Here is a 57,671-nt window from a genome sequence, read left to right on the forward strand (position 1 = left end):
CCGGGTGGGCGACGGGCGCCCACCTGGGATGATCTGAGCGTACTTTGCGAGCCGCTCAGATCACGTAGGATCGGAGGGGCTCGAAGCCGTTGAAGGCAACCGCCGAGTAGGTGGTCGTGTAGGCTCCGGTGCCTTCGATCAGCACCTCGTCGCCGATGGTCAGCGACAAGGGCAGCGGATAAGGCGTCTTCTCGTACATCACGTCGGCCGAATCGCAGGTCGGGCCGGCGAGCACGCAAGGCGCGGTCTCCGAGCCGTCATGGCGGGTGACCAGCGGATAGCGGATCGCCTCGTCCATCGTCTCGGCGAGACCGCCGAACTTGCCGATGTCGAGGAATACCCAGCGCACATTGTCGTTGTCGGCCTTCTTCGAGATCAGCACGACTTCCGACTTGATGACGCCGGCATTGCCGACCATGCCCCGGCCCGGCTCGATGATCGTTTCGGGCAGCGCGTTGCCGAAATGCTTGCGCAGCGCCGAGAAGATCGCCTGGCCATAGGCCTGGGCCACCGGCACGTCCTTCAGGTAACGGGTCGGGAAACCGCCGCCCATGTTGACCATCTTGAGCACGATGCCTTCCTCGGCGAGCGTCGCGAACACCTTCTTGGCGTCGCCCAGCGCGCGATCCCAGGCCGTCAGGTCGGTCTGCTGCGAGCCGACATGGAACGACACGCCATAGGCGTCGAGGCCGAGGCCCTTCGCATGGCGCAGCACGTCGACGGCCATCGCCGGCACGCAGCCGAACTTGCGCGACAGCGGCCACTCGGCGCCTTCACCGTCGGTCAGCACGCGGCAGAACACGCGCGAGCCGGGGGCGACGCGGGCGATCTTCTCGACCTCCTCGACGCAGTCCACGGCGAACAGGCGGATGCCGAGCTGGTAGGCGCGTGCGATGTCACGCTCCTTCTTGATGGTGTTGCCGAAGGAAATGCGGTCCGCCGGCGCGCCGGCATCCATCGCCATCTCGACCTCGGCAACCGATGCGGTGTCGAAGGACGAGCCCATCGCAGCAAGCAGGCGCAGGATTTCCGGCGCCGGGTTTGCTTTCACCGCATAGTAGATCTTGGAATCGGGCAAGGCCTTCTCGAAAGCGCGGAAATTGTCGCGCACGACATCGAGGTCGACGACGAGGCAGGGGCCGTTCGGACGTCGGGTGGCGAGGAAATCAAGGATGCGCTGGGTGGCCATCGGGGTCTCTCCATAACGCCTTTCGGCGCGCAATAAGGCTGCGGGACGCGGGCTGTCGGCCTCGCGAACACGCGGTGGACAAAGGCGGGACGGAAATCCATGGAACCAGCCGGTGGAGACCCCGGAACCATGAAACGCCGTCTCGCGGCGGTGAACCTTGGCCTTGCCCGGCCTCGGTTCGCTTTGTCTGCCTTGGCTTGGATGGGAAACCCGTCCGCACTGCCGGCAATGAAGGTGTGCCTCTTTAGTAACCCCGGTCTTTGGACAACCGGAAGAGAACCAGAAAGGCCCGCACCGTCGTTGCTTCAAGGTGTCCTCGGTCTTGTGGTTGGCCACTGACCGACTGGAGGGGTTGGCTCCAGTTACCTTACCGATTGCCCTCACCATTCGAGGATCGGCGGACACCCACAGGCACGTGCGACTTTGGGCAAGCGCGATATAGGAGCGAAGGGTTTCACAATCAATAAAAATCGTAAGCGCAGGTTGTAAAATTTCTGGCATCGAACAATGTTTGTCGCACTGTATCCGGAAATCGAACGATGCCAGGAACTCAAGGACCGCTTAACGCCTTCCTCGATCTGCGCCAAATGCCTGTGGCGAATGCGGAATTGGGTCCGCTCGCCGGTCTGCGCCTGGCCGTCAAGGACATCTATGACGTCGCCGGCTACCGCACCGGCTGCGGCAACCCGCAGAGATTCGCGGAGGCCCATGCCGCCTCGCGCACGGCGCAAGCGGTGCAGACGATCCTGGAGGCCGGCGCGCGATTCGTCGGCAAGACCCAAACCGACGAGCTGGCCTTCTCGCTGTTCGGCCAGAACGCGCATTTCCCTTACCCGGTCAATCCCGCCGCGCCCGATCGGGTCACCGGCGGCTCCTCCTCCGGCTCGGCGGCCGCGGTTGCTGGCGGGCTGGCGAACATCGCCACCGGCTCCGACACCGGCGGCTCGATCCGCGCGCCGGCGAGCTTCTGCGGCCTGATCGGGCTGCGCACCACCCATGGCCGCATCCCGCTCGACGGCGCGATGAAGCTGGCGTCGAGCTTCGACACCTTCGGCTGGTTCGCCGACGACATCGAAACCTATGAGACGGTCGGCAAGCTTTTGCTCGGCCGCGATCCGCACCAGCACCCGCTCAACCGCCCGCTGTCGATCCGCTGGCTGGATGCCTTCGTCATGGGGCCGGCGGAAGCCGCCGAATATGCGCGCATGAAGGCGCTGGCCGCCGGCGTCATCGGCCAGCCCGTGGAGACCGAATACGCCTTTGCCTCGTTCCCCGACGAGCTTTACTGGTGCTTTCGCCGCTTGCAGGCCTGCGAGGCCTGGCGCGAGCATGGTCCCTGGATCTCGGCCGGCGGCCGCCTGAGCCCCGGCGTCGAGGAGCGTTTCGGCTTCGGCCGCACCATCGACGCCAGGACCGTTGCGGCCGAAGCCGCGCGCCGGCTGGCGTTCCGGGCCGAGTTCGGCGCGCTGCTCGGCAATAACGGCTTCCTCGTCCTGCCCACCGTTCCCGGCGCGGCGCCGCTCGCCGCGGGCACGCCGGAACAGTTCCAGGCCTATCGCGAGAGGGCGCTGCATCTTTTGTGCCTTTCCGGTCTTTCGGGCTTTCCGCAGATCACCTTGCCGATCGGCTCCGTCGACGGCGCACCCTTCGGCCTGTCGCTGCTCGGGCCTTCCGGCAGCGACGTTGCCCTGATACGGCTCGGCCGCAAGATTCTCGACGCGGCACGAAAGGTCTGACCATGGATACATTGACGCGCATGCGCGCCTTCATCGACGTGGTCGAGGCGGAAGGTTTTTCGGCCGCGGCGCGCAAGATCGGCCGCTCCAAGGCGCTCTTGTCGAAATATGTGCGCGAGCTGGAGGACGAGCTCGGCGCGCTGCTGCTCAACCGCACCACGCGCCAGTTCTCGCTGACCGAAGCCGGCCACACCTATTATCAGCGTGCCTCCGAAATCGTGCGCGAGGTCGACAACCTGGCCGAGGCGGTGCGCCAATCTTCCGGCGACGTTCGCGGCAGGATCAAGCTGTCGGCCGCCCGCACCTTCGCCGACGCGCCGATCGGTCAGTCGCTGGTCGACTTCGCCAGGCAGCACCCCGACATCGTGCTCGACGTCCATCTCGACGACCGCTTCGTCGACCTTGTCGAGGAAGGTTTCGACCTTGCCGTGCGCATCTCGCGGCTGGAGAATTCCTCGCTCATCGCCAGGCGGCTGGCGCCGTTTTCGGTCAGGCTTTGCGCGTCGCCGGAACTGATCGCCAAACATGGCAAGCCGACACGTCCGCAGGACCTCGCCAACATGCCCTGCATTGTCGACACCAACGGCCGCTCGCTGGCCAACTGGCGCTTCAAGGGCGAGGGTGAGGACTCTATCAGCGTCGCTGTTTCAGGCCCGATCGAGGTCAACAGCCCGATCGTGGCAAGAGCCGCCGCGCTCTCCGGTCTGGGCTTCGCCATGCTGCCGGATTTCATCGCTGCTCCCGACGTCGCGTCCGGCAAGCTGGTCACCGCCCTCGACGACCGTATACCGGCCGGCACCGGCATCTTCGCCGTCTACCCGCACCGCCGCTATCTGCCGGCCAAGGTGCGTGTCTTCGTCGATTTCCTGGTGCAGTGGTTCAAGACGCGCGACACCGTCTGATGCATGTCTCCCGGACGCATGCAACGGCACGCGTCGAAAAGAAGCTGAGGCGCGTCCCAATTTCGCCCGCTTTCTGTCAACTCTGGGGCTCGCTCCCGAAATCGATGGAATCGCGGCCCGGAATGCATCTGAAACGGCAAGCAACCATGCTGGCTTCGGTCGTGGCGGCGACATTCGCAGCGGTCGAGCCGGCCGAGGTGCACCCGCATGTCTTCGCCGAGGCCCGCCTCGACGTCATCCTCAGCCAGGATCACCAAAGTGTGACGGCGCTGCGCCACCTTTGGCGCTTCGATGACCTGTTTTCGAGTACAGTGATGATGGAGTTCGACAAGAACTCCGATCTGAAGCTTGACGACAAAGAGCTCAAGGAAGTGGCCGACACCGTCCATTCCTCGCTGGCCGAGTTCAACTACTTCCAGCTCGTCACCCAGAACGGCAAGGACGTGCCGATGGTCCCGCCGCCGCATCTGATGGCGAACTTCGACAACGACCAGCTGATCATCCTGTTCGAGTCGCAGCCGAAGACGCCGATCAAGCTCGCCGGCAAGATCGACATCGGCGTCTACGATCCGACCTTCTATACGGCGATCGACTTCACCGACGACACCAACCTCACCGTCGAAGGCCTGCCCTCGACCTGTACCAAGAAGGTCATCCGGCCGGATCCGGACGAGGCGATCAAGGAAAACCAGAAGACCCTGACGGACGCGTTCTTCAACGATCCGACAGGCACCGACATGAGCAAGATCTTCGCTACCAAGCTCGAATTGGACTGCCCGCCGGAAGGATGATTTGGTGATGAAACCATCGCTGCGCGCAAGCAGGTTTCGCAAAAGTGCCCCACGGGTTTGCGATCGGACCCTGCGACAAACAAGGGAATCTAAGCGGATATTCGTGGGGCATCCCACGAATATCCGCTTAGCGCTCGGCCTGCTGGCCACCACCCTGGTGATCGCCCATTTGCCCGTCGTCGCGCACGCGCAAAGCTCGCTCGGCATCGGCACCAATGACGGCATGGCGCCAACCACCACGGGGCCGTTCGCCCATATCCTGATGTGGATCAATCTCCAGCAGCAGGGATTCTACCATTCGCTCGCCGCCGCCATGAAGGCGATGCGCCAGGACGGCAGCAAGCTCTGGCTGCTGATCGGCCTGTCCTTCGCCTACGGCATCTTCCATGCCGCCGGCCCCGGCCACGGCAAGGCGGTGATCTCCTCCTATATGATCGCCAACGAAGTCGCGCTCCGGCGCGGCATCCTGCTTTCCTTCGTCTCGGCGCTGCTGCAGGGCCTGACGGCGGTGGTCGTCATGATGCTTGCCTATTTCGTGCTGCGCGGCACCGCGATCTCGATGACCGACGCGGCCTGGTTCCTCGAAATCTCCAGCTTTGTGCTGGTCACCTTGTTCGGCGCCTGGCTGCTGTGGCGCAAGCTCGGTCCGTCGGTGCTGCGCCTGTTCGGCAGAGCGCCCGCCTACAGCCTGTCGGCGGCTCATGCCGGCCATTCGCATGGCGGGCATCCCCATGCGGGGCACGCCCATTCGCATGCGGGCCATTCCCACGCACAGGCGCACGCCGCGCATTCCCGTAGCATGCACGTGCATGACGATCATGATCATCATGACCATTCGCATGCGCACGCCCATGACCACGGCCACCATCACGCCGCGCATGACCACGTCCATCACGACCGCGGCCCGGGCGAAGTCTGCGAGACCTGCGGCCATTCGCATGCGCCGGATCCGGCAATGCTGTCGGGCGACCGCTTCGACTGGCGCACGGCCTGGTCGGCGGTCGCCGCCGTCGGCATCCGCCCCTGCTCCGGCGCGCTGATCGTGCTGAGCTTCGCGCTGCTCAACGGGCTTTGGCTCGGTGGCCTGCTGTCCGTGCTGGCGATGTCGATCGGCACCGCGATCACCGTCTCGGCGCTGGCGACGATCGCCGTGCTGGCCAAGAACTGGGCGGTCTATTTCGCCGGCGACGGACGCATCGGCAACCGCATCCATTCGATCGTCGAGATCGGTGGCGCCGCCTTCATCTTCCTGGCCGGGCTGCTGCTTCTGTCGGCCAGCCTGTCGGGCGGCGTCTGATCAAAAGCAGTGGCCGAAGCTGGGTCGATCTGCGGGTCAGCTCAGCATCACCTGGTATCGACAGACATCAGGCGATCTTCCCGCCCAGCTCATCCTCGATATGCGCGCGGATGATTTCGTCGAAATTCTTCTCGGCGGCAAAGCCCAGTTCCCTCGCCCGCCTGGCTTCGAACCGTGTCGGCCAGCCTTTGACGATCGCCCAGATGATCTCGTCGGGCTGCTCGCGGATCCGCTTCACGACCTCGGCGCCGGCGATGCGCTCAAGCGCCTCGATCTGCTCGCCGACGGTGACGGCGACGCCCGGCATTGTGAGGTTGCGGCGGGGTCCGACCTTGTCGCCGTCGATTTCGGCAGCATGGATGAGGAAATTGACCGCCGAGCGCGGGCTGGCATGGGTATGCAGCACCGAGCGCGGCACCGGCAGGATTGCCTCCTGGCCAGCGAGCGGCTCGCGGATGATGCCGGAGAAGAAACTCGACGCCGCCTTGTTCGGCTTGCCGGGGCGGACGCAGATCGTCGGCAGCCGGATGCCGATGCCGTCGAAGAAGCCGCGCCGCGTATAGTCGGCAAGCAGCGCTTCGCTCATCTGCTTCTGCGTGCCGTATGAAGTGAGCGGCGTCGGATGGAATTCGTCCGGGATGACGTCCGGAAACGGCGCGCCGAACACGGCGATCGACGAGGTGAAGACGAGGCGCGGCGCAAACGCCGCCAGCCGCACGGCGTCGAACAGGGCGCGCGTGCCGTCGAGATTGACGCGGTAGCCGAGGTCGAAATTAGCCTCCGCCTCGCCCGACACGATGCCGGCCAGATGGAAGAGCACATCCGGGCGCGGAGCCACGAGAGCGGACATGGCGCCGGGCGCGGAAAGATCGCCGGTGTGGATCGAAACATCGACGCCGGCGAGCACCGGCGCCTGCGGCGCCACGATGTCGTGCAGGTCGAGCGCCGTGATTTTTCGCCCGCGCAAGGCGCCGTCCCTGGCCAGGCGCGCGATAAGCTTGCGGCCCACCATGCCGGCGGCGCCCGTGATCAGTATTCTCATCTTCAGAGACCTTTCTTGCGCTGGCTGCGTCCGCGCAGCCACAGGACGACGAACAGTCCGACCATGAAGACCACGGCGATAACGGCCGCCAGCACCGTCGATACCTTGCCAGCGGCCAGCATGATGACCGGCAGGAAATAGGCGGCGAGGCCGAACACAACCAGTATCACCGCCGCGGCGGCCGCGGCGTTGCGGGTGTCACGGTCCATCAGCGGGCGTTCTTCATGTCGAGGCTGCTCGGTTTTGTCATCAGGCCGCGGTCAGTGATAGTGCCGGCGATCGCGTGGCACATCATGTGCGTGGTCGTGATCGTGATGATGATCGTGTTCGTCATGGCTGTCCGCGCATTGGCCGAATTCGGGTTCGACGGTGGCATGCTCGATACCGTGCTTGGCCGCAAGCCGTTTCTTGATGGCGCTCACCGCTACATGCGCATCGACGCCGTCGTTCAGGCAAGCGTGCAGCGTCGCCATGTTGGAGGTGCCGTCGAGCGACCAGACATGCATGTGATGCACCTCGCGCACGCCCTTGACCGCGCCTTCGATGTCCCTGGCGATCACGTCGCGGTCGAGCCTGGCCGGCACGCCTTCGAGCAGGACGTTGGCCGCCTCGCGCATCAGCGACCATGCCGTCGACAGGATGAGCAGCGACACCAGCACCGACAGGATCGGATCGATCGGCGTCCAGCCCGTCGCCAGGATGATGATGGCGGCGACGATGGCCGCGGCCGAGCCCAGCAGATCGCCCAGCACATGTAGGATGGCGCCACGCATGTTGAGGCTCTCGCGATCACCGCCATGCAGTACGAAGAAGGAGGCGATGTTGACCAGAAGGCCTGCCACCGCGACCACCAGCATCGGCCCGCCCAGCACTGGCGCCGGGTGCATCAGCCGGCCCCAGGCCTCGTAGACGATCCAAAGCGCGATGACGAAGATGGCGATGCCGTTGGTGTAGGCGACCAGCGTCTTCACCCGGGCGAAGCCATAGGTGAGACGGCCGGTGGCAGGACGCCCGGCGAGATGAAAAGCATACCAGGCAAGGGCGAGCGCGATGGCGTCAGCCAGCATGTGCCCGGCATCGGCGATCAGCGCCAGCGACCCGGTAAGCCAGCCGCCCAGCGCCTCGGCGAGCATGAAGCAGGCGGTCAAACAGGTAGCGATCAGCACCCGCTTCTTGTCGGTTGAGCCATGCACATGCCCGGCGCCATGGCTGTGGCTATGACCAGCCGGGCCGTGGTCGTGCGAAGCATGGTCATGCGCCATCGCCAAACTCCTGTCTGCCGACCATGGTCCTGAAAACCGGTTTCCCGGCTCTCAGGATCATGATCTACGCGCCGAACTCGGCGCGAAAATCTTCAAGCCGCCGTTTCTGGCTTCCCTGGGCATCGAAATTTGCCGGATCGAGCCAGGCCTCATAGGCTTTTCGCAGCGTCGGCCACTCCTTGTCGATGACCGAATACCACGCCGTATCGCGGTTTTCACCCTTGACCACGAAATGCTGGCGGAAGATGCCCTCGAACTTGAAGCCGAACCGCTCGGCCGCGCGCTTCGACGGCTCGTTGCGGTTGTTGCACTTCCACTCGTAACGGCGATAGCCGAGCTCGTCGAAGACGTATTTCATGAACAGGAACTGCGCTTCGGTCGCCGCCGGCTTGCGCGAGATCAACGGTCCCCAATAGATGTTGCCGATCTCGATGACGCCGTTGTTGGCATCGATGCGCATCAGCGTCTGTCGTCCGGCGACCTCGCCGCTTGCCTTGTCGATGACGGTGAAGAACAGCGGATCCTCAAGCGCCTCGGCCTTGTCGAGCCATGGCTGGAAGGCGGCGCGGCTTTTCGGCGGATAGTCCGGCAGCCATGCGAAGCGCCCATCGATATCGGCGACGGACGAGGTTTCATAGAGGCCGTCGCCATGCTTTGCCGCGCTGAACGGCTCAAGGCGCACATAACGGCCTTCGAACACCTTGCGTTCCGGCCGCGGACGCGGCTGCCAATTCTTCAGATCTTCCGACACCGGCCACTCCAATCCGTTGACTTTTACCTGCGGACCGTCACAAAAACGCTCGCTCACAGAAAGAACCACAGGGACGGGAAAAATGCTCCACACGATCGCGGCCTTCGACCGTCTCGGCGAGGAAAATGCCTTCGCGGTGCTGGCGAGGGCCACCGCGCTCGCCCATCAGGGACGCGACATCGTCAACCTCGGCATCGGCCAGCCCGACTTCAAGACGCCGCAGCACATCGTCGAGGCGGCGATCAAGGCGCTGCGTGACGGCCACCATGGCTACACGCCGGCCAACGGCCTTTTAGCCACCCGCGAGGCGGTCGTGCGCCGCACGCTGACCACCACCGGCGTCGAGATGTCGCCCGAGAATGTGATGATCCTGCCGGGCGGCAAGCCGACGATGTTTGCTGCGATTCTGATGTTCGGCGAGGCGGGCGCCGAGATCCTCTACCCCGATCCCGGCTTTCCGATCTACCGCTCGATGATAGAGTTCACCGGCGCCACGCCGGTGCCGGTGCCGATCCGCGAGGAAAACGGCTTTGCCTTCTCGGCGGAAGAGACGCTGGCGCTGATCACGCCGAAGACCAGGCTGCTCATCCTCAACTCGCCCGCCAATCCGACCGGTGGCGTCACTCCGCGGGCCGAGATCGAGAAGCTGGTCAAGGGCCTGGAGAAGCACCCCCAGGTCGCTATCATGTCGGACGAGATCTACGACGTCATGACCTATGACGGCGAGACTCACTGCTCGCTGCTGAACTTCCCCGAAATTCGTGATCGGCTGATCGTGCTCAACGGCTGGTCGAAGACCTGGGCGATGACCGGCTGGCGCATGGGCTGGTCGATCTGGCCGAACGGCGACAAGGGCGCGCATCTCTACGACAAGGTGCGCAAGCTGGCGGTCAACTGCTGGTCCTGCGTCAACGCGCCGAGCCAGTTTGCCGGCATCGCGGCGATCGACGGCCCGCAGGACGATGTCGAGAAGATGATGCGCGCCTTCGACAACCGCAGGAAGATCGTGGTCGAGGGGCTGAACGCGCTCCCCGGCATTTCCTGCATCACGCCGAAGGGCGCCTTCTATGCCTTCCCCAACGTCTCGAAAACCGGCTGGAAGGCCAAGAAGCTCGCTTCGGCGCTGTTGGAGGATGCCGGCGTGGCGTTGATCGGCGGCCCCGATTTCGGCGTTCTCGGCGAAGGCTATATCCGGCTTTCCTATGCCAATTCCGAGGAGAACATCCTGCGCGCGCTGGAACGGATCGAGGCGTTTCTGAAAAAGTGACCCGTCTGGCGTTCACCCGCGCCCGACAAACGGCATCTTCGTCGCCATCACCGTCATGAACAGCACGTTGGCATCGAGCGGCAGGCTCGCCATGTGCAGCACCGCGTCGGCCACGCGCTCGACATCCATCACCGCTTCGGCGGCGATCGAGCCATTGGCCTGCGGCACGCCGACCGTCATCGGCTGCGCCATCTCGGTCAGCGCATTGCCGATGTCGATCTGGCCGCAGGCGATGTCAAAAGGCCGGCCGTCGAGTGCCAGCGTCTTGGTAAGCCCGGTGATCGCATGCTTGGTCGCCGTATAGGGCGCGGAGCCGGGACGCGGCGCATAGGCCGACACCGAGCCGTTGTTGATGATACGGCCCCCCATCGGCTTCTGCCGGCGCATGGCGCCGAAGGCTGCGCGGGCGCACAGGAACGAGCCTGTGAGGTTGACGCCGACGACGTCGTTCCAGACCTCGACCGGGATTTCGTCGATCGGCGTCGACTTGTAACCCATGCCGGCATTGTTGAAGAGCAGGTCGACGCGGCCGAAGGCCTCGAGCACGGTCTCGAACATGTCGTCCACCTCGTCGGCCTTGCTGATGTCGCAGGCGACGGCCAATGCCTTGGCTTGCGTCTTCCCCGCCTCGGCGATCGCCTCTTCCAGCACTTTCTTGCGGCGGCCGCAGAACACCGTGTTCCAGCCTGCCTTGAGCAGCGCCGTCGCGACGCTCTTGCCGATGCCGGTGCCGGCGCCGGTAACGATGGCGGTCTTCTGTGCTATGGCTGTCATCGTCGTCCTCCCGGTCATGGATGGAAGAACGTGGCATCGCAAATGCCATGGGTCATGGCAAGCAGCTGTTGGTGATAAAGAAGAAGTCAACAAAAAGGGCGGCCATTGGCGACCGCCCCGATCTGAACCGCGCTTGGGAGGAGGAAAAGCCGGTCCGACTGGTTAGAATGATGCGCTTGCTGGGTTAACGAGAAGTTAACGGACGGCAAGGCGTCCCCGAAGGACGTTTACCACGCCGAATCACCACGGTGAATTGGGCGCCGTTCCCGCCGGCACCTTGGCAGCCGAAACCGTGGCCTCGACATGATCGACCAGGGCGTCCGGCAGGCCGAGGCGGCCGGCGAGCAGGTCGAGATAACCGCGCTCGGTGCGCGTGTCGGGATCGATGGTCAACCGCGACGCGGTGTAGAGCTCGAGCTTCTGCGCATCGGTCTTGGCGCCGGCGACCAGCGTGTCGAGATCGAGCGGGCTTTCGAGCTCGGCGAGCAGGAATTTTTCCGCTTCGGCGCCGATGCCGGCGAGCTTGAGCTTGTCGGCGATCTTCCTGCGCTCGTCGTCATCGACATGGCCGTCGGCCTTCGCCGCCGAGATCATCGCCCTGACCAGCGTCAGCGTGAACTCGGCTTCGCCTTGCGGCGCCTGCGAGGGATCGAAGGCGGTATCGGCGGGCGGCGGCAGCAACTCCGGCTCGCCGGACGCCGGCGCCTGGGCCGGCTCCGCGCCGTTCTTGTAGTTCTGGTAGGCCTTGTAGGCGAGGCCGCCGATCGCCGCCAGGCCGCCGAGCTTGATGGCCGCGCCCGTCACCTGCCGGCCGGTGCCGGTGCCGAGCAGCACGGCGGCAAGCGCGCCGGCGGCGAGCGGATTGTCCTTCGCCATCTGCACCGCCTGCCCCGCCTTGTCGCGGACGGTCGATCCGGTGCCGGGAATTTGCGAGCCGAGAAGGTCGTCGAGCAGCTTCTTGGGGTCGAGCATCAATGCCTCCAGAATTGGCCCGGCCGAAATGCGCGCGGGCACGGTTTCGGACCGGCAAGAGGTAGGCCCCGCGCATTGACATTACAATGACGAGGCGAGTTTTACGCGCAAGGGCGTGTGGCTCTAGCTTCCGATATGGCGCTTAGCGCCGCGCGCTTGCGCAAGTTCGACCTGACGGTGGCGTTCGGCGTAGCGCTCGCGATCCGCATCGGACCGCGTTTCGAAGCAATGCGGGCATGAAACGCCGATCGCGTATTTCGGCGACAACCTGTCCCCGACCGTCAGCGGGTGCCGACAGGCGCGGCAGAGTTCGGCTTCGCCCTCCGCGAGACCGTGCGAGACGGACACCCGTTCGTCGAACACGAAACATTCGCCTTGCCAGAGGCTCTCCTCGGCCGGGACGTCTTCCAGATATTTCAGGATGCCGCCCTTGAGATGAAAGACGTTTTTGAGGCCGAGCGACTTCACATAGGCCGTCGCCTTCTCGCAGCGAATGCCGCCGGTGCAGAACATCGCCACCTTGCGGCCTTCGAGCTCTCCACGGTGCTGCTCGACCCAGGCCGGGAATTCGCGGAAGCTGGTGGTCCTGGGATCGACCGCGCCCTGGAAAGTGCCGAGCGAAACTTCATAGGCGTTGCGCGTGTCGATCACCAAGGTATCGGCATCGGAAATCAGCGCGTTCCAGTCGGCCGGCGCGACATAGGTGCCTGCGCTCGCCGCCGGATCGATATCCTCGACGCCCATGGTGACGATCTCGCGCTTCAACCGCACCTTCATGCGGTGGAACGGCATTTCGGCGGCGCTGCTGTATTTGACTTCCAGTCCGGCAAGGCCTTCGATGGCCTCGAGGTGACACATCAGCGCGGCGATCGCCTCCTCGCTGCCGGCGACGGTGCCGTTGATGCCTTCATGCGCCAGAAGCAACGTGCCCTTGATGCCGCGCCCGCAACAGAAGGCGGCGAGTGGCGCGCACAGAGCCTCGTGTCCATCGAGCGGCGTGAATTTGTAAAGCGCCGCGACGCGGACCGGATTTTGTGTTGTCGTTGTCATGGCCATGCCATAGAGCAACTCCAGGAAAAGTGCGAAGCGGTTTTCCGTCCGGAATTGCGCAAAATTAAAGATAGAGCGGTTGCCGTTTCCAGGAAACGGCGGTCCGCTCTGGACAGCGCTGAAAGCCGTTTCAAGGCAAAGCAGGAAGGCGGCTAGGTGCGCGGCATCGCGACACGCCGGGCTTCGTGGACTTGGGCGGACCCTTCTGCTAATCGGTTGAAATCGATCGAAATGGAGACCAGCACATGACCAGCAAGACCGAAAAGCTCCTGTCGCTTCTCAACGGTCAACCGGTCATCCCGGTGCTGAAGATCGCCAATGTCGCGGACGCGGTGCCGCTCGCTCGCGCCCTTTCGCGCGGTGGCCTGCCGGCGATCGAGATCACGCTGCGCACCGCCGACGCGCTGGAAGCGATCCGCCGCGTCGCTGCCGAGGTCGAAGAGGCGATCGTCGGCGCCGGCACCATCCTCGATGCCAAGCAGTTCGATGAAGCAGCCCGCGCCGGCTCGAAATTCATCGTCAGTCCCGGCATCACCAGCCAGCTTCTAGACGCAGCCAAGGGCAGCCCCGTGCCGCTGCTGCCCGGCGCCATCACGCCCGGCGAGATCATGGCCGCGCGTGAAGCCGGCCTGCGCTTCCTGAAATTCTTCCCGGCCGAGCAATCCGGCGGCATCGCTTCGCTGAAGGCTTTCGCTTCGCCGCTCGCCGACGTGAAATTCTGCCCGACCGGCGGCATAACGGCCAGGAACGCCGCCGACTATCTGAGCCTGCCCAACGTCATCTGCGTCGGCGGCTCCTGGGTGGCGCCCGACGATCTCATCAAGGCCGGCAAATGGGACGAGATCGAAGCGCTGGCGCGTGAGGCGAGCAAGCTCAAGAAGTAAATCAGCGCCCTCACCAGGGCAGCGCGCCGTTCTCATCGAAGTAGCCGCCGGTCGGTCCGCCCTGCTCCAGCGTCGCCAGCCGCACGATGATCTCGGCCGCCTGCTGCACCGTGCGGCCGCCTCTGTGCGCATTGAGGTCCGTGGCGGTGTAGCCGGGAGCGGCGGCGTTGACCATGATGCCGCGAGGCGCGAGTTCCCGGGCGAAGGACAGCGTGACGGCGTTGAGCGCGGTCTTCGAACTGCCATAGCCCATGACATTGGGCGACTGGCTGTTGCCGGCCGCGCGCGCCAGCGATCCGAGATAGCTGCTCACCATGACGATGCGGGCAGCGGGCGCCGCCAGGAGCAGCGGCAGGAACGCCTGGGTGACCCGCACCGGACCGAAGACGTTGACATCATAGGTGGCTTTCATGTCCGCGACACTCTCGCGGCTCGGCGGCCGTTCATAGCGGCCGTCCGGGCCAAGCGCATCGACATAGCCGGGCGCAATGCCGGCATTGTTGACCAGCACGTCCAGGCCGGGCGCCTGCGCGGCGACTGTCTTGACCGCGGCCGCCACGCTGTCGTCGCTGATGACGTCGAGCTCGAGCCACTCGACGTCGAACCCTTCGCCGCGCAGCGTTTGCGCCGCGGCCTCGCCACGCGCGGCATCGCGAGCGCCGAGCCACACTTTGTAATCCAGTGCCGCCAGCCGCCTGGCGGCCTCGAGCCCAATACCTTTGTTGGCGCCGGTCACCAGCGCATTCCTTTGCGTCGTCATTCCAGGTCTCCTTCTTGGCGACCTAGACTTGGCGTCAACCGACCTGCTTCGCGCGCCGGATCCTCGCGTCCTCTTGCCTAATCCTCTCAACTGGATGCGCGGCTCCGCGTCACTTGGTTGCGCGGCTTGCATGGATCGGCAATGCTGAAACGATGAACGAAGAGCTTCAGGAATTGATCGCACTCGCCAGCCGACATGCGCGCGGACGGCGGACGAAGACGGCCATTCCGCGCGTCACCATCGGCCGCAGCGAGGTGCCGACGCCGCCGCTGCCCGAGCTTTGCCAGCCGACCACGCTGTTTGTCTTGCAGGGAACCAAAACGGTCCTGATCGGCGACCGCACGCTTGCCTACGGCGCCGGCAGCTATTTCGTCTATGCGGTTGAAACACCCGCGACCAGCCAGTTGCTCGAGGCGAGCGTCGCACAGCCTTACCTGGCCATCGCCTTCTCGCTCGATACCGAGCTGATCGCCGGCCTGCTCATCGATCACAAGCCGGCGATCGACGGCGATAGCTTCGTGACCAATCAGCTCGATGACTTGCTGCTCGACGCATGGCGCCGAATGCTGCGTCTGCTCGACAAACCAGCCGAGATTCCTGTTCTCGCGCCCATGCTCGAACGGGAGATCGCGTTCAGGCTCCTGCAAGGCCCGCAGGGCGAGAAGCTGCGTCAGCTCGCCCGTGCCGATGGCCGCCTTTCGCAAATCCGCCGCGCCACCGCCTGGATCCGCGCGCACTACAACGAGCCGATCGATGTGACGCAACTGGCCGAGCTGTCGCATATGAGCAACGCCGCCTTTCATCGCCACTTCAAGGCGGCGACGGCGATGAGCCCGATCCAGTATCAAAAGCAGCTCCGCCTTCTGGAGGCGCGCCATCTGCTGATCGCGCAATCGGGCGGCGCGGCGCATATCGCCTTCACCGTCGGCTACGAAAGCGCCTCGCAGTTCAGCCGCGAATATACGCGCCAGTTCGGATTGCCGCCCGCGCGCGACGCCGCGCGGCTCCTGGCCAGGGGCGAAGCGCCCACGCTGGAAATTGACTGAGCACTAAAAAACCGGCCGGCTTGCGCCGGCCGGGATTAGTCTTGCAAACGCAACTATCTGCAGACCCTGACCTTCTCGACCACCTTGTGGTGGTGGCGCCAATGCGTCACCAGCTTGGTCACGCAATGATGTCGTCCGGTCTTGACGATCACGGTTTCGGCTTGCGAGGGAGCGACGACAGCCGATGCCGCGGCCAGCGCCAGAACTGACGCCAATACAATCTTCTTCATGAATATCCCCAGTTTGGAACGAACCCCTTTTAACCCATCATTGGGCGCGGCGCTCCAACCTCACGGTAAGTTTAGCCTGGCGTGAAGATGCGCACACCGAACGCCTACCGAGCATTGCCATGTCTGGTTCCCGCTCATGGATTCGAACCACGATTCACGCCTTCAAAGGGCGCTGTCCTACCATTAGACGAAGCGGGAAGAACTTCTGGCCTAACAGGCAGCGGCGCATGCCATGAACGACAAAAGCCGCGCTGACGGACCAACGCGGCTTTGCGGTGGCCACGCTGACTCGTCGCTATTTCGTTTGGAAGCGCGCGACCGAGAGGAACTTCACCGCGTTGCCGGTGAACCGGCTTGCGTCCGGCACCCCGCCATCCGCCTGGAAGCCGGCCGTATACACTTCGCTCGGCGGCGTATGCACGATGTTGTAGGCATAGCGCGGCGCTGTCGTCGGGTCGGAAACCGAGGCGATGTTGACGCCGCTGCCCAGCGCCCAGCGCGCGGCTTGCGGCGGCGTCGCCACCACCATGGCCTTGGGCCCGGGCTTCAGATCGTGGGCGGACGCCCTGCCTTCCTTGGCCGTCGTCTTCACGCCGGCGCCGATCGCCTGCGCCGGATCGGCCCCGGCCGGGAGCGCGGCGATAGCCTGGCGCGGCGAGGCCGCATCGACGCCCGACGGATCGTTGAACGCGGAGCGCGGTTCCGGTTCGGTCAGCGACGCGAGCTGGTATTCGGCGCCGCCATCGGCCCCGACGGTTGCATTGGCCTGTTCGAGAACGGCTTTCACCTCATCCTGCTTGCCGGGCTGCGGCCGTGCCGTCGGCAGCACCGAGAACGCGTCGGTCGCGCTCTTGTCCTGCGAAGCGGTTTCGGCCAGCGCCAGAAGCACATTCTTGTCCTTCGGCGCGAGTTCCGCCGGCGTCGAGCGGTCAGGACGCCAGGTCGGCAACGGGATATTGTTGACCGCCACCTGCGCCGGATCGGTGCTCGCGGCCTCCGCGGCGCTGGCTGTGCCGAACGGAACCTTGTCCGGCACGGGCGCCTGGGCCGTCGCAACCGCCTGCTCCGTCGTCGCCGAGGCATCCGTCGTGGCGAACGGCACGTTCTGCGGCGTCTGCTGGCCGACATCGACCTTCGGACGCGGCGCGAAGTCGGGCAGCGGGATTTCCTTGGGCGGCAGCGCGGCGATGATCGTCTCCGGCGTATCCTGCTGCGGCTGCTGCGAATCGTCGGCGCTGTCATCCGCGATCTGCGGGATGTTGGCGCGCTTGGCATCCTTCGGGGCGACAATCGCGATGCCCGGAAGATTGCTGTCGCGTGCCGTGGCGGCGCTGGCGACCTGGACCTGCTTCACGGCTTTCCGCTGAGGCGCCGGGGCACTTTCGTCGGCGTCGTCATCGGCCTCGTCGGCGCCGCCGCCGAACCAGGCAAAAAGGCCGCCGGAGCGCTTGGTCGAGCCGCCGGCGCTGGCCAGTTCGATGTTCGGGGTGCCAGCGCCCTTACGCGCCTGATACGCTGCCACTGCTTGCTCATAGCCGGGCAACGGGCGTCCGTCGCTCGGCACATGCAGCGTCTTGCCGTTGGGGAACAGGCTGACCAGTTCCTGGCGGCTGATGCCCGGCCAATGGCGCACGTTGCCGACATCCATATGCACGAAGGGCGAGCCGGAAGTCGGGTAATAGCCGACGCCGCCGCCCTGCATCTTGAGGCCGATGTTGCGCAGTTTCTTCAGCGGCACGCCGGGAATGTAGAAGTCCATCGCCTTACCCAGCATGTGCTGGCTCTTCTCGGCGACGCCGCGGCTGCGCGAACGCAACAGCGCGTTGGTTGACGGCGAGCGATAGCCGCAGACCACTTGGATATAGTCGGTCGCGCCGCTTTCGCGATAGGCTTCCCAGACGAGATCGAGCAGCCGCGGATCCATCTTGGTCGGCTCGTTGCGGCGCCAGTCGCGCAGAATGATGTTGATCTTGCGCAGGCCTTCCGGATCGTAGCGGCCATTGCGCTTGTAGACGATCTCGGCCTTCTCGTGCGTGTGCAGGTGATAGAGCTTGAGCGTACGCACTTCAGCCCTGGCGCCCGACGTCACCACAGACAGGAACCCGACGGCCAAAATCACGAACGTCAGCCACCTCGGCCAGACGCTCATGTGAAAATGCCGCCCGTTTTTGCGTCGTTCGATTTTGTTCAAATCAAATGGCTTTCAGGCTGCCGTTTGTCCCCGGATTTGACCAAACGGATGCGTGGTTTTCACATCCGAATATCGATCCTAATGGTTAATCATCGTTTATTGAAGCCGAAATGCGGTAACACCGTGGCGATATCCCGTCAAAAATTATGCACGGCATTTCGTGGTAAACCGCTGGTTTAGATCAAGAATCCGCCTCGGCCAGAACACGATCTGTTACCGTTAGCGTTAATGCGTGATCCTCGGCAACGCCAACCGCTGAAAACCCTGTGTTTTCACGTCAAAAGCGACAATTTGACTCGGATTTTAGGCAAGCAAGCTGGTTCGAGGCTTGCCTGTCATGAGGCAAGCCGGTCGACGCGGCCGGCTTCGGGGTCAATGCCATATTCCTTCAACTTGCGGTAGAGCGTTGAGCGACCGATGCCCAACCGGCGGGCGACTTCGCTCATCTGGCCGTTGTAGTGGTCGATCGCAAGCTTGATCATCTCGAGCTCCACGTCGGCCAGCGCCCGCACATTGCCGCGCTCGTCAAGCGCGCGAAGCGTCCCGAAACGCGGCTGCGGCCTTGCTGGCGCCTCGCCGTCGGCCAAACCGGCCGCCGTTGCGTCGGCAGCGGTTTCATCCGCTTGCCGGGACGCGTCCGCAATCGTTTCGGCGACTGCGGACGCCGGTTCCGCTTCGAGATTGACCGTGCCTTCCACCTGCGCCCGGATCTGCGGGAACTCCTCCTCGGTCAGCACATCCCCCTCGGCAAGCACCGACGCGCGGAAGACCGCATTTTCCAGCTGGCGGATATTGCCGGGCCAGTCATAGGCCTGCAGCATGGCAAGCGCCGTGGCCGATATGCCGGCAAGGCGGCGGCGCGGATCGGTCGGCGCGACCTTTTCCATGAAATGCCGGACAAGGTAGGGAATGTCGTCGCGGCGGTCGCGCAGTGGCGGCACGAAAATCGGGTAGACGTTCAGCCGGTAGAACAGGTCCTCGCGGAACTTGCCGTCCTTGACCTGCTGCAGGAGGTTCCGGTGCGTGGCCGAGATCAGCCTTATATCGACCTTGACGGTCGAGCGGCCGCCGACCGGGTCGACCTCGCCTTCCTGCACGGCGCGCAGCAGTTTGACCTGGACGTCGAGCGGCAGATCGCCGATCTCGTCGAGAAACAGCGTGCCGGAGTTCGCCTCGACGAATTTGCCGGTGTGCTTGTCGGTGGCGCCGGTGAAGGAACCCTTCTCGTGGCCGAACAGGATCGATTCGACGAGATTGTCAGGGATGGCGCCGCAATTGACGGTGACGAACGGTTTCGAGCGGCGGTCGCCGCTGCCCTGGATGGCGCGCGCCACCAGTTCCTTGCCGACGCCGGATTCGCCCTCGATCAGGATCGGGATGTTGGAGGCCGCCGCTTTCTGCCCAAGGCGTATCACCCGGTCCATTGCCGGGCTGCGCGTGATCATGTCCTTGAAGGTGAGATGGCCGCCGCCGCGCCGCCGCGACGCGCGCTTCATCTCGTCCTCGACGGCTTCCACCTTGAGCGCGTTGGAGATCGCGGTCTGCAGCCTGTCGGGCGACGCCGGCTTGACGACGAAATCAAAGGCGCCGTGCCGCATCGCCGAGACGACGGTCTCGATGCCGCCTTGGGCCGTCTGCACGATGACCGGAATGTTGATGGCGCGCTCGCGCATCGCCTTCAGCACGCCGATGCCGTCGAGGCCAGGCATGACGAGATCGAGAATGACGACGGAGACCTCGCGCGCGTTCGGGCCATCGAGCGCGTCGAGGCCGGCCTCGCCGCTATCCGTGACGATCGCGCTGTGGCCGAACTTGGTCAACGCGGCCTCGACCAGCCTGCGCTGCACCGGATCGTCATCGACTATGAGTATGGAACCTGTCATGACTGTTTGAGTTGTCCGCCCGAGAAAATCCCCGTGGATCATCTTGGCACAGGGTTCTAAATAAGGTTTCAAAAAACCCGGTGAACGAATTCCTTAGGATTTGACCGGCTTCTCCTTTCCCTTTGATTCTGGCCCCTTGATTCAAAAAAGGTATTGTTGATGCGCATGATGTTTGGTCAGCGGCTTGCGGCGGCGTCGTCCGGACAGGGCGCGGCGGAGCTCGGCGACCTGCCGGAGTGGAATCTCGCCGATCTCTATTCCGGCATGGAGGCGCCGGAGTTGAAGCGCGACATCGCCAAGGCGGCCAGCGACGCCATCGCCTTCGAGACCCGCTGGAAGGGTACGCTGGCCGCGGAAGCCGGGCGCGGCGCCGCCGGCCGGCTGGGCGAGGCGCTCAAGGCCTATGAGGCGCTCGAGGAACTGATCGGCCGCATCGTTTCGTATGCCGGCCTCGTCTATGCCGGCAACACGGCCGATCCGCAGCGCGCCAAGCTCTATGGCGACGTCCAGGAAAAGATGACGGACGCCAGCGCGCATCTCCTGTTCTTCGCGCTCGAACTCAACCTGATCGACGATGCGGCGATCGAAAGCGCTTTGGCCGCCGACAAGGCCTTCGGCCACTACCGGCCCTGGGTGCTCGACCTCAGGAAGGACAAACCCTACCAGCTCGAGGACCGCGTCGAGCAGTTGTTCCACGAAAAGTCGGTCACCGGGCGCGGCGCCTGGAACCGCCTGTTCGACGAGACGATGACCGACCTGCGCTTCGACGTCGACGGCGAGGAACTGACGCTCGAGCCGGCGCTGAACCGGCTGCAGGATTCAAACGGCGAGGTGCGCCGCCGCGCCTCCGAGGCGCTGGCCGCCACGTTCCGCAAGAACCTGCGCACCTTCACGCTCATCACCAACACTCTAGCCAAGGACAAGGAAATCTCCGACCGCTGGCGCGGCTTCCAGGATATCGCCGACTCGCGCCACCTCGCCAACCGTGTCGAGCGCGATGTGGTCGATGCGCTGGCCGCGGCTGTGCGCGAGGCCTATCCGCGGCTGTCGCATCGCTATTACGCGATGAAGGCGCGCTGGCTCGGCATGGAGGTGATGAACCATTGGGACCGCAACGCGCCGCTGCCGGAAACGCCGCAGGCGGTGATCAGCTGGGACGACGCCAGGGACACGGTGCTCTCCGCGTACCAGCGCTTCTCGCCGGACATGGCCGAAATCGCTCGCGGCTTTTTCGATCGCAGATGGATCGACGCGCCGGTGCGGCCCGGCAAGTCCCCCGGCGCCTTCGCCCACCCGACGGTGCCGTCGGCGCATCCCTACGTGCTGCTCAACTACATGGGCAAGCCGCGCGATGTGATGACGCTGGCGCATGAGCTCGGCCATGGCGTGCACCAGGTGCTGGCCGCCGGCCAGGGCGCGCTGATGGCCTCGACGCCGCTGACGCTGGCCGAAACCGCCTCCGTCTTCGGCGAGATGCTGACCTTCCGCTCGCTGCTCGAGCAGACCGGCGACAAGCGCGAGCGCAAGGCCATGCTCGCCCAGAAGGTCGAGGACATGATCAACACCGTCGTGCGCCAGATCGCCTTCTACGAGTTCGAGCGCAAGGTGCATGCCGAACGCAAGAACGGCGAGCTGACCTCGGACAGGCTCGGTGAATTCTGGCTGGAAGTGCAGGCCGAGAGCCTGGGGCCGGCGATCAAGCTGCGCGAGGGATACGAGGTCTTCTGGACCTATATCCCGCATTTCATCCACTCGCCCTTCTACGTCTATGCCTATGCTTTCGGCGATTGCCTGGTGAATTCGCTCTATGCCGTCTACCAGAATGCCGAGCGCGGATTTCAGGAGAAGTATTTCGAGATGCTGCGCGCTGGCGGTACGAAGCATCACTCTGAGCTTCTTGCGCCCTTCGGCCTCGACGCCACCGATCCCGCATTCTGGCAGATCGGCCTCGGCGTGATCGGTTCGCTGATCGACGAATTGGAAGCGCTCGACAGTTGACGACAACTACGGCGCGGCATCGGTCGTAATAGTTTAGCCGGGATGCATATTAGCAAGGGTCTATTCTTGCCCTAAATAGCTGTTCTTGAATAAACTCTCCGGGCATTTTTCAACTGGCTTTCGACAAGCCATATGATAGCGTCCGGCCTCAAGCTCAGCCGGACGCATCGCGCAGGGCCAGAGATGGCCTGCCGCTACGCCACGGCGAATGCGATGATGGCCGTCGGCCCGGACAAGGCCGAACGCCGATGGCTCGATTGAAGCCGGCGGTTCCGCCGACCACGGAACCTTTGACGATCCTTGGCGTGAGCTCGCCTTTCCGGGCCTCGGCCGACAGATCGGACTGGAGAGGGAAATGAGCACTTTCTTCTACATGCTCCTGGCGTTCGTCGTGGGTATCCTGGTTGGCTGGTTCATCTGGGGCCGCCTGCGCGGAGAGTTCGACAGTCTGCGCGGAGATCTCGACCGCACGCGAGGCGAGCGCGACAGGCTGCGCGCCGACAGCGATCGGTTGAAGGGCGAGCTCGACGCCTGCGGCCGTGCCCGTGCCGATCTCGAAAGCCGGCTGCGCGATGCGCCTGGCGCCAAGGCCGGCGCCGACAAGGCCGCCGCGCCGGCGCCGGCGGCGCTGATGTCGACGCCCGCCGCATCGACATCGGCAAAGGCCGCCCCGGCGAAGTCGGCCGCCGCAAAGAAGCCGGCGGCCAAAGCCGCCGCGCCGAAGAAGGCGGCAGCACCCGCGGCAAAGAAGGCGGCAGCGCCGCAGGCCGCGACCGGCAAGGCCGACAATCTGCGCCGCCTCATCGGCATCGGCCCGGTCAACGAAAGGCTGCTCAAAGGCCTGGGCGTCACCACCTATGCCGAGATCGCTGCCTGGACCGCCGCCGACGTCAAACGCATCGAGGAAGTGCTCAATTTCGACGGCCGCATCGCGCGCGAAAAATGGATCGAGCAGGCGAAATTGCTGGCCGCCGGCAACGAGGCCGAATTCGCCCACCAGTTCCCGACGGCCGGAACCGCAAGCAACACCTGAGCAACCTGCCTGGTTGGCAGCAAGGCGGCGTCCTTACGGGCGCCGTCTTTGTTTTGGGCCAGCCACCTTTGCGCCGCCGGACGCCGCTCCCTCGATTGCGCCACGCCAAGCCCCCATATAGAGCGGTCGACGGCGCTTTTTGTCCGCATCCGAGGCTAATGTCCCTGCCCGCAGCCATTTTCCGCAACGACGCGACCGCTCGTCAGCTGGTCTTCGACCGGCCGCGCGAGATCATCGTCGCGCCGGACGCGGAAGAGTTCATGCCCGCGCTTGAAAGGGCGCAGGCCGCATCGGACGCCGGCAAATGGCTGGCGGGCTATTTCTCCTACGAAGCCGGTTACCTGCTCGAGCCGAAACTGGTGCCGCTGCTGCCCGAAGGCCGCCGCGTGCCGTTGGTCTGCCTCGGCGTCTTCGATGCGCCTGTCGAGCAGGCGGTGCCGCAAATGCAGGCGTCAGCCAGCAACGGCCCGATCTTCGATGCCAGGGCAACATGGTCCGCCGAGGACTATGCCGGCCGCTTCGCGCGCCTTCACAACCACATCCGCAAGGGCGATTGCTACCAGGGCAACCTCACCTTCCCGGTTCATGCGCAATGGTCCGGCGATCCGCTTGCGGCCTTCGACGCGCTGACGGAACGCCAGCCGGTCAAATACGGCGCGCTGGTCTCGCTCGGCGATCCGATCGTCCTGTCGCGCTCGCCCGAATTGTTCTTCGAGATCGATGCCGGCGGCATGATCGAGACACACCCGATGAAGGGCACCGCGCCACGCGGCGCGACCAAGGCCGAGGACGCGCGGCTGAAGGCCTTCCTGCGCAACGACGAGAAGAACCAGGCCGAGAACCGGATGATCGTCGACCTTTTGCGCAACGACATCTCGCTGATCAGCGAAGTCGGCACGCTGGACGTACCGGAACTGTTCCGCATCGAGACCTATCCGACTGTGCACCAGATGGTAAGCCGCGTGCGAGCGCGGCTTTTGCCTGGCATCGGCATCCGCCAGGTCTTCGCCGCGCTCTTCCCCTGCGGCTCGATCACCGGCGCGCCGAAGATCCGCGCCATGGAAATCCTGCACGAGCTGGAAGACGCACCGCGAGAGGTCTATTGCGGCGCCATCGGCTGGATCGCGCCCGGCGGCAGGATGCGGTTTTCGGTGGCGATCCGCACCATCTCGCTCTTTGCCGATGGCGAGGCCGTCTACAATGTCGGCGGCGGCGTCGTCTTCGATTCGACCGCCGAGGAGGAATATCGGGAGTGTCTGTTGAAAGCGCGCTTCGCGACGGGAACGGTGCCGGCTTCGAACTGATCGAGACCATGCGCTGGGAGCCTGGTTCCGGCTTCCTGCGCTTCGAGCGCCATCTTGCTAGGCTTTATGCATCCGCCGCCGAACTCGGCTTCGCCTGCGATCCCGAACGGATCGGCGAAGTGCTGTCGAACACCGTTGGCGGGCACGGAACTGCCTTACGCGTGCGCCTTGCCTTGCAGCGAAATGGCGAAGCGACGGCCGCGGCTCAAGCCTACGAACCGCTGCCGGCGGACAAGGTCTGGCGGCTGCAGTTGGCACGTATCCGTCTCGATTCCGGCGACACGCTGCTGCGCCACAAGACGAGCCGGCGCCAGATTTACACGCAGGCACGCGCCGAATATCTCGCGACCCGCGCCGACGAGGTGCTTTTGGCCAACGAGCGCGGCGAACTCTGCGAGGGCACGATCACCAATCTCTTCGCCGATTTCGGCACCGGCCCGCTCGCCACGCCCCGCCTCGACTGCGGCCTTTTGCCTGGAATATTGCGCGGCCAGCTTCTGGACGAAGGCCGCGCCGTGGAAGCGATATACAGCTTCGACGACCTGAAGGCGGCGAAGGCGATCCTCGTCGGCAATTCGCTGCGCGGGCTGATCCCGGCGCAACTGGGCTGATTGAGCCAGGAGACAGGAACTGGATAGAAGCCAAGCGGACATGACAATTCGCCAGCCGACCCATACGCCCTATGATGGGTCTTCGAAACTCTTCACGATCGGGCTGAAGCCGCTCGAAATCGAGCGCTGGATCGAGGTCGACGAATTCCTTCTCCCGCACCTCGCCGAAAAGCAGCGGCTCTATGCCGATATCCCCGAAAAGGTCTTTGTCGAGGAGGCCGACACCCGCGACGCGCAAAGCGAAGTGCTGGCCCTGCTCAGCCCGCATCTCATCGCGAAACACCCGCGCACCCATTTCGGCGCCGGCTCGGATGTCGAGGTCATTGGCCTCGCAAGCGCGACCGACCGGCTGCCTCCTGCCCTGCGCGAGGCGCCGCTTGCAAGAGCATCCCTGCTCGTCCAGGAAGACCTGATCCTGATGCGCCGCGACGAGCGCGGCTGGCGGCTCGCCGCCGGTTCGCTCTGCTTCCCTTCGTCCTGGTCGCTCCAGGAAAAATTCGGCAAGCCGTTGCAGGAAATCCATGCGCCGGTGCCTGGATTCGGACCCGGCACGCGGCCGGCCGAGCTCATCAACCGGATGTTCGACGGCCTGCAGGGCCAAGCGGTCGAGCGCTTCAACTGGTCGATCCAGGCCGGCGACGCGCTCTACCATCCGCTCTCGAATATCCAGCGCATCGACCGTGCCACCAACCGCCCGACGCGATTCGCGGACGGCGACATCAACGCTCATGCCTTCATGCGCGTCGAGCGTCAGACGCTGCGCAAGCTGCCTGTCTCAAGCGACATCTTGTTCACCATCCGCATCCATCTCGATCCGCTCAAGGTGCTCGATGCCCATCCGGACCGGGCAACGCTGGCTGCATCCTTCGTGGAGCAGCTCCTGGCCCTCGACCAGCAACAACTCGACTACAAGGGCCTGACCGCCGACCGCGACCGGCTGGTTGCATTCCTCAACGATATCGCCGGATCGGCTTAACCACGCCGCCAAACCGGCTTACCCGCGATTGGCGCTTTTCGCTGGTTTATGACAATGATCTGTGGTGTACGGCTTGGCCGTCGGGCGAAAAATGCCCGGTTTTGCGCGTGTTTGAAGGAGTGTGCGAAAAAATGGCGAATGAAAACTGGCCCGTTTACGGTGAAATCACCGGTCCCGTCGTGATGATCGGCTTCGGTTCGATCGGGCGGGGAACGCTGCCGCTGATCGAACGCCATTTCAAGTTCGACAAGTCGCGCATGACGGTCGTCGATCCGCGCGACATCGACCGCAAATTGCTCGACGAGCGCGGCATCGCCTTCGTCCAGGAAGCGGTGACCGAGAAGAATTACAAGAAGCTGCTGACGCCGCTTCTGACCAATGGTGGCGGCCAGGGCTTTTGCGTCAACCTGTCGGTCGACACCGGCTCGGTGGACCTGATGAAATTGTGCCGCAAGCTCGGCGTGCTCTACATCGATACCGTCGTCGAGCCGTGGCTCGGCTTTTATTTCGACGCCGAGGCCGACAATGCCAGCCGCACCAACTATGCGCTGCGCGAGGCGATGATCCAGGAAAAGCAGGACAAGCCCGGCGGCCCGACGGCGGTCTCCACCTGCGGCGCCAATCCCGGCATGGTCTCGTGGTTGGTCAAGAAGGCGCTGGTCAACCTCGCCACCGATCTCGGTCTCGAGTTTTCGGAGCCCGCGCAGGAAGATCGCGAGGCTTGGGCCAGGCTGATGAAGAAGGCTGGCGTCAAGGGCATCCATATCGCCGAGCGCGACACACAGCGCACCAAGAAGCCAAAGCCGATGAACGTGTTCTGGAACACCTGGTCGGTCGAAGGCTTCATCTCGGAGGGCCTGCAGCCGGCCGAGCTCGGCTGGGGCTCGCATGAGAAGTGGATGCCGAAGAATGGCAAGAAGCACAAGCACGGCTCCAAGGCGGCGATCTATCTGGAACAGCCAGGCGCCAACACGCGCGTGCGCAGCTGGTGCCCGACGACGGGCGCGCAATACGGCCTCCTGGTGACGCATAACGAGGCGATCTCGATCGCCGATTTCTTCACCGTGCGCTCGAAGAAGGGCAAGCTTCAATACCGCCCGACTTGTCACTACGCCTACCATCCCTGCAACGACGCCTTGCTGTCGCTGGACGAGATGTTCGGCGCCGCCGGCAAGCCGCAGCCGGTTCACCATGTGCTCGACGAGAACGAGCTGGTCGACGGCGTCGACGAGCTCGGCGTGCTGCTCTACGGCCATGACAAGAACGCCTACTGGTACGGCTCGCAGCTGTCGCTGGCCGAGGCGCGCAAGCTCGCCCCCTACCAGAACGCCACCGGCCTGCAGGTCACCTCGGCGGTGCTCGCCGGCATGGTCTGGGCGCTGGAGAACCCGACCGCTGGTATCGTGGAGGCCGACGAGATGAATTACCGGCGTTGCCTCGAAGTGCAGTCGCCTTATCTCGGGCCGGTCAGAGGCTACTACACCGACTGGACGCCGCTGGACAATCGGCCGGGACTCTTCCCGGAGGACCTGGACAAGGACGATCCGTGGCAGTTCCGCAACATTCTGGTCCGATAGCGCCGGGACTGACCGGAGCCACCGCCTTGCAATCGCCCGGAAATCGGGCGATTGAAGGATGCGGACTGAGGAGAGGATTTTCAAAAATGACCATTGCGCGCAAACTGCTTTCGGCAGGCGCCGCGGCAAGCCTTCTGGCTGCGGCCGCCTGCACCACCACCGGTCCCTCGGACCAGCCTTCGATGGCGGCGGCGCCGAAGGGTGTCGAGGGCAACTGGATCGACGCCAAGGGCACCGGCCTGTCGACCTTCATGGCTGGCAGCTTCACCACCGTCGCCACCGACACTGGCCAGAAGCTGTCGGAAGGCAGCTACACCATGACCGGCGCGACCTCGGTCGAGATCCACGGCACCTCGTTGATCCGCCAGACCCCGGTCAGCTTCAACTGCCTGATGATCTCCACCAGCCAGCTCAACTGCACCAGCGCCAGCGGCCAGAATTTCGTGCTGACGCGCCGGGCTTGAGGGTTCGCAAATCTTCGGCTGACAGGGACGGCGGCGCAAGTCGCCGTCCTTTTTTGTGCCGGCAAACATCTTCCTGATTTGTGCTTGCATCGACCGGACCCCGATGTGAACATGGCCCAAGGCTGACTGTTATTTTCCAGTCAAGCGAGGGCGTTAAGCATATTCGAAGTCAGCTTATCCGGGAGACGAAGATGAAGAAGATTGCCGCGATCCTGGCCTTGTCCGCCTCGACGCTTGGCCTGTCGGCTGGCGTATCTTTTGCCGACTACACGCTGAACATCCTGCATTTCAACGACTGGCACAGCCGCATCGAAGGCAACAACAAATACGAGTCGACCTGTTCCGCCGATGAGGAGACCAAGGGCGAATGCATCGGCGGCGCCGGCCGGCTGATCACCGCGATTGCTGAGCAGCGCAAGAAGCTCGAAGGCCAGAACGTGCTGCTGCTCAATGCCGGCGACAACTTCCAGGGATCGCTGTTCTACACCACCTACAAGGGTGCGGTGGAAGAGGAGTTCCTCAATCAGATCAAGCCCGACGCGGTAACGCTCGGCAACCATGAGTTCGACGACGGCGAGACCGCGCTGGTGCCGTTCCTCGACAAGGCGAAATTCCCGATCGTCAGCGCCAATGTCGTGCCCAACGACAAGTCCGGCGCCGCGGGCAAGTTCAAGCCCTCAATCGTCGTCGAGGTCGGTGGCCAGAAGATCGGCATCGTCGGCGCCGTCACCAACGACACGCCGGAACTCGCCTCGCCCGGCCCGAACATCGCCATAACGGACGACGTCAAGGCGATCACCGCCGAAGTCGAGAAACTGAAGGGAGAGGGTGTCAACAAGATCATCGCCGTCACCCATATCGGCTATAGGCGCGAGCGCGACGTCATAGCGAAAATCCCCGGTATCGACGTGGTGGTCGGCGGCCACAGCCACACGCTCCTGTCGAACACCGATCCGAAGGCGGCGGGCCCCTATCCGACGATGGTCGACAACCCCGACGGCTACAAGGTGCCGGTGGTGCAGGCGGCGTCCTATTCGAAATATCTCGGCGAGTTCAAGGTCGTGTTCGACGACAACGGCGTCGTCAAGGAGGCCAGCGGCGACCCGATTTACCTCGACAACTCGATCACCCCCGATCCGGCCGTGCTGGCCCGCATCAAGGAACTCGGGGCGCCGATCGAGGCGCTGAAGAACAAGGAGGTGGCCGAGACCACCAAGGCGATCGACGGCAGCCGCGAGAATTGCCGCGCGCGCGAATGCGAGATGGGCAATCTCGTCTCCGACGCCATTCTCGACCGCACCAAGGGCCAGGGCGTCGAAATCGTCATCTCGAACGGCGGCGGCCTGCGCGCCTCGATCGACCAGGGCACGGTGACCATGGGCGAGGTGCTGACCGTGCTGCCGTTCCAGAACACGCTGGCGACGTTCAAGATCTCGGGCAAGGACCTGGTCGCGGGCCTCGAAAGCGGCCTCAGCCAGATCGAGGACGGCGCCGGCCGTTTCCCGCAGGTTGCCGGCATCAAATATTCCTTCGACAGATCGGTCGCGCCCAATGCCGGCCGCGTCAAATCGGTCGAGGTGATGGAGAACGGCGCCTGGACGCCGATCAATCCCGACAAGCAGTACCTCGTCGCCACCAACAACTACGTCCGCCAGGGCGGCGATGGTTACAAGGTTTTCGCCGACAAGGCCACGGACGCCTATGACTACGGCCCCGGCCTGGAGCAGGTGGTGGCCGACTATCTCAGCGCACATCAGCCCTACACGCCGAAGCTTGACGGCCGCATCACCGAAATTGCGGCGGCGACCGCGGCGGTCGAGCCGGCAAAACCAGCCGAGACGGCGCCTGCCGCACCGGCGGCAGAACCGGCAAAGCCGGCTGAGGCCGCTCCTGCAGCCACGACCCAGCCGCCGGCAGCCGAGGCAGCAAAACCGGCCGAGACCGCACCGGCCGCGAGCGAACCCGCAATGCCGGCTTTGCCTTCCAGTTCCAGTGACATCGCCGGCACGCCGCCGAGTGTCTCGACCGAGGCCCCTCCGGCACCGGAAGGGACGAAGCCGGCTGAAACCGCTCCGGCGACGCCTGCTCCCGCCCCAGCCGCCGAGACGGCCAAGCCAGCGGCCGCGGCGCCGGCTGAAACCAAGCCGGCTGAGATCAGCCACACCGTCGCCGCCGGCGATACCTATTGGGACCTGGCCAAGAAAGCCTATGGCGACGCCACCCGGTGGAAGCTTATCTCCGAAGCCAACAAGGATTATAAGCCGCGTCGCCTGCCGCTCGGCGCGACGCTGACCATTCCGCCGGCCGCGAAGTAAGCGGCCACCCCGGAATTCATGGCACCCGCCCGAAAACGGGCGGGTGTTCCTTTTCCGGTGCCAAACGCGATAAAGTGCGGCCAGACGCAGCATTGAAAACCGGCAGGGCATCGCTAGTTTCGCGGCGCTACCGGAGACTGTTCATGACGCTTGCCAGCCCCACCGATGCCAAAGCTGCAAAAGCCGCCGGCCCGCCGCCGGCGGGCACTGCGCCAGCCAGGACGGGCAAGATCGGCATCATGCTGGTCAATCTCGGCACGCCCGACGGTACCGACTTCAAGCCGATGTGGCGCTACCTGCGCGAGTTCCTCTCCGATCCGCGCGTCATCGAGCTCAACAAGGCGATCTGGTATCCGATCCTCTACGGCCTCGTGCTGACCACAAGGCCGAAAAAATCCGGCGCCAACTACGCGCGTATCTGGAACCGGGAGATGAACGAGTCGCCGCTGCGCACTTTCACCCGCGCTCAAGGTCAGAAGCTGGCCGCTGCGCTGGCCGACTTGCCCAACGTGACGGTCGACTGGGCGATGCGCTACGGCAACCCCTCGACGGCCAGCGTCGCGCAAAAGCTGGTCGCGCAAGGCTGCGAGCGCATCCTTTCCTTCCCCCTCTACCCGCAATATTCGGCGACGACGACGGCGACCGCGAACGACCAGCTGTTTCGCGCGCTGATGAAGATCCGGCATGCGCCGGCGATCCGCAGCGTACCGCCCTATTACGACGAGCCCGTCTATATCGAGGCGCTCGCCCGCTCGATTGAGAAGCACATCGCAACGCTCGATTTCGAACCTGAGGTGGTGATCACCTCCTATCACGGCATCCCCAAACCCTATTCCGACAAGGGCGATCCGTACGGGGCGCATTGCCTGGAAACGACAAGGCTGCTGCGCGCGCGCCTCGGCTGGGACGAGAACAAGCTCATCACCACCTTCCAGTCGCGTTTCGGCGCGCAGGAATGGCTGCAGCCCTATACCGATGTCACCGTCGAGAAACTGGCCAAGGACGGCGTGAAATCGATCGCCATCGTCAATCCCGGCTTTTCCGTCGATTGCATCGAGACTCTGGACGAGATCGGCCGCGAGGCGGCCGAAACCTTCCATCACGCCGGCGGCAAGAACTTCGCCCATATCCCCTGCCTCAACGACAGCGCCGAGGGCATGGCGGTCATCGAAGCGCTGGCGCGGCGCGAGCTTTCCGGCTGGGTGTGACCGGCTTCACCGACTAATGCATGTCGCCCAGAAGTGTGCAGCGGTTCTGGGACAACGACATGCATCAAGGCAAAGACTTAAAGCGTGTCGACTGAATCCGTTTCAGCGCGACGCGCTTTAGCTTGAAACCGGTGCGCAAAAGCCTCCGCTAACCAATATTAGCGATCACCTGATTGTAACGTTGCGGAAACACACTTAAGTGATTCCGTGAAGTCGGTGCCTATTGAGGGAGATACGAAATGGGCTTCAGCGGTTTCGATATTGCCATCGTCGTTCTTGTTTTCCTGGTTATCATCCTTCTTTTCAAAGGCATCAAGACGGTGCCGCAAGGTTACAATTACACGGTGGAACGCTTCGGCCGGTACACCAAGACGCTGACGCCTGGCCTGAACATCATCAACCCCATCTTCGAGCGCGTCGGCGCCAAGATGAACATGATGGAGCAGGTGCTCGATGTGCCGACGCAGGAGATCATCACCCGCGACAACGCCATCGTCGGTGTCGACGGGATCGCCTTCTACCAGATACTCAATGCCGCGCAGGCCGCTTATCAGGTGGCCGGGCTGCAGAACGCCATTCTCAATCTGACCATGACCAACATCCGTACCGTCATGGGCTCGATGGACCTCGACGAATTGCTGTCCAACCGCGACGCCATCAACGAGCGCCTGTTGCGTGTCGTCGACGAGGCGGCGCATCCGTGGGGCATCAAGATCACCCGCGTCGAGATCAAGGACATCAATCCGCCGGCCAATCTCATCGAATCGATGGGCCGCCAGATGACGGCCGAGCGCAACAAGCGCGCCCAGATCCTGGCCGCCGAAGGCCTCAAGCAGTCGCAGATCCTCGAGGCCGAGGGCCGCAGGGAAGCAGCCTTCCGCGACGCCGAGGCGCGCGAGCGCTCGGCCGAAGCGGAGGCCAAGGCGACGCAGGTCGTGTCGGAAGCCATCGCCAAGGGCGACGTCCAGGCGCTCAACTACTTCATCGCCCAGAAATACACCGAGGCGCTGACCAAGATCGGCTCGGCCACGAACAGCAAGATCGTGCTGATGCCGCTGGAAGCCTCGTCGCTGATTGGAACGCTCGGCGGCATCGGCGAGATCGCCAAGGAAGTTTTCAGGAGTGAAGGTACGGCTGGGGCGCAGCGGCAGGCAGCACGCCCGCCGCTGGTTCGGCCGAACGAAAACTGAGATCATAGGAGGCTGCTCCCATGTTCGATCGTATCGTTTCCGAACTCGGCCCGTGGAACTGGATGGTTCTGGGCTTCGTGCTCCTGGTGATGGAGATCGTCGCGCCGGGCGTCTTCATGCTGTGGATCGGCATCGCCGCGCTCATCGTCGGCGCGGTGTCGCTGGCGATATGGGACGCCGCTTTCTGGACCTGGCACGTGCAGGTGCTGGCGTTCCTGATCCTGTCGCTGATATCGGCTTTCGTCGGCAAGAAACTGATGGCCGGCCGCCACGACGATGCCGACCAGCCACTGCTCAACCGCCGCGGCGCGCAGATGGTGGGCAAGCTGGCGACGCTGGCCGAGCCGATCAAGGACGGCCGCGGCCGCATAAAGCTCGGCGACACGCTGTGGCGCGTTTCCGGCCCTGACCTGCCCGCGGGCACGCAAGTGCGCGTTGTCGGCGCCGCCGACACCGACCTGGAGCTGACGGTCGAGGCGGCCTGAACCGAGACAGGTATCGGACGGGCTGAGGCTAAGGCAATTCCAGGAAAAGTGCGTGGCTAGGCTGCGCCAATGCGCAGTAGGTCGTGGAAATGAACCACGCCCACCGGCATTTTGTCTTTGATCACGACCAACGCGCCGATATTGTGCTCGTTGAGCATGGCGATCGCCGTGCCCGCCAGCGTCTGCGGATCGATCGTCTTGGGCGTGCGGGTCATGACCTCATCGACGGTCACGTCGGCCAGATTGCGATGCAGATTGCGTGCAACGTCGCCGTCGGTGACAATCCCGACCAGTTTGCCGCTCGCATCGACGATGCAGACGCACCCGACTTTCTTCTGCGACAGCGTCATCACCGCTTCCGGCATCTTGGTGCCGAGCAGGGCGAGCGGAACCTGATCGCCGGTCCGCATGATCTCCGACACCAGGGTCAGGTTGGCGCCAAGCTGCCCGCCGGGGTGCAAGGCTCGGAAGTGATCCGGCGTGAAGCCCCGCGCTTCGAGCAGAGCGATAGCCAACGCGTCGCCCAGCACGAGTTGGAGAAGCGTCGACGTCGTCGGTGCCAGCCCGTGCGGACAAGCCTCGGGCACGACCGGCAGCAGCAAAACCACATCGGCCGCACGCGCCAGCGCCGAGCTCTCGCCGGAAGTAATGGCGATCAGCGGGATGGAAAAACGCCTAGAATAGGCGACGATGCCCATCAATTCCTTGCTTTCGCCCGACCACGACATGGCGATGATGGCGTCGTCCTTGGCGATCATGCCGAGATCGCCATGATTGGCCTCGGCCGGATGGACGAAAAAGGCTGGCGTGCCGGTCGAGGCAAGCGTCGCGGCGATCTTTGCGCCGATATGGCCGCTCTTGCCGACGCCGGTGACGATGACGCGGCCCTCGATCCGCGAGATCAGGTCGATCGCGGCGGCAAAAGGCTCGGTCAGCCCGTTTGCGAGCGCGGCGGCCAGGGCCGCCACGCCGGTCTGCTCCGTCGCCACCGTTCTCAGCGCCGATTCGATCGCGGCCTGCCTGTCCGGCTGCTTTCTCTCTGGGGACCCCGCATGCATGGCGCAAGCGATTAGCGCTTTGCCGCGCCCCTGTCCAACAGAATTGCCGCGGCCTGCCGATCCGGGCGGCTCTAAGGCGGCTGTCTCAACCCTCCGTTAACCATCCGCATTTACGGTTCGGTAAGTATGGCGCAACCGCGCCGCGCAAGCAGTGGTGACGATGTCCGGGGGCCAGTCTGAAACGAAAATCGATCGAAGGGGCATTGCCGTTGCGGCACTGCTGCTGACGGCAAGCGCGCTTGCCTTGCTGCGTCCCGCGCCGGCATTTTCGCAGGAAACCGAGCTGCGCGGCGAGGTCTCCGAATCGGCCATACTCGCCGACCAGCAGCGCAAGGCCAGGCAGTTGAGAGCGCAAGGGTCGCTGGATCAGACCCCGCCCGCGGCCGCGGCCGTCCCGGACACGGCACCGACGACCTACCAGCCGTCGAGCCCCGGCGCCGTTCCCGATGACGATCAGACGGCGGGCGCGACAGACAGCATCTTCGACCAGCCGCAGGCAACGGACGATCCATTGGCCGACACCAAGGCGCCGGCAAAACCCCGCCGGCCCTCGACGGCTGCTCAGCGTGCCCAGGACGCCAAGGCTGACGCCAAGTCGAACACCAAGACCGCCGACAAGAAGAAGACCAAGAAGAAGGCGGGCGAGGCTACCGACGGCACGACCACCGCCGCGACCACCGCCACTGGCGACCAGACTGACGCTGCAGCGACCGAGGACGACGGCAGCAACCGCCGTGCCGTCACCATCGACAGTGTCGACAAGCAGAAGCTCGACCCGGGCCAGGAGCGCACCGCATCCATCGAAGGCCAGAAGGTCAAGCCGGAGGACGATCCCTTCGCCGCTCCCGGTGTCAAGGTCGGCACCTTTGTCTTCCGGCCGACGCTCGAGCAGGGCTTCACGGCCACCTCCAACGCCGATTCCAGCAGCACCGGCAAATCGGCGGTTCTGTCCGAGACGGCGCTGCGTTTCACCGCGACCTCCGACTGGCGCGAGAATTCAGCCTTGATCACCGGCTACGGCCAGTTCCGCAACAGCGTCTCGGGCGAAAAGATCAACGATGCGCAAGGCCGCATCGAAGGCCAGCTCAATGTCGATCTCGACAACGAGCTGCGCGCCATCGCCAAGCTGGGCTACGAAGCCGCACCCGAATCGGCCTCCGCGCCGGATGCGATCGCCGGCGTCGACCACCAGCCGTTGCGCCAGACGGTGGACGGCAGCCTCGGCATCGAAAAGGATGTCGGCAAGATGCGTTACACGCTGACCGGCGCGGTTTCGCACGACTTCTATGGCGACGCCGAGCTCACCGACGGCACCACACTGTCGCAGAAGGATCAGGACAACACGCTCTACACGGCAACCTTGCGCACCGGCTACCAGATATCGCCGGCGCTGACGCCCTTCACGGAAGTCGAGCTCGGCCGCCGGGTCTATGATCTGCGCCTCGACACAGACGGCTTCGACCGAGCCTCGAAGAGGGTTGGCGCGCGCGCCGGCCTCGCGCTCGATATGGGCGACAAGCTTTCGGGCGAATTTTCCGTCGGCTGGCTGCGCGAGGCGCTAGACGACAGCCGCCTCCCAGCAATCGCCGGGCCGTCCATCGACGCCGACCTCAAATGGTCGCCCGAGCGCGGCACCACGATCGGGCTCACCGGAAAGACCGAAGTAGAGACCACCACGACGGCAGGCCAGAGCGGCGATATCCTCTATTCGGGCCGTCTGACCGGTGAGCGCCAGATCCGCGCCAATCTGACGGCGAACTCGGCACTGGGCCTCGACTGGCGCGATTACACCGGCTCCGACGGTCACGATCTGATCCTGAGCGCCGAGGCCGGGCTGACCTGGTGGCTGAACCGCTATGCCGGCCTCACCACCAGGGTGCGGACGGAGAAGCTGACCAGCAACCTGCCTGGACGCGACTATACGGCCAACAGCGTCTATCTCGGACTGAAGGTCCAGCGCTGAAGGCAGTGACGACCAAGCCTATGTCGAGATTCAGGTCAGGCCGAGTCGAGAACGGTGAGTTCCGAGAACCGGAGCGGAGCGTACTCAAAGTACGTGAGCACCGGAAGCGCAGGAACCTGCCGCTCGCAGACCGGCCTCACCTGAATATCGGCATAGGCTAGAACGCCGCGCCGCGCCGCTCGACCGGCTGCACCTCATCGAGCAGTGCGCGGATGACGCCGGCCATGCTTGCGTTCATGTCGCTGCGCCACAGCGCGAAGGCGACATTGGCCTCGACGAAACCTTCCGGCGAGCCGCAGTCGAAGGTGCGCCCCTTGTAGTGATAGCCGTAGAAGGGCTGCTTTTTCTCCAGCTTCAGCATCGCGTCGGTCAGCTGGATCTCGTTGCCGGCGCCGCGTTCCTGGCTTTCCAGGATGCCGAAGATTTCCGGCTGCAGGATGTAGCGGCCGTTGATGAAGAGGTTGGAGGGCGCTGTGCCCTGCTTCGGCTTCTCCACCATGCCGGTGATGCGGAAGCCGTGATGCGTATCGTCGCCGCGGCCGACAATGCCGTATTTATGCGCCTCGGCCGGATCGCATTCCTGCACGGCGATGATGTTGTTGCCGGTCTCGGCATAGAGCTCGACCATGTCCTTCATGCAGCTCTTTTCCGACTGCATGATCATGTCCGGCAAAAGCAGCGCGAAGGGTTCGTCGCCGACCAGCTCGCGGGCGCACCAGACGGCGTGGCCGAGGCCCATCGGCACCTGCTGGCGCGTGAAGCTGGTCTGTCCCGGCGCTGGCTGGAGCCGCTGCAGTCGGGCGAGCTGGTCGTCCTTGCCGCGCTGAGCCAGCGTGTCATACAGCTCGAACTGGACGTCGAAATGGTCCTCGATGACCGCCTTGTTGCGCCCGGTCACGAAGATGAAATGCTCGATGCCGGCCTCGCGCGCCTCGTCGACCACATATTGGATGACCGGCCGGTCGACGACGGTCAGCATTTCCTTCGGGATGGCCTTGGTGGCTGGAAGAAACCGCGTGCCGAGGCCTGCGACCGGAAAAACTGCCTTGCGAACGCGCTTCATGCTGACACCCCTGCGTTTCAGCCAATTATCCGCTCGGCGACGCGCTCCGCAATCCCCCCACGCTTTTTCACGCCGGAATCATTTTCACGCCGGAATGTTGGACTACCGAACGGCCAAAGTTGAATGTGAGAGCTAAAAGCCGCGACACCTCTTTTCGTTCCCAGCGGCACCTATGGTAAACTAAATACTAACCCGGTTCGGCGTTGAATGATCCTTCCTGATTTGACGAAGGAGGAAATGATGTCCGTTCGCAACACCGCGAGGCGCATGACGGCACTGGTGACGGCCGCCGGTCTCACGCTGGCCTTGCTGATGCCCGCCGGACCCGCTTTCGCCGACGCCGGGTTCCGCCAGTGGGTCTCGGGTTTCCGCGCCACCGCGGTGGCGGGCGGCGTTTCGGGCGCTGTTTACAATCAGTCCATGAGAGGCATCGAGCCCGACCCGGTCGTGCTGGAAAAAGCCCGCACCCAGCCGGAATTCACCGCGCCCGCCTGGGACTATTTCGACAACCGCGTGCATGACCAGTCGGTGGCCAACGGCCAGGCGATGGCGAGGAAATGGAGACCGTGGCTCGACCGGATCGAGGCGCGGTTCGGCGTCGACCGCAATGTTCTTCTCGCCATCTGGTCGATGGAATCGAACTATGGCGAGATCCTCAAGCGCGACGACATCATGCGCAACGTCATCCGTTCACTGGCGACGCTCGCCTATGGCGACCCGAAGCGCTCGAAATATGCCCGTACCCAGCTGATCGCCGCCTTGAAGATCCTGCAGACCGGCGACATCGACGAAAGCCATCTGATGGGCTCCTGGGCCGGGGCGATGGGCCAGACCCAGTTCATCCCGACCAGCTATCAGCGCTACGCGGTCGACATGGACGGCAACGGCAAGCGTGACATCTGGAATTCGATCCCCGACGCGCTGGCGACGTCCGCCAATCTGCTCAAGAAGAACGGCTGGCAGGCCGGCAAGACCTGGGGATATGAGGTTTCCATACCAGCCGGCAAGCTGCCCGGCGGCGCAAAGACGATCGCCCAATGGCAGGCGCTCGGCGTCGTCCGGGCCAGCGGCAAGCCATTCAAGAACCTGACCGACAAGGCGACGCTGAAAGTACCGGACGGCAGGGGCGGCCCCGCCTTCCTGATGATCAGGAATTTCTCGGTCATCAAGGCTTACAACAATGCCGACAAATACGCTTTGGCCGTCGGCCTTCTGGCCGACGAGATCGCTGGCGGCAACGGCCTGGTGCAGGACTGGCAGCGGCCTTTCACCAAGCTCAGCTTCGAGGAACGACAGGAACTGCAGAAGCGGCTTTCCGATCACGGCTATTATGACGGCAAGTTCGACGGCAAGATCGGCGATGGCTCGAAAGCCGCCATCATGGCCTATCAGGCCAAGGTAGGCTTGAACCAGGATGGCTATCCGAGCATGGAAGTGCTCAAATGGCTCCGCAAGCAGTAGAGCCGTCCACGCCGCCAGGCATCCTTTCAAATAGGGCAAGGATGCTGTAGCGCTTCGATTTGCGCATGACTTCCCGCGTCTGCCTAGTCATGCGCCAAGGGATGGAGAGGTGTTTGGTGTCGGTCGCGCGTATCAGGCAGGGCATTCGCCGGGCGCCGATCCTGATTCTCGCGCTGACCGTGCTTGTCGTCATCGCCGCCGGCGCTTTCCACGCACCTGCATTCGCGCAGGAGGAAAGCCGCGGCTGGTCGTTGCGTGACCTTCTGTTCCCGCGCCGCAGCGAACGCGTCGAGCCACCGGTCGAAATCCAGAAATCAAGGCCGAAACCGAAGAAGAAATCCAAGCCGCGCCCACCGGCCGAGCCGGAAACGCCGATCGTCGAGAAGACGAACGACGCCCGTGTCGTGCTGGTGGTCGGCGATTTTCTGGCGGGCGGTCTGGCCGAAGGCCTGGACACTGCCTTTGCCGACAATCCCGCCGTCAGGATCGTTGCCCGCAGCAACGGGTCGTCGGGCTTCGTGCGCGACGATTTCTATAACTGGCCGGTCGAGATCAAGTCACTGATCGAGACCGAGAAGCCGTCGGCCGTGATCGTCATGCTGGGCTCCAACGACCGCCAGCAGATGCGGGTCGGCGAGGTGCGCGAGCAGCCCCGCTCGGAGAACTGGACCAAGGAATACGAGCGCCGCACCGATGCGTTCGGCAAGGCCATCCAGGACACCAAAGTGCCGTTCCTATGGGTCGGCATGCCGGCTTTCCGCGTGTCGAAGATGAACTCGGACATGCTTGCCTTCAACGACATCTATCACTCGGCCGCCGAAAAGCATGGCGGCGAATTCGTCGATGTCTGGGACGGCTTCGTCGACGAGAACGGCGCTTTCGTCACCTCCGGCCCGGACATCAACGGCCAGCCGGTTCGCTTGCGTTCCGACGACGGCATCAACGTCACCAAGGCCGGCAAGCGCAAGCTCGCTTTCTACACGGAAAAGCCGTTGGCCAAGATCCTGGGCCTGGCGGCGCCGGGAAGCGTCACGACCGTGTCGGCGCCTGCCGGCGCTCCGGTCGAGGCGCCGAAGCCGGCTGCGGCGCCCGTCATCGTCAACCGCACCGCGCCGATGCTGCTCGGCGACCCGTCGCTCGACGGCGGCACCGAACTGCTGGGCGCCGCGCAGCCGGCCAGGGCCGATCCGAACCTGCCCGGCGAAAAACTGATCATCGAAGGCAAGGCGCCGGCCGCCTCGCCTGGCCGCGCCGACGATTTTTCCTGGCCGCCGAAGCCGCAGCCGGCGACCGCGGCTGTAGAGTCCGACCCGACGCCGGCGACTCCGTGACCGACATTCCTGCGTAGCGGCAATTTCGCGCCAAGCCGAACAATGACATTGTTGGATTTTGGCCGAAGTCAAAGTCGGGGGGCGAATATGTCGGCAACAGGCTATGCCTTGCTTGGGTTCGTGACTTGGACCCTCTTATTGCTCATATGGATGGAAATCCTGCGCACCCATCTTGTGGTGAGCGGCCGCGTCCCCGCGAATGGCTTCGCACCGGACAACGCCGGTCTTTCGCCCTTCTTGCAGCGGCTGGCGCGCGCCCATGCCAATTGCATCGAAGGCCTTCCCATATTCGGAGGTCTCATGGCCCTGGCCATAATGAGCGCGCGCGCCTCGATTACCGATCCGCTCGCATCTTGGTTTCTGGGCGCGAGGCTGGTGCAGTCGGCCATTCATTTGACGTCGACAAGTCCGACCGCTGTCAAGGCTCGATTTTCGGCGTTCTTGGTCCAGATGGCCATCGGCCTCTATTGGGCGATAAAGCTGTTGCTTAGCTAGGCTGCGCTTCGCGAAAGGCTGCGGCTCGTTAGCCCAATTTAACGCGGCAGAACCGTCGATCCCATCAGCGTCTCGTCGATCGAGCGCGCCGCCTGGCGGCCCTCGCGGATCGCCCACACCACCAGCGACTGGCCGCGGCGCACGTCGCCCGCCGCATAGAGCTTGTCGACACTGGTCCTGTAGTCGCGATCGTTGGCCTCGACATTGTTCGAGCGGCGGCTGTCGGTGACGACTTTGATCTCGCCGTCGAGCTCCTTCATCAGGCTGTCGCCCGCCGGTCCGGCGAAGCCGATGGCGATGAAGGCGAGATCGGCGCGGATGACGAACTCGGTGCCGGCGATCGGCTTGCGCTTGTCGTCGACCTCGCAGCAGCGCACACCGGTCAACTGACCTTCCTCGCCGATGAACTCGAGCGTCGCCACCTGGAATTCGCGCTCGGCGCCCTCGGCCTGCGAGGACGAGGTGCGCATCTTGGTCGCCCAATAGGGCCAAACCGCAAGCTTGTCTTCCTTCTCCGGCGGCTGCGGACGGATGTCGAGCTGGGTCACGCGCACCGCGCCCTGGCGGAAGGCGGTGCCGATACAGTCGGACGCGGTGTCGCCGCCACCGACGACGACGACATGCTGGCCGCCGGCGATGATCGGGTGCGAGGGCCACGCCACCGACTGGATCGGCTCGCCGCCGACACGACGGTTCTGCTGCACCAGATAGGGCATGGCGTCATAGACGCCGCTGAGATCGGCGCCCGGAATACCGGCCGGGCGCGGCGTTTCGGAGCCGCCGCAATAAAGCACGGCGTCGAATTCCCCGAGCAGGTCAGCCACCTTCATGTCGACGCCGACATTGACGCCGCAATGGAAGGTCACCCCCTCGCCCTGCATCTGCTCGATGCGACGGTCGATATAGTGCTTCTCGATCTTGAAGTCCGGAATGCCGTAACGCATCAGCCCGCCGGGACGGCTTTCGCGCTCATAGACATGCACGTCGTGGCCGGCGCGGCCCAGCTGCTGCGCCGCCGCCATGCCGGCCGGGCCGGAGCCGATGACGGCAACCCGCTTGCCGGTCTTCCTTTCCGGCGGATAGGGCCGGATATGGCCGGTCTCATAGGCCTTGTCGGCGATCGCCTGCTCCACCGTCTTGATGGCGACCGGGATGTCCTCGAGGTTCAGCGTGCAGGCTTCCTCGCACGGCGCCGGGCAGATGCGGCCGGTGAACTCCGGGAAATTGTTGGTCGAGTGCAGGTTGCGGATCGCGTTGTCCCAGTCGCCATTGTAGACGAGGTCGTTCCAGTCGGGGATCTGGTTGTGGATCGGACAGCCCGTCGGCCCATGGCAGAACGGAATGCCGCAATCCATGCAGCGAGCGGCCTGTTTCTCGACCTCCTTGTCCGACATCGGCAATGTGAATTCGCGGAAATGCCGGATGCGGTCCGAGGCAGGCTGGTACTTGTGCACCTGCCGGTCGATCTCGAGAAAGCCTGTTACCTTGCCCATAGTCCAGTCCCTGCTGTCCGAGGCACGCTTTTTGTCGGCGCACCCGTTAACCCCTTAAGGCTGCCCTGGCAACCGCACCTTGTTGGAGCATGACCTTCGCCCGAAAACCGGTTCCCACTTGTCGGGGTCATGCTCTCGGGGTCAGGATTGTTGGCGAGGATGCCGGCCGGAGAGCCATCTCTCCGGCCTGCCCGATGCTTATTCCGCCGCCACGCTCATGCGCATGCGTTCCATCTCGATCAATGCGCGGCGATATTCCACCGGCATGATTTTTCGGAATTTCGGCCGGAAGTTCTGCCAGTCGTCGAGGATCTCGCGACCGCGCACCGAACCGGTGAAATGCACATGGTTCGAGATCAGCTGGTAGAGCCGTTCCTCATCATGGCTGGTCATATCGCCGGAGACGTCGACGCGGCCCTTGTGGTCGAGGTCGCCGCCGTGGTGAAGCAGTTTCTCCATCAGGTCGTCCTCTTCCGGGACCGGCTCCAGCTCGACCATCGCCATGTTGCAGCGTTCGGCGAAATCGCCCTTCTCGTCCAGCACATAGGCGACGCCGCCCGACATGCCAGCGGCGAAGTTGCGGCCTGTCTTGCCGAGCACGACGACGATGCCGCCGGTCATGTATTCGCAGCCATGGTCGCCGACGCCTTCGACGACGGCGGCCACGCCCGAATTGCGCACCGCGAAGCGCTCGCCGGCGACACCGGCGAAATAGGCCTCGCCTTCGGTGGCGCCATAAAGCACCGTGTTGCCGACAATGATCGAGTCCGCCGCCACGATCTTGGCTTCTTCCGGTGGGCGGATGACGATGCGGCCACCCGACAGGCCCTTGCCGACATAGTCATTGCCGGCCCCGACGAGCTCGAACGAGACGCCGCGCGCCAGGAACGCGCCGAAGGACTGACCGGCGGTGCCGGTGAGCTTCACATGGATCGTGTCTTCACGCAGGCCCTTATGCTTGAAACGCTTGGCGACCTCGCCCGACAGCATCGCGCCGGCCGAACGATCGACATTGCGGATCGGCAGCTCGATGGTGACGGGCTGCTTGGCGTCCAGCGCCGGCTTGGCCAACTCGATCAGCTTGCGATCGAGCACGTCGTCGATCGGATGCTTCTGCCGCTCGGTCCAATGCAGCGCCTCATGCGGGGCGTCCGGCTTGAAGAACATCTTCGAGAAGTCGAGCCCGCGCGCCTTCCAGTGCTGGATGACGTCGCGCTTTTCCAAAAGGTCGGTGTCGCCGATGATCTGGTCGAGATGGGTGTAGCCCATTTCGGCAAGCAGCGCCCGCACCTCTTCCGCCACGTAGAAGAAGAAGTTGATGACGTGCTCGGGCGTGCCCTTGAAGCGCTTGCGCAGCACAGGGTCCTGCGTCGCCACGCCGACCGGGCAGGTGTTGAGGTGGCACTTGCGCATCATGATGCAGCCGGCGGCGATCAGCGGCGCGGTCGAGAAGCCGAACTCGTCGGCGCCGAGGAGCGCGCCGATGATGACGTCGCGACCGGTGCGCAACCCGCCATCGACCTGCAGCGCTACGCGCGAACGCAGGCCGTTGAGCACCAGCGTCTGGTGCGTCTCGGCAAGGCCCATTTCCCACGGGCTGCCGGCATGCTTGAGCGAGGTCAACGGCGAAGCGCCGGTGCCGCCATCATAGCCGGAGATGGTGATGTGATCGGCGCGCGCCTTGGCGACGCCAGCCGCGACCGTGCCGACGCCGACCTCCGACACCAGCTTGACCGAGACATCGGCCGCCGGATTGACGTTCTTCAGATCGTAGATCAGCTGCGCCAGATCCTCGATCGAATAGATGTCGTGGTGCGGCGGCGGCGAGATCAGGCCGACGCCGGGCGTTGAGTGCCTGACCTTGGCGATGGTCGCGTCGACCTTGTGCCCTGGCAGTTGGCCGCCCTCGCCGGGCTTGGCGCCCTGCGCGACCTTGATCTGCATGACGTCGGAATTGACCAGATATTCCGCCGTGACGCCGAACCGTCCGGACGCGACCTGCTTGATCGCCGAACGTTCCGGGTTCTTGCCGCCGTCGGGCAGCGGCAGATAGCGGTCGGCCTCTTCGCCGCCCTCGCCGGTGTTCGACTTGCCGCCGATGGCGTTCATGGCGCGCGCCAGCGTGGTGTGCGCCTCGCGCGAAATCGAGCCGAACGACATCGCCCCGGTCGAGAAGCGCTTGACGATCTCGGCCGCCGGCATGACGTCCTCGATCGCGACCTTCTTGCGGCCGGTCTCTTCCGCTGTTCTGAGCTTGAATAGGCCGCGAATGGTCTGGGCGCGCGCGGTTGCGCTGTCGATCTGCGCCGAATAGTCCTTGAACGTGTCCCAGGAGCCTTGCCGCACGGCGTGCTGCAAGGTGGCGACCGCATCGGGCGACCACATATGCGCCTCGCCGCGCATGCGGAACATGTATTCGCCGCCGACCTCTAGGTTGTTGCGCAGCACCGGATCGCTGCCGAAGCCATCGCTGTGGCGGCTGAGCGTCTCGGTGGCGATCTCGTCCAGGCCGACGCCTTCGATCAGCGTCGCGGTGCCGGTGAAATACTTCTCGACGAAATCCGACTTCAGCCCGATGGCGTCGAAGATCTGCGCACCGCAATAGGACTGGTAGGTCGAGATGCCCATCTTGGACATCACCTTGAGGATGCCCTTGCCGATCGACTTGATGTAGCGCGAGACCACCTCGTACTCGTCGACCTCTTCCGGCAGCTCGCCGCGCTTGTGCATGTCGAGCAGCGTGTCGAAGGCGAGATACGGGTTGATCGCCTCGGCGCCGTAACCGGCCAGGCAGCAGAAGTGATGCACTTCGCGCGGCTCGCCGGATTCCACAACCAGCCCGACCGAGGTGCGCAGGCCCTTGCGGATCAGGTGATGGTGCACGGCCGCCGTCGCCAGCAGCGACGGAATGGCGATGCGGTCCGGCCCGACCTGGCGGTCGGACAGGATGATGATGTTGTAGCCGCCGGCGACCGCCGCCTCGGCCCGCTCGCAGAGCCGGTCGATGGCGCCCTGCATGCCGGCAGCGCCCTCGTTCGAGCCGTAGGTGATGTCGATCGTCTTGGTATCGAAACGGTCTTCGGTGTGGCCGATGGAACGGATCTTCTCCAGATCGCCATTGGTCAGGATCGGCTGTCGCACTTCGAGCCGCTTGCGGCGCGACGTGCCGACCAGGTCGAAGATGTTCGGCCGCGGGCCGATGAACGACACAAGGCTCATCACCAGCTCCTCGCGGATCGGGTCGATCGGCGGGTTGGTGACCTGGGCGAAGTTCTGCTTGAAATAGGTGTAGAGCAGCTTCGACTTGTCCGACATCGCCGAAATCGGCGTGTCGGTGCCCATCGAACCCACCGCTTCCTGGCCGGTGGTGGCCATCGGCGCCATCAGAAGCTTGGTGTCTTCCTGCGTGTAGCCGAAGGACTGCTGGCGATCGAGCAGGCTGACATCCTTGCGCAGCGCGCGCGGTTCGACCGGCTTCAGGTCTTCGAGAATGAGCTGCGTGTTGGCGAGCCAGGTCTTGTAGGGGTGCCTGGTCGCGATCTCCGACTTGATCTCCTCATCGGAGACGATGCGGCCCTTGGCGAGATCGATGAGCAGCATGCGGCCCGGCTGCAGCCGCCACTTCTGCACGATCTTTTCCTCCGGCACCGGCAGCACGCCGGCCTCCGACGCCATGATGACGCGGTCGTCATCGGTGACGATGTAGCGCGCCGGGCGCAGGCCGTTGCGGTCGAGCGTGGCGCCGATCTGGCGGCCGTCGGTGAAGACCACCGCCGCCGGTCCGTCCCACGGCTCCATGAGCGCCGCGTGGTATTCGTAGAAAGCCTTGCGGTCTGCATCCATGAGCTTGTTGCCGGCCCAGGCTTCCGGGATCAGCATCATCATGGCGTGGCTGAGCGAATAGCCGCCCTGGAACAGGAATTCGAGGGCGTTGTCGAAGCACGCCGTGTCGGACTGGCCGTCATAGGAGATCGGCCACAACTTCGAGATGTTGTTGCCGAACAGTTCGGAATCGACCGAGGCCTGACGCGCCGCCATCCAGTTGTTGTTGCCGCGCACCGTGTTGATCTCGCCATTATGCGCGACCATGCGGTAGGGATGCGCCAGCTTCCAGGACGGGAAGGTGTTGGTCGAGAAACGCTGATGGACGAGGATCAGCGCGGTTTCGAAGCGCGGATCGGTGAGATCCTTGTAATAGGCGCCGACCTGATAGGCCAGGAACATGCCCTTGTAGACGATGGTGCGCGCCGACAGCGACACGCAATAGGCGCCGATGTCCTTGTTGTCGTTCTCGGCATAGATGCGGCCCGAAATCACCTTGCGCAGCAGATAGAGCCTGGCCTCGTACTCCTCGTCGTCGGTAATGTCGGACGTGCGGCCGATGAACACCTGCCGATGGAACGGCTCGGATGCCACGATATCGGGCGCCTTCGACAGCGACGAATTGTCGACCGGGACGTCACGGAAGCCGATGAGCGGCAGCCCTTCCGACTGTGCCGATTCGGCGATGACTTCTTCGATATGGGCGCGCAGTGCCGCGTCCTGGGGCATGAACCAATGGCCGACGCCGTATTGGCCGGCCGGCGGCAGTTCGACGCCCTTGGCGGCCATTTCATCGCGGAAGAAGCTGTCCGGAATCTGCACCAGCACGCCGGCGCCGTCGCCGACCAGCGGATCGGCACCGACGGCGCCGCGATGGGTGAGGTTTTCCAGCATCGCCAGACCGTCCTCGACGATCTGGTGCGACTTCACCCCCTTCATATTGGCGATGAAACCGACGCCGCAGGCGTCATGCTCGTTGCGCGGATCGTAAAGGCCCTGCGCGGCCATGCCGTTGGCAGTCCGCAGCTCTTTGGTCAGGACGGTATTTTTAACGGCTGCCGCTTTCGTCTGCGCGGCATGGCCGTCGATCGCAGATGGCGTCAGTTCCGTCATCGTCCTATCCTCCGTTCTCCACCTTGGCCCCGACTGTCTCAGGGCGCTGGTTTGCCTTGGGAAGCATGACGCTTCCCCTTCATCCTGCTGCACGTCTCGCGAAATCCACCGAACCAATCGGCTATACGCCCGGTTCGCATCCGGTATCGTACAGGTCAGAGCCGGGCCGTCTACCCGCCGCTCGCGACAATGGCCGGAATGGCAGCGATGATACGCCAGTCCGGCCTGTTTTGTGCGACAAAATAAGACAGCACTACTGTCCTAAATTTTTTATGACAGAAATCAGACAGCCGCACAAGACCGATTCACAAAAAACTTGGGCGTGCCACGACACAAAATTTCGTGACAAGCGCAGGAAACGCAAGCTTTGGTCCGGGTCCTTTGGCCTCGATTTGCTGGCTTCACCGCTTTGCCGATGATTGGCCCTTGCGCTTCGAGCGCCGAAGCGGTCAAGTCCCGCCGCTTTTGCCAATCACGATATGGATCTTTCGATGTTCTTTGCATCCGACAACTGGGCCGGCGTCCACCCCGACATTTCGGCCAACCTGTCGCGCCATGCCGCCGGCACCGCTGTCGCTTACGGCGACGGCGACCTGGACCGCGCCGTCTATCGCCGCTTCAACGATATCTTCGAACGCGAGGTGCAGGTCTTCTTCGTCGCGACCGGCACGGCAGCCAACGCGCTTTCGATGGCTGCGTTGAACCGCATCGGCGGCATCGCGCTCTGCCATTCCGAAGCGCACATGAATGTCGACGAGTTCGGCGCGATGGGTTTCTACACCAGCGGCGCGCGCATGGCGCCGGTGCCGGGACCGCTGGGACGCATGAACCCGGAGGCTCTCGACCGCGCGATAAGGCGCTATTCGCAGGATCTGGCGCCCGCTGGTCAGCCGATGGCGGTCACCGTAACCCAGGCGACCGAGGTCGGCACGGTCTACAGCGTCGACGACGTTAAGGCGATCGCCGAGGTCAGCCGCCGCCACAAGCTGCCGCTGCACATGGACGGCGCGCGCTTCGCCAATGCGATTGCCGCGACGGGCGTCAGCCCGGCCGAGATGACCTGGAAGAGCGGCGTCGACCTCATCTCCTTCGGCGGCACCAAGAACGGCTGCTGGATGGCCGACGCGGTCGTGGTCCTCAATCCGGACGTCGGCAAGGATTTGCGCCTGCTGCGCCAGCGCGCCGGACAGACCTTCTCCAAGGCCCGCTTCATCTCGGCCCAGTTCGAGGCCTATTTCACCGACGATCTGTGGTTGAGGATGGCCGGGCATGCCAATCAGATGGCTGCACACCTGGCCGAGACGATCGAGGATGCGCCGGCCGGCAAGCTCGCCTGGCTGCCGCAGGCCAATGAGGTCTTCGCCATACTCGGTCGGGCCACGGCGGAAAAGCTGCAGGCGGCCGGCGCCAAATTCTATGAATGGGGCGTGCCGCAGGGTTTCGATGGCCACCTCGGCGACAATGAAGCGATCTACCGCTTCGTCGCCAGCTTCGCCACCACGACGCAAGAGATCGACCGCATCGGCCAACTGCTGGCTTGAGCTTGTAATAGTCGAGGGCAAGCTGATGACCAGACCGCCTCTCGGCTCGACGATGCGGCTGATCCGTCCGGCGCCGAACGTACTCGGCTTCTACGATGGCCGTGTCGATGGCGTACGCATCTGGTCGGACGAGTCGAATTGGCTCGACGACGGCGCTTACACGCTCGGCATCTGCACCTATGCGATCGTCGATGGATCGCAGGCGCTCGTCTACGACACGCACATCTCCCTGCCCCATGCCCGTTTCATCCGGAAAACCCTCGAAGAGCTGGGCGTGACCTCGATACGCGTCGTTCTCAGCCACTGGCATGACGACCATATCGCCGGCAACGAGGTGTTCCAGGACTGCGAGATCATCGCCAATACCCTGACTGCCTCGGCACTCGAACGCGGCCGCGCCGAGATCGAAAGCGGCAACCCGCCGATCAAGCCGCTCGTTATGCCCAACAGGACGTTCGACAACAGCCTCAGCCTGGGAGCGATCCCGATCGAACTGCGCCAGGTCGAAATCCACAGCCATGACGGCACGGTGCTGCTGATGCCCCAAGCTGGCCTGCTGCTTGCGGGCGATACGCTGGAAGATTCCGTCACCTATGTCTCGGAACCGGAGCGTCTGGCGGAACACTTGATCGACCTCGAGCGCATGGCTGGCTGGCGGTTCGATCGAATCCTGCCCAACCACGGTTCCTTCGAGGCAATCGAAGCCGGCGGCTATGACAGAAGCTTCATCGACGCCACCGAGGCTTACGTTCGAAAGCTGCTTGCCTGCCGGCAAGACCCCGACCTAGCCAAGCAGGATCTGCGGACCTTCGGCGCCGAGATTTTTGCGACAACGGCGGTTGAGTATTTTGCGCCTTATGAACCCGTTCACCGGCAGAACGTGGAGGCCGTTATCGCGGCGAAGCGCCGGTAATGTGCGCTAGGCGAGGAAGGGCCGCAGCAACAGCTCGACGCCGAGCAGGACCAGAAAAATCAGGAACCATCGACGGAAAGTCGCTGGGCTGATTTTCTGGCGCAGCACTTGCCCCAGCCACATGCCGAGCAAGGCCGGCAGCACGGCGAGTGAGGACATCGCCAGATGCCCGGCCTCGAAGGCGCCATGCGAGGCAAGGCCTAGCGCCAGGGCGATCGTCGACACCGTGAAGGAGAGGCCGAGCGCCTGGATGAGATCATCGCGGCTCAAGCCCAGCGCCTGGATGTAGGGGACGGCAGGCACGACGAAGACGCCGGTGCCGCCCGTGACCAGGCCGGTGAGGAAACCCACGACCGGCGACGACCAGCGCTCCGCTTTCGCGGGAACGAAAGGCTGCCGCGCGAGCAGGCTGTAGGCGGCATAGACGATCAATGCCGCGCCGAGGCCGGCGGTCGTCCATTTGACGTTGTCGCTGGCGAGCAGCCGCGAACCGGCGATGGTGCCGATCAGGATGCCCGCCATCATCAGCCACAGCCGGCGCAGGATCACGGAAAAACTCGGGCCGGCGAAAAGCTGCCAGACATTGGTGACGAAGGAAGGCACGATGAGCAGCGATGCCGCGGTCACCGGCGGCATGATGGTGCCCAGCAATCCCATCGCCAGCGTCGGCAGGCCCATGCCGGTCACGCCCTTGACGATCCCGGCCAAAAGGAAGGTGATTGCGACGGTGAGCGTCAGCAGCAGGGAAAAATCGGACATCGCCCTTCATGATCCGCCGCCGCATGCTTCAAAAGAGCCAGAAAGGCTCGTTGCGGGTGGCACAAAAAAGCGGCGCCTCTCGGCGCCGCTTCCGTCTCGGGAGGGAGACGTCGTCTGCGATGGAGCCCGCGGATTACGCGGCGGCCTTGGCCTCGATCTGCTTGGCCTTGTCCGAAGACTGGGTAATCGCGATCTTGCGCGGCTTCAGCTCCTCGGGAATGTTACGCTTGAGGTCGACGAAGAGCAGGCCGTTCTTCAGCGTGGCGCCTTCCACTTCGACGTGATCGGCCAGCTGGAAGCGGCGCTCGAAGGAGCGGGAGGCGATGCCGCGATAAAGCAGCTCCGAACCCTCGCCGTTGTTCTCTTCCTTGCGCTCGCCCTTGACGGTCAGCACGTTGCGGTGCGCCTCGATCGAGATCTCGTCTTCGGAGAAGCCGGCAACGGCCATCGAGATGCGATAGGCGTTCTCGCCGGTGCGCTCGATATTATAGGGCGGGTAGGTCTGCGCGGTCTCGGGCTGGCCGAGCGAGTCGAGCATGGTGAACAGCCGGTCGAAGCCGACAGTCGAACGATAAAGCGGGGAAAAATCAACGTGACGCATAGGTGTTCTCCTTTTGAGCAACATGGTTTGCGTGTGACCGGTGCGAAACCCTCGAAAGGCGTTCCGGATGGGCCAGCGGCCCCGACATCGGCGGCCACAACCCTCATTTGGGAAGCTCAAAAAGCCATTTCAAGGTTTTCTTCGCGGTCGCAATGCGGCCACGTTCATGAACGGTGGATGAACCACCGCTTCGGCATCCGTTCAGTCATGCAGCGCTAGGCTTGGTCACGTTCGAGCAATTCCAGGAGAAGTGCGAAGCGGTTTTCCGTCCGAAATTGCGTCAAGACACAGAGACAAGTGGCGCCTCTTTCCCTGCGCCGCGACGAGGCCGAACCGGGTGCAACGTCCCTTCCTCCCGGATCGACAGAGGCCGGAAGTGCGCCGCAGGCACTTCCGGCCTTCCCCCTGCGCTGGCAGCCGCGTAAATCCTCGCAACGCCTTTGCTTTTGCCGCCTGGCCGTCTATCACCATGCCGACGCCTCGCCCGTCCGGGCAAAAGAGCAACCATCGACGCGCCGAATGACGGATCTTTTCCATCACACAGAAGACAATCCCGCGCCGCAGAATGCCGCAGGCGGCTTCTTCATCACGCGCGACGGCAAGAAGATCCGCTACGGCGTCTTTGCCGCTGTCAGCCGCCCGCTGCAGGGCACGGTGGTTCTGCTGACCGGGCGCAACGAATGCATCGAGAAATATTTCGAGACCATTCGCGATCTCGCCGATCGCGGCTTCAGCGTCGCTGTCCTCGACTGGCGCGGCCAAGGCGATTCCAGCCGCCTGCTGCGCGACCGCCAGCGCGGCTATGTCCGCAGCTTTCGCGACTATACGCGCGACCTCGAGCAATTCTTCGAGGAGATCGTGCTGCCTGACTGCCGCGGCCCTTACTACATCCTCGCCCACTCCACGGGCGCGGTGATTGCGCTGCTTGCCTCGCCATCGATGGTCAACCGCGTGCGCCGCATGGTGCTGCTGACGCCCTTCCTCGCGGTGCCCGACCTGCCGGTTTCGATAAGCACGGTGCGGCGCGTCTGCGCGGTCTTCTGCGCGCTGGGTCTCGGCTGGCTCTATGCCGCGCTCGGTCCGCGGCCGAAAGTGCCGCCGCCTTTCGAAATGAACAAGGTGACCTCGGATCCCGGGCGCTACCGACGCAATGTCGGGATCTACGAGGCCTGGCCGCAGCTCGCGCTCGGCGGCCCGACGATCCGCTGGCTGAAGGCCGCCGCTGCCGCCGCGGAAGCCGTCAGCGATCCGGATTTCATGGCCAGGGTGAAGGTGCCGATGCTGATCGTCGCCGCCGGCGCCGACCGGGTGGTCTCGACGAGGGCGGTGGAAGCCTATGCCAGGAAACTGCGCGTCGGCTCGCTGTTGATGATCGACGGCGCCGAGCACGAAATCCTGCAGGAGAAGGACATCTACCGCGAGCAGCTCCTGGCTGCCTTCGACGCCTTCATTCCGGGCACCGGCGACGCTCCCTGAGCGCGATCGAAGTCCTGCGGCGACCAGCCCTTGCCGCTGGGCGCATCAGCCGCGCAGCGCCGCCATCGCCGCCGCGTGAAGCTCGGGCGTCGCCGCTGCCAATACGTCGCCGCCCTTTTCCGCCGGTCCGCCTTCGAAAGTGGTGATGACGCCGCCGGCCTTCTCGATGATCGGGATCAGCGCCACGATATCGTAGGGCTTCAGGCCCGGATCGGCGACGATGTCGATGCTGCCCGCGGCCAGCATGGCGAAGGCGTAGCAGTCGGTGCCGTAGCGGGCGAGTTGCACCTTTGTCTCGAACTGGTCGTAACGCTTGCGCGCATCGCCCTTGAACAGGGCCGGCGTGGTCGTGAACAGCGTCGCTTGCGCAAGGTCGGTCGTCTTGCGGGTCGCGAGCCTGCGCGGGCCGCCCGGTCCCTCGTAGTGCGAGCCGGAAGCGTTGGCGTAGAACAGCTCGCCGGTGAAAGGTTGCGACATCATGCCGGCGACCGCGTCGCCGTCGACGGTGAACCCGACCAGCGTTCCCCACACCGGGACGCCGGAAATGAAGGCGCGGGTACCGTCGATCGGGTCGATCACCCAGACATGCCGGCTGGTGAGGTTCTGGCTGCCATGTTCCTCGCCGAGAATGCCGTGCTCGGGATATTCGGCGGAAATCAGCGCCCGGATCGCGCGCTCCGCCTCGCGATCGGCCTCCGTCACCGGATCGAAGCTTCCCGCAAGCTTGTTGGTGACCACCCCCTGGCTGCGGAAGCGCGGCAAGGTTTCGGCGGCGGCGGCATGCGCGATGCGCCGCATGAAATCGGTGCTGATATCCAAGTCGCTCTCCCCATCGCGGCCTTTGCCAGCCGCTCTTTCTCACGGAACAGCCGCGCTGAAGACCGGCCAGATGCCCGTTTTCTGTTGCCCGAATGTCACATCTGAGCCGCCGAAGCGGAATTTCCACATCATATTGAATTAAAAAAGCCTGCTGTCGATTGACATTTGTGCGGCGCACAATAATTTTGTCATCGGACAGGTTTTCCTGTCCATGCCCTCCTTGGGCGTTTCCTCCCTAGACTTCGACCGTGTCGTGAAAACGATGCGGTCTTTTTTTCGAGCAATTCCAGGAAAAGTGTGAAGCGGTTTTCCGTCCGGAATTGCGTTTATAAGAACTCGGCGCCGACCGCGCCGTCATTCCGCCGCGAGCGGCAAATCGACGAAATGATGGTCGGGCATCGACATCAAATCGGCCGAGAAGCGGGTCAGGTTGCAGGCCAAAGCGTCGAAGCCGGCCGATTTCTGGAACGTCCGCTCATCCATGTAAAGCCCGCGATTGACCTCGATCTGCAGCGCATGCAGATGCCTTGCCGGCCTGCCATAATGCTCGGTGATGAAGCCTCCGGCATAGGGCTTGTTGTGCGCGACCGAGTAGCCCATGTCGACAAGCAGGCTGATGGCCATCTCGGTGAGCGCCGGCGATGCCGAAATGCCGAACCGGTCGCCGATGATGAAGTCGGGCCGCACACCATTGTCGCCGACGCGGATGCTGGCCGGCATCGAATGGCAATCGATCAGCACGGCATAGCCGAACCTGGCATGCGTCCTGGTCAGGAGCCGCTTAAGCGTCTCGTGATAGGGCTTGTACACCGCTTCGACGCGTCCCACCGCCTCGGCCAGCGGCAGCCGGCCAGGATAGATATCAAGCCCCTCGCCGACCAGTTTCGGCACCGTGCCGAGCCCGCCGGCGACACGCGCCGAGCGGATGTTGCAGAAGGACGGCACTGGCTCCGCGAACATGCGCGGATCGAGTTCCCAGGGCTCGCGGTTGACGTCGAGATAGGCACGCGGAAAATTGGCGGCCAGCAACGGCGCGCCGAGCGCCACGGCGCCGCCGAAGAGCTCCTCGACATAGCAGTCCTCCGACCGGCGAATGGCGTTGCGGTCGAGCCGCGCCATGGCCAGGAAGCGCTCCGGATAGTGGCGGCCGCTATGCGGTGAGTTGAACAGGAAAGGCACGCGCTGTTCGGCGCCCGATCGGATTTCGAAGGGTGGAACGACCGAAAAATCCTCGGCTGCCGTCTTCAATTTGTACGAACCAGGAAACAGCACTGCATCATGGCATGAAATTGCCATCTTGCGCCCGGCATGTCCAGCATTTCAGGCGGTGAAACCGCGCCCCGAGCCGGATGTCGGATGCCCTTCATTCACTTGATGTTTACCGGCGCGACCGCATATACAGAATGGTTAACGGTCTTGCCCGGCGGCAGGCTTGGGGCGGGTGATTCGGACGGGATATGATGGCACGCATTCTGCTGGCGGAAGACGATGACGATATGCGCCGCTTCCTCGTCAAGGCGCTGGAGCGCGCCGGCTACCAGGTAAGCGATTTCGACAATGGCGCCAGCGCCTATGAGCGGCTGCGCGAGGAACCATTTTCGCTGCTCCTGACCGACATCGTCATGCCGGAGATGGATGGCATCGAGCTGGCCCGCCGCGCCACCGAGATCGATCCGGACCTCAAGGTGATGTTCATCACCGGCTTTGCCGCGGTCGCGCTCAATCCCGATTCCAAGGCACCCAAGGACGCCAAGGTGCTGTCGAAGCCCTTCCATCTGCGCGATCTCGTCAACGAGGTCGAGAAGATGCTGCAGGCGGCCTGAGCCGTCTTCTGGTTCGCATTGAGGCCCCATCGGCAGGCGCTTCGCCGATGCGACAAACGGAAGCCGTCTTTCCACATTCCCGCTATTGACGCGCCGGATCAAAAGTGGTGTATGCGCGGCTTCGGATGGGCGTGTAGCTCAGCGGGAGAGCACTGCATTGACATTGCAGGGGTCACAAGTTCAATCCTTGTCACGCCCACCATCCTTCCAATAACTTCGCCGATCTCCGGCACTAGACCCCGAGCACACCGGCTAGGAGCATTGCAGCCACTGGTCGCGCCCGGTGGCGACGTGAGCAGGCGGCGTCTTAATATTTGTGAAAGTGCACGCAGCCGTGCTGCGATGGATTCCCCTCGCTGAACAGCCCGTAGGCCTCTGTCGGCGGGATTTTTGTTGCGCGGCCTAATTTCATTAGTTGTCACTAAAATCATTGATGCAGAAACCTGCCAATTGGCGCATAATATTCGCCTGCCCCGCGCAGCAATCCGGGGTAAGGGCCCGGCCTGTCTGCCCTAGTCCCCCGACTTCCCGCAGGCCGGGTATCGTATGTCTGGCCAGCTAATTCCGCCTGGGCGCCTTGTCGGCAACGAAGGGCGCCAGCGCGTCGGAGCAGCGCAAGAACTGGACGCCTTCCCCATAGAGCGGCCCGACAGTTCCGCGTTGGGGTTTGCGTTGGGTTGAACCGCCGGGCCTAACCGACTCGGTAAGGGTGAGTCGGCCAAAGAGAAGGCTAAATTAGCATCCATGCATTGATATAGATTTCTATGCCTTTCCACTGGTTTCGTTGGCCGGATACGCGGCTTGCGCAATGTTGCTCAATCATATGACAGGGCTCGTCTGAACTAAGGCGGCAAGAGCAGCACGGCCATGAGAGCGTTTGCTGCCATCCCGATCATAATCGCGCTGCCGGTAGCGCCAAACTGCGATGGCGAGCATCACGGCGCCGATGGCGGCGATGTAGGTTGAGACGGGATCGATAGCGTTCAAGGTGCGTCCGCGGCGATGGTGAACGGGCGGGTGGTGGCCGTGGTGCCCTCCGAGGGAACGCGAATTGCGCTACTCAACCTTCACGTTGATCGTGATGCTGTAGGATGCGCCATCGTATGTGTGTACCGACAGGGCGATCTGGTCATGGCCTTTGAACCCTGACATGGACCGGTACAGCACCTTTATGCCGTCCACCTTACGGAAATCGCATTTCCATCGAATGTTGCTTTTGGTGAAGTGAGGAAACGTCTTCGCGTTGACGATGGAGATTTTCCCGTGACTCGGTCCGGAAACCGCCTTCAGATCGACCGGGCCCGCGTTCGAGCAGTCGGGGTTAACGCTAGCTCCGTCGTAGACTTTGATTTCCTTCCCCGAAAGCGCTGTCCTTTCGAGGGTTTTCGAGTTCCCCCATGCGGCGGCCTGGCCTGCACCAAGTCCCAAAAAAATAAGCGCGATCCCAACAGCAGTAACGCGGTAGCCCATCTTTGTTGCCCCTTCGTTGAAGTAGATATCCCGAGTGTTCTAGAGGCGTCCCGGCAAAACGCCATGTGTCGTGCTATCAAATGACCGTTATTCGCGAAGAATTCGATAACCGCTCGATTGAGTATCGTATTTTGCCGGCCCGCCGAAACGGCACCTTTTCCTTTGGCTGACACACAGGGAAGATCGCACTCTCTGGCACAGGAACGGCACAGATATTTCGAATGTTTTTGCTCTGTTCACGTTCATTTTTGGCCCATTTCGCAATGAAATCAGAGAACGAACTGCATTGACATTGCAGGGGCCACAAGTTCAATCCTTGTCACGCCTTCCGAATAACTTAGTCAAGCCATCTGGCTGAGAACACTCCGGCGGCTCAACTACTTGAGATCCCCTTCGAACATCACGAGCACGCGGTTCGACGCCTTGAGCGCGAAGCGCATGGCTTCCTCATAATCCGGGTCCGCGTAACAGGCCTTGGCGATCTCCAGCGACGGAAATTCCACAAGGACCATGCGCTTGGCATCGCGCGCCTCGACGAGCAGAGGCGGCTGCTTTGTCGTGTTCGTTCGTGCCTGATATTTTTCGCCGATCGGCATCCAGAGGCGGCTGTACTCGGCCTGCGCCTCCTGGTCCGAAATCTTGGTTCCGACGATGAGCCAGTATCCTTTCACGCTGAAGCGCTCTCCCTGATAATTGCCGGCCTACACCATGAACTCGCCGATTGAACGCGTCTCGTTCGGACCGATCGCCGATCTTGGCAGCCGCCGCGATCGCCGCATTGCCGCGCTCATCCTGAATTTGGGAAGCGAATACGATTTGCCGGCGGAACGCAAATCCCCTCACGGGGGATCGGCTCAGACGCCCGCCGTCGCCAGCAGTGCCTTCATCCTGGCGGTAGCAAGATCGGGGTCTGCCAGCAGGCCGGCCTGGTCGGAGAGCCGGAAGACGTCCGCGTAATGGCATATGCCGCGCGCCGACTGCATGCCTCCGACCATCGTGAAATGATCCTGATGCCCGTTCAGCCAGGCCATGAAGACGATGCCGGCCTTGTAGTATTCTGTCGGCGCTTCGAAGATCTTGCGCGACAGCGGCACGGTCGGCGCCATCAGCGCGTCGTAACGAGCCTTGTCACCGTCTGCCAGCTTCGCCAGCGCGGCATTTGCCACCGGCGCGATGGCGTCGAAGATGCCGAGCAGCGCGTGCGAGTGTTTCCTGCCGTCGCCGGCGATCAGTTCCGGATAATTGAAATCGTCGCCGGTGAACATCACCACCCCGCCGGGCA

Annotated in this window: 50 protein-coding genes and 2 tRNA genes (1 of these 52 running past the window's edge); 27 read left to right on the forward strand and 25 right to left on the reverse strand. The window is 63.8% G+C overall.

What is annotated here, in order from left to right; translation table 11 throughout:
- Positions 1-55: 55 nt before the first annotated feature.
- Positions 56-1,189 carry an ornithine/lysine decarboxylase gene (gene odc2 / locus FJ414_RS05675; RefSeq protein WP_095817118.1) on the reverse strand — a complete coding sequence of 378 codons (1,134 nt, stop codon included), beginning with the start codon at positions 1,187-1,189 and terminating at the stop codon, positions 56-58.
- Between the two features lie 539 nt (positions 1,190-1,728).
- On the opposite strand from odc2, the gene FJ414_RS05680 reads away from it, so the two are divergent.
- From FJ414_RS05680 to FJ414_RS05695, 4 genes are all read left to right on the forward strand, one after another.
- Entirely contained in the window at positions 1,729-2,925 is a 1,197-nt protein-coding gene (locus FJ414_RS05680) for an amidase (RefSeq protein WP_140642203.1), read from the forward strand.
- Between the two features lie 2 nt (positions 2,926-2,927).
- Positions 2,928-3,827 carry a LysR family transcriptional regulator gene (locus FJ414_RS05685; protein WP_140642206.1) on the forward strand — a complete coding sequence of 300 codons (900 nt, stop codon included), beginning with the start codon at positions 2,928-2,930 and terminating at the stop codon, positions 3,825-3,827.
- A gap of 122 nt (positions 3,828-3,949) precedes the next feature.
- Positions 3,950-4,618, forward strand: coding sequence for a DUF1007 family protein (locus FJ414_RS05690; protein ID WP_140642208.1), 669 nt, complete (start codon positions 3,950-3,952; stop codon positions 4,616-4,618).
- 103 nt (positions 4,619-4,721) lie between these two features.
- The gene (locus FJ414_RS05695) at positions 4,722-5,915 is read left to right on the forward strand and encodes a nickel/cobalt transporter (RefSeq protein ID WP_246672309.1); all 1,194 of its coding nucleotides are present in this window, start codon (positions 4,722-4,724) and stop codon (positions 5,913-5,915) included.
- Between the two features lie 67 nt (positions 5,916-5,982).
- On the opposite strand, the gene denD is transcribed toward FJ414_RS05695, so the two are convergent.
- The 4 genes from denD to FJ414_RS05715 form a co-directional block, all read right to left on the reverse strand.
- On the reverse strand, positions 5,983-6,957 hold the full coding sequence (gene denD / locus FJ414_RS05700) for a D-erythronate dehydrogenase (protein ID WP_140642212.1): 975 nt from the start codon (positions 6,955-6,957) through the stop codon (positions 5,983-5,985).
- A 2-nt stretch (positions 6,958-6,959) separates the two neighbouring features.
- Positions 6,960-7,166, reverse strand: a complete 207-nt coding sequence (locus tag FJ414_RS05705) for a hypothetical protein (RefSeq protein WP_140642214.1) — start codon at positions 7,164-7,166, stop codon at positions 6,960-6,962.
- 51 nt (positions 7,167-7,217) lie between these two features.
- Positions 7,218-8,219, reverse strand: a complete 1,002-nt coding sequence (locus FJ414_RS05710) for a cation diffusion facilitator family transporter (RefSeq protein WP_181181537.1) — start codon at positions 8,217-8,219, stop codon at positions 7,218-7,220.
- A gap of 64 nt (positions 8,220-8,283) precedes the next feature.
- Positions 8,284-8,970, reverse strand: coding sequence for a GNAT family protein (locus FJ414_RS05715; protein WP_140642218.1), 687 nt, complete (start codon positions 8,968-8,970; stop codon positions 8,284-8,286).
- 82 nt (positions 8,971-9,052) lie between these two features.
- Between FJ414_RS05715 and FJ414_RS05720 the strand changes: the two genes are divergently transcribed.
- Positions 9,053-10,237 (forward strand): pyridoxal phosphate-dependent aminotransferase, encoded by a 1,185-nt coding sequence (locus FJ414_RS05720; protein ID WP_140642220.1) that lies wholly within the window; start codon positions 9,053-9,055, stop codon positions 10,235-10,237.
- 12 nt (positions 10,238-10,249) lie between these two features.
- Here the strand turns inward: FJ414_RS05720 and FJ414_RS05725 are convergent, their stop codons facing one another.
- The 3 genes from FJ414_RS05725 to FJ414_RS05735 all read right to left on the reverse strand — a co-directional run bounded on the left by FJ414_RS05725 (position 10,250) and on the right by FJ414_RS05735 (position 13,033).
- Positions 10,250-11,011 carry an SDR family oxidoreductase gene (locus FJ414_RS05725; RefSeq protein ID WP_140642222.1) on the reverse strand — a complete coding sequence of 254 codons (762 nt, stop codon included), beginning with the start codon at positions 11,009-11,011 and terminating at the stop codon, positions 10,250-10,252.
- Positions 11,012-11,251: 240 nt separating this feature from the next.
- Positions 11,252-11,983 carry a tellurite resistance TerB family protein gene (locus tag FJ414_RS05730; RefSeq protein ID WP_140642224.1) on the reverse strand — a complete coding sequence of 244 codons (732 nt, stop codon included), beginning with the start codon at positions 11,981-11,983 and terminating at the stop codon, positions 11,252-11,254.
- Positions 11,984-12,106: 123 nt separating this feature from the next.
- Entirely contained in the window at positions 12,107-13,033 is a 927-nt protein-coding gene (locus tag FJ414_RS05735; protein WP_140642226.1) for a rhodanese-related sulfurtransferase, read from the reverse strand.
- A 245-nt stretch (positions 13,034-13,278) separates the two neighbouring features.
- On the opposite strand from FJ414_RS05735, the gene FJ414_RS05740 reads away from it, so the two are divergent.
- The gene (locus tag FJ414_RS05740) at positions 13,279-13,917 is read left to right on the forward strand and encodes a 2-dehydro-3-deoxy-phosphogluconate aldolase (protein WP_140642228.1); all 639 of its coding nucleotides are present in this window, start codon (positions 13,279-13,281) and stop codon (positions 13,915-13,917) included.
- Positions 13,918-13,927: 10 nt separating this feature from the next.
- Here FJ414_RS05740 and FJ414_RS05745 read toward each other — a convergent pair whose 3' ends face one another.
- Positions 13,928-14,677, reverse strand: coding sequence for an SDR family NAD(P)-dependent oxidoreductase (locus FJ414_RS05745; RefSeq protein WP_140642230.1), 750 nt, complete (start codon positions 14,675-14,677; stop codon positions 13,928-13,930).
- Between the two features lie 254 nt (positions 14,678-14,931).
- Here FJ414_RS05745 and FJ414_RS05750 point away from each other — a divergent pair, with 254 nt between their 5' ends.
- Positions 14,932-15,723, forward strand: coding sequence for an AraC family transcriptional regulator (locus FJ414_RS05750; RefSeq protein WP_246672310.1), 792 nt, complete (start codon positions 14,932-14,934; stop codon positions 15,721-15,723).
- A 53-nt stretch (positions 15,724-15,776) separates the two neighbouring features.
- Here FJ414_RS05750 and FJ414_RS31390 read toward each other — a convergent pair whose 3' ends face one another.
- From FJ414_RS31390 to FJ414_RS05765, 4 genes are all read right to left on the reverse strand, one after another.
- A complete protein-coding gene (locus FJ414_RS31390; RefSeq protein WP_181167050.1) occupies positions 15,777-15,953 on the reverse strand; it encodes a hypothetical protein in 177 nt (58 codons plus the stop codon).
- Between the two features lie 124 nt (positions 15,954-16,077).
- Positions 16,078-16,151: transfer RNA gene (locus FJ414_RS05755), tRNA-Gln, on the reverse strand.
- Positions 16,152-16,248: 97 nt separating this feature from the next.
- Positions 16,249-18,102, reverse strand: coding sequence for a DUF882 domain-containing protein (locus FJ414_RS05760; protein WP_140642234.1), 1,854 nt, complete (start codon positions 18,100-18,102; stop codon positions 16,249-16,251).
- 377 nt (positions 18,103-18,479) lie between these two features.
- Positions 18,480-20,027, reverse strand: coding sequence for a sigma-54 dependent transcriptional regulator (locus FJ414_RS05765; RefSeq protein ID WP_140642237.1), 1,548 nt, complete (start codon positions 20,025-20,027; stop codon positions 18,480-18,482).
- 159 nt (positions 20,028-20,186) lie between these two features.
- Between FJ414_RS05765 and FJ414_RS05770 the strand changes: the two genes are divergently transcribed.
- The 11 genes from FJ414_RS05770 (at position 20,187) to FJ414_RS05820 (ending at position 33,188) form a co-directional block, all read left to right on the forward strand.
- Positions 20,187-22,025, forward strand: a complete 1,839-nt coding sequence (locus FJ414_RS05770) for a M3 family oligoendopeptidase (protein ID WP_181181538.1) — start codon at positions 20,187-20,189, stop codon at positions 22,023-22,025.
- 355 nt (positions 22,026-22,380) lie between these two features.
- The gene (locus tag FJ414_RS05775) at positions 22,381-23,058 is read left to right on the forward strand and encodes a proton-conducting membrane transporter (RefSeq protein WP_140642239.1); all 678 of its coding nucleotides are present in this window, start codon (positions 22,381-22,383) and stop codon (positions 23,056-23,058) included.
- Positions 23,059-23,216: 158 nt separating this feature from the next.
- Positions 23,217-24,362 (forward strand): aminodeoxychorismate synthase component I, encoded by a 1,146-nt coding sequence (locus FJ414_RS05780; protein WP_140642241.1) that lies wholly within the window; start codon positions 23,217-23,219, stop codon positions 24,360-24,362.
- A complete protein-coding gene (locus FJ414_RS05785; protein ID WP_140642244.1) occupies positions 24,311-24,973 on the forward strand; it encodes an aminotransferase class IV family protein in 663 nt (220 codons plus the stop codon). The genes FJ414_RS05780 and FJ414_RS05785 overlap by 52 nt, the downstream gene beginning before the upstream one ends.
- Before the next feature lie 40 nt (positions 24,974-25,013).
- Entirely contained in the window at positions 25,014-25,949 is a 936-nt protein-coding gene (locus FJ414_RS05790) for a DUF3445 domain-containing protein (RefSeq protein WP_140642246.1), read from the forward strand.
- A 131-nt stretch (positions 25,950-26,080) separates the two neighbouring features.
- Positions 26,081-27,526: a homospermidine synthase gene (locus FJ414_RS05795; RefSeq protein WP_140642248.1), complete on the forward strand. Its 1,446-nt coding sequence runs from the start codon at positions 26,081-26,083 to the stop codon at positions 27,524-27,526.
- 86 nt (positions 27,527-27,612) lie between these two features.
- A complete protein-coding gene (locus tag FJ414_RS05800) occupies positions 27,613-27,990 on the forward strand; it encodes a hypothetical protein (RefSeq protein WP_140642250.1) in 378 nt (125 codons plus the stop codon).
- Between the two features lie 191 nt (positions 27,991-28,181).
- A complete protein-coding gene (locus FJ414_RS05805) occupies positions 28,182-30,305 on the forward strand; it encodes a bifunctional UDP-sugar hydrolase/5'-nucleotidase (RefSeq protein ID WP_140642252.1) in 2,124 nt (707 codons plus the stop codon).
- A 143-nt stretch (positions 30,306-30,448) separates the two neighbouring features.
- On the forward strand, positions 30,449-31,513 hold the full coding sequence (gene hemH / locus FJ414_RS05810) for a ferrochelatase (protein WP_140642254.1): 1,065 nt from the start codon (positions 30,449-30,451) through the stop codon (positions 31,511-31,513).
- 239 nt (positions 31,514-31,752) lie between these two features.
- Positions 31,753-32,703 (forward strand): SPFH domain-containing protein, encoded by a 951-nt coding sequence (locus tag FJ414_RS05815; RefSeq protein WP_140642256.1) that lies wholly within the window; start codon positions 31,753-31,755, stop codon positions 32,701-32,703.
- Between the two features lie 20 nt (positions 32,704-32,723).
- Complete coding sequence (locus tag FJ414_RS05820; RefSeq protein ID WP_140642258.1) at positions 32,724-33,188, forward strand: NfeD family protein; 465 nt, start codon at positions 32,724-32,726, stop codon at positions 33,186-33,188.
- 56 nt (positions 33,189-33,244) lie between these two features.
- On the opposite strand, the gene FJ414_RS05825 is transcribed toward FJ414_RS05820, so the two are convergent.
- Entirely contained in the window at positions 33,245-34,246 is a 1,002-nt protein-coding gene (locus tag FJ414_RS05825; protein WP_140642261.1) for a KpsF/GutQ family sugar-phosphate isomerase, read from the reverse strand.
- A gap of 160 nt (positions 34,247-34,406) precedes the next feature.
- On the opposite strand from FJ414_RS05825, the gene FJ414_RS05830 reads away from it, so the two are divergent.
- Complete coding sequence (locus tag FJ414_RS05830; RefSeq protein WP_140642262.1) at positions 34,407-36,209, forward strand: outer membrane beta-barrel protein; 1,803 nt, start codon at positions 34,407-34,409, stop codon at positions 36,207-36,209.
- Positions 36,210-36,366: 157 nt separating this feature from the next.
- On the opposite strand, the gene galU is transcribed toward FJ414_RS05830, so the two are convergent.
- On the reverse strand, positions 36,367-37,272 hold the full coding sequence (galU, locus tag FJ414_RS05835) for a UTP--glucose-1-phosphate uridylyltransferase GalU (protein WP_140642264.1): 906 nt from the start codon (positions 37,270-37,272) through the stop codon (positions 36,367-36,369).
- 240 nt (positions 37,273-37,512) lie between these two features.
- On the opposite strand from galU, the gene FJ414_RS05840 reads away from it, so the two are divergent.
- The 3 genes from FJ414_RS05840 (at position 37,513) to FJ414_RS05850 (ending at position 40,559) form a co-directional block, all read left to right on the forward strand.
- Complete coding sequence (locus tag FJ414_RS05840) at positions 37,513-38,733, forward strand: lytic murein transglycosylase (protein ID WP_140642266.1); 1,221 nt, start codon at positions 37,513-37,515, stop codon at positions 38,731-38,733.
- A 113-nt stretch (positions 38,734-38,846) separates the two neighbouring features.
- Positions 38,847-40,064 carry a DUF459 domain-containing protein gene (locus FJ414_RS05845; RefSeq protein ID WP_140642268.1) on the forward strand — a complete coding sequence of 406 codons (1,218 nt, stop codon included), beginning with the start codon at positions 38,847-38,849 and terminating at the stop codon, positions 40,062-40,064.
- A gap of 87 nt (positions 40,065-40,151) precedes the next feature.
- Complete coding sequence (locus FJ414_RS05850) at positions 40,152-40,559, forward strand: MAPEG family protein (RefSeq protein ID WP_140642270.1); 408 nt, start codon at positions 40,152-40,154, stop codon at positions 40,557-40,559.
- Between the two features lie 38 nt (positions 40,560-40,597).
- Here FJ414_RS05850 and FJ414_RS05855 read toward each other — a convergent pair whose 3' ends face one another.
- Together FJ414_RS05855 and gltB are read right to left on the reverse strand one after the other, a co-directional pair.
- On the reverse strand, positions 40,598-42,052 hold the full coding sequence (locus FJ414_RS05855) for a glutamate synthase subunit beta (RefSeq protein ID WP_140642272.1): 1,455 nt from the start codon (positions 42,050-42,052) through the stop codon (positions 40,598-40,600).
- Between the two features lie 198 nt (positions 42,053-42,250).
- The gene (gene gltB, locus FJ414_RS05860) at positions 42,251-46,987 is read right to left on the reverse strand and encodes a glutamate synthase large subunit (RefSeq protein ID WP_140642274.1); all 4,737 of its coding nucleotides are present in this window, start codon (positions 46,985-46,987) and stop codon (positions 42,251-42,253) included.
- A 491-nt stretch (positions 46,988-47,478) separates the two neighbouring features.
- Here gltB and FJ414_RS05865 point away from each other — a divergent pair, with 491 nt between their 5' ends.
- Together FJ414_RS05865 and FJ414_RS05870 are read left to right on the forward strand one after the other, a co-directional pair.
- Positions 47,479-48,528 carry a low specificity L-threonine aldolase gene (locus FJ414_RS05865; protein WP_140642276.1) on the forward strand — a complete coding sequence of 350 codons (1,050 nt, stop codon included), beginning with the start codon at positions 47,479-47,481 and terminating at the stop codon, positions 48,526-48,528.
- A 25-nt stretch (positions 48,529-48,553) separates the two neighbouring features.
- Positions 48,554-49,441, forward strand: coding sequence for an MBL fold metallo-hydrolase (locus FJ414_RS05870; protein ID WP_140642278.1), 888 nt, complete (start codon positions 48,554-48,556; stop codon positions 49,439-49,441).
- Positions 49,442-49,447: 6 nt separating this feature from the next.
- Here the strand turns inward: FJ414_RS05870 and FJ414_RS05875 are convergent, their stop codons facing one another.
- On the reverse strand, positions 49,448-50,200 hold the full coding sequence (locus tag FJ414_RS05875; RefSeq protein WP_140642280.1) for a sulfite exporter TauE/SafE family protein: 753 nt from the start codon (positions 50,198-50,200) through the stop codon (positions 49,448-49,450).
- Positions 50,201-50,333: 133 nt separating this feature from the next.
- The gene (locus FJ414_RS05880; RefSeq protein WP_140642283.1) at positions 50,334-50,801 is read right to left on the reverse strand and encodes an Hsp20 family protein; all 468 of its coding nucleotides are present in this window, start codon (positions 50,799-50,801) and stop codon (positions 50,334-50,336) included.
- A 519-nt stretch (positions 50,802-51,320) separates the two neighbouring features.
- Here FJ414_RS05880 and FJ414_RS05885 point away from each other — a divergent pair.
- Complete coding sequence (locus tag FJ414_RS05885) at positions 51,321-52,277, forward strand: alpha/beta hydrolase (protein WP_140642286.1); 957 nt, start codon at positions 51,321-51,323, stop codon at positions 52,275-52,277.
- Between the two features lie 45 nt (positions 52,278-52,322).
- Here the strand turns inward: FJ414_RS05885 and hisN are convergent, their stop codons facing one another.
- Positions 52,323-53,096 carry a histidinol-phosphatase gene (gene hisN / locus FJ414_RS05890; RefSeq protein ID WP_140642288.1) on the reverse strand — a complete coding sequence of 258 codons (774 nt, stop codon included), beginning with the start codon at positions 53,094-53,096 and terminating at the stop codon, positions 52,323-52,325.
- A 354-nt stretch (positions 53,097-53,450) separates the two neighbouring features.
- Complete coding sequence (locus tag FJ414_RS05895; RefSeq protein ID WP_140642290.1) at positions 53,451-54,392, reverse strand: N-formylglutamate amidohydrolase; 942 nt, start codon at positions 54,390-54,392, stop codon at positions 53,451-53,453.
- A 164-nt stretch (positions 54,393-54,556) separates the two neighbouring features.
- Between FJ414_RS05895 and FJ414_RS05900 the strand changes: the two genes are divergently transcribed.
- Together FJ414_RS05900 and FJ414_RS05905 are read left to right on the forward strand one after the other, a co-directional pair.
- On the forward strand, positions 54,557-54,919 hold the full coding sequence (locus FJ414_RS05900) for a response regulator (RefSeq protein ID WP_006199474.1): 363 nt from the start codon (positions 54,557-54,559) through the stop codon (positions 54,917-54,919).
- A 127-nt stretch (positions 54,920-55,046) separates the two neighbouring features.
- Positions 55,047-55,121 (forward strand) — tRNA-Val (locus tag FJ414_RS05905).
- Positions 55,122-55,738: 617 nt separating this feature from the next.
- Here the strand turns inward: FJ414_RS05905 and FJ414_RS31395 are convergent.
- The 4 genes from FJ414_RS31395 to FJ414_RS05920 form a co-directional block, all read right to left on the reverse strand.
- On the reverse strand, positions 55,739-55,906 hold the full coding sequence (locus tag FJ414_RS31395; RefSeq protein ID WP_181175468.1) for a hypothetical protein: 168 nt from the start codon (positions 55,904-55,906) through the stop codon (positions 55,739-55,741).
- Positions 55,907-55,975: 69 nt separating this feature from the next.
- Positions 55,976-56,389, reverse strand: a complete 414-nt coding sequence (locus FJ414_RS05910; protein WP_140642292.1) for a hypothetical protein — start codon at positions 56,387-56,389, stop codon at positions 55,976-55,978.
- 377 nt (positions 56,390-56,766) lie between these two features.
- Complete coding sequence (locus FJ414_RS05915) at positions 56,767-57,060, reverse strand: DUF1330 domain-containing protein (RefSeq protein ID WP_140642294.1); 294 nt, start codon at positions 57,058-57,060, stop codon at positions 56,767-56,769.
- Positions 57,061-57,243: 183 nt separating this feature from the next.
- Positions 57,244-57,671 carry the final stretch of a dihydrodipicolinate synthase family protein gene (locus tag FJ414_RS05920; protein WP_140642296.1) on the reverse strand. The gene runs 727 nt beyond the window's last position, so the window shows 428 of its 1,155 coding nt (coding positions 728-1,155); its start codon lies beyond the right edge, outside the window; its stop codon occupies positions 57,244-57,246.

The sequence above is a fragment of the Mesorhizobium sp. B3-1-6 genome, assembly GCF_006439555.1.
Taxonomy (GTDB): domain Bacteria; phylum Pseudomonadota; class Alphaproteobacteria; order Rhizobiales; family Rhizobiaceae; genus Mesorhizobium.

Bases quoted from the DNA above. Each gene is read 5' to 3' on its own strand.
- FJ414_RS05725 (WP_140642222.1), bottom strand. From the start codon at position 11,011: ATGACAGCCATAGCACAGAAGACCGCCATCGTTACCGGCGCCGGCACC.
- FJ414_RS05880 (WP_140642283.1), bottom strand. From the start codon at position 50,801: ATGCGTCACGTTGATTTTTCCCCGCTTTATCGTTCGACTGTCGGCTTC.
- FJ414_RS05745 (WP_140642230.1), bottom strand. From the start codon at position 14,677: ATGACGACGCAAAGGAATGCGCTGGTGACCGGCGCCAACAAAGGTATT.
- FJ414_RS05870 (WP_140642278.1), top strand. From the start codon at position 48,554: ATGACCAGACCGCCTCTCGGCTCGACGATGCGGCTGATCCGTCCGGCG.
- FJ414_RS05820 (WP_140642258.1), top strand. From the start codon at position 32,724: ATGTTCGATCGTATCGTTTCCGAACTCGGCCCGTGGAACTGGATGGTT.
- FJ414_RS05680 (WP_140642203.1), top strand. From the start codon at position 1,729: ATGCCAGGAACTCAAGGACCGCTTAACGCCTTCCTCGATCTGCGCCAA.
- odc2 (WP_095817118.1), bottom strand. From the start codon at position 1,189: ATGGCCACCCAGCGCATCCTTGATTTCCTCGCCACCCGACGTCCGAAC.
- FJ414_RS05775 (WP_140642239.1), top strand. From the start codon at position 22,381: ATGAGCACTTTCTTCTACATGCTCCTGGCGTTCGTCGTGGGTATCCTG.
- FJ414_RS05685 (WP_140642206.1), top strand. From the start codon at position 2,928: ATGGATACATTGACGCGCATGCGCGCCTTCATCGACGTGGTCGAGGCG.
- FJ414_RS05795 (WP_140642248.1), top strand. From the start codon at position 26,081: ATGGCGAATGAAAACTGGCCCGTTTACGGTGAAATCACCGGTCCCGTC.
- FJ414_RS05850 (WP_140642270.1), top strand. From the start codon at position 40,152: ATGTCGGCAACAGGCTATGCCTTGCTTGGGTTCGTGACTTGGACCCTC.
- FJ414_RS05800 (WP_140642250.1), top strand. From the start codon at position 27,613: ATGACCATTGCGCGCAAACTGCTTTCGGCAGGCGCCGCGGCAAGCCTT.
- FJ414_RS05790 (WP_140642246.1), top strand. From the start codon at position 25,014: ATGACAATTCGCCAGCCGACCCATACGCCCTATGATGGGTCTTCGAAA.
- FJ414_RS05770 (WP_181181538.1), top strand. From the start codon at position 20,187: ATGCGCATGATGTTTGGTCAGCGGCTTGCGGCGGCGTCGTCCGGACAG.
- FJ414_RS05780 (WP_140642241.1), top strand. From the start codon at position 23,217: ATGTCCCTGCCCGCAGCCATTTTCCGCAACGACGCGACCGCTCGTCAG.
- FJ414_RS05730 (WP_140642224.1), bottom strand. From the start codon at position 11,983: ATGCTCGACCCCAAGAAGCTGCTCGACGACCTTCTCGGCTCGCAAATT.
- FJ414_RS31390 (WP_181167050.1), bottom strand. From the start codon at position 15,953: ATGAAGAAGATTGTATTGGCGTCAGTTCTGGCGCTGGCCGCGGCATCG.
- FJ414_RS05815 (WP_140642256.1), top strand. From the start codon at position 31,753: ATGGGCTTCAGCGGTTTCGATATTGCCATCGTCGTTCTTGTTTTCCTG.
- FJ414_RS05855 (WP_140642272.1), bottom strand. From the start codon at position 42,052: ATGGGCAAGGTAACAGGCTTTCTCGAGATCGACCGGCAGGTGCACAAG.
- FJ414_RS05885 (WP_140642286.1), top strand. From the start codon at position 51,321: ATGACGGATCTTTTCCATCACACAGAAGACAATCCCGCGCCGCAGAAT.
- FJ414_RS05760 (WP_140642234.1), bottom strand. From the start codon at position 18,102: ATGAGCGTCTGGCCGAGGTGGCTGACGTTCGTGATTTTGGCCGTCGGG.
- FJ414_RS05740 (WP_140642228.1), top strand. From the start codon at position 13,279: ATGACCAGCAAGACCGAAAAGCTCCTGTCGCTTCTCAACGGTCAACCG.
- FJ414_RS05765 (WP_140642237.1), bottom strand. From the start codon at position 20,027: ATGACAGGTTCCATACTCATAGTCGATGACGATCCGGTGCAGCGCAGG.
- FJ414_RS05865 (WP_140642276.1), top strand. From the start codon at position 47,479: ATGTTCTTTGCATCCGACAACTGGGCCGGCGTCCACCCCGACATTTCG.
- FJ414_RS05875 (WP_140642280.1), bottom strand. From the start codon at position 50,200: ATGTCCGATTTTTCCCTGCTGCTGACGCTCACCGTCGCAATCACCTTC.
- gltB (WP_140642274.1), bottom strand. From the start codon at position 46,987: ATGACGGAACTGACGCCATCTGCGATCGACGGCCATGCCGCGCAGACG.
- FJ414_RS05910 (WP_140642292.1), bottom strand. From the start codon at position 56,389: ATGGGCTACCGCGTTACTGCTGTTGGGATCGCGCTTATTTTTTTGGGA.
- FJ414_RS05830 (WP_140642262.1), top strand. From the start codon at position 34,407: ATGTCCGGGGGCCAGTCTGAAACGAAAATCGATCGAAGGGGCATTGCC.
- FJ414_RS05690 (WP_140642208.1), top strand. From the start codon at position 3,950: ATGCATCTGAAACGGCAAGCAACCATGCTGGCTTCGGTCGTGGCGGCG.
- FJ414_RS05805 (WP_140642252.1), top strand. From the start codon at position 28,182: ATGAAGAAGATTGCCGCGATCCTGGCCTTGTCCGCCTCGACGCTTGGC.
- denD (WP_140642212.1), bottom strand. From the start codon at position 6,957: ATGAGAATACTGATCACGGGCGCCGCCGGCATGGTGGGCCGCAAGCTT.
- FJ414_RS05895 (WP_140642290.1), bottom strand. From the start codon at position 54,392: ATGGCAATTTCATGCCATGATGCAGTGCTGTTTCCTGGTTCGTACAAA.
- FJ414_RS05840 (WP_140642266.1), top strand. From the start codon at position 37,513: ATGTCCGTTCGCAACACCGCGAGGCGCATGACGGCACTGGTGACGGCC.
- FJ414_RS05710 (WP_181181537.1), bottom strand. From the start codon at position 8,219: ATGGCGCATGACCATGCTTCGCACGACCACGGCCCGGCTGGTCATAGC.
- FJ414_RS05900 (WP_006199474.1), top strand. From the start codon at position 54,557: ATGGCACGCATTCTGCTGGCGGAAGACGATGACGATATGCGCCGCTTC.
- FJ414_RS05705 (WP_140642214.1), bottom strand. From the start codon at position 7,166: ATGGACCGTGACACCCGCAACGCCGCGGCCGCCGCGGCGGTGATACTG.
- FJ414_RS05720 (WP_140642220.1), top strand. From the start codon at position 9,053: ATGCTCCACACGATCGCGGCCTTCGACCGTCTCGGCGAGGAAAATGCC.
- FJ414_RS05735 (WP_140642226.1), bottom strand. From the start codon at position 13,033: ATGACAACGACAACACAAAATCCGGTCCGCGTCGCGGCGCTTTACAAA.
- galU (WP_140642264.1), bottom strand. From the start codon at position 37,272: ATGAAGCGCGTTCGCAAGGCAGTTTTTCCGGTCGCAGGCCTCGGCACG.
- FJ414_RS05825 (WP_140642261.1), bottom strand. From the start codon at position 34,246: ATGCATGCGGGGTCCCCAGAGAGAAAGCAGCCGGACAGGCAGGCCGCG.
- hemH (WP_140642254.1), top strand. From the start codon at position 30,449: ATGACGCTTGCCAGCCCCACCGATGCCAAAGCTGCAAAAGCCGCCGGC.